Raw genomic sequence first — 46,386 nt, 5'->3', positions numbered from 1 at the left:
GGAGGATTTCCCATTCGGCGTCGGTCAGGCTGCTAGGATAACTTGGCATGGCAAGCTTCTCCAATACATGACCGGATTAGTACAGATTAAAAGTTGGGAATCAGATGTTTTTAAGACAGCCTCTCAGTCGTATCCGCGACCGCCCAATATTGACAAACGACGCTTCACCCTATGATCGATTTGTTGGATTTATAGATCGTTATTTTGAGGAGAATGGATATCATTTTACATTAACAAGCCTCTTAAAGGACTCCCCTGAAATCACACTCTTGCTTGATGGATTGGATGAAGCAGCAAAGCCGTTTCCATGGCTAATTGAAGGTATTAGACACTATTCAAAGAAGCATGTGGGAGTTCAAATTATAGCATCTTCTAGACTGACAGCAGAAAACCTGGATCTGCTTCCGTTTTTCGGAGTTACAATTCGTCCTTTCACTGATTCACAACAGCAATCGTTTATTCGAGGAATATTGGGAGGCAGTGATTCTCACGTCGCTGATGTGGTTTTAACGCATTTGGCTAAGTTCCCCGAAATAAAGGAAGTAACGCGTAATCCGCTACTTGCTACAGTGCTATGCGAAATTGCAAGAAACAACTACAAAACGCTTCCTCGTCAGGAGGCTCGACTGTACGAAGAGCGACTAGACTTACTCTTATCACTCTACGACCCTGCCAAAGGAATATCACGGGTTGAATCTGATCGAATATTTATTAGACAGGCAGCTCAGCGCATAGCGCTACATCTGCACGAACGATCAGTCCGAGCGGCCAGTAGAGACTCTTTATTAGCCTTACTCACTAAAGATTTCCAATACAAACAAGATCAATATTCTATAAAATTGGCTCTTGCGGAACTCCGTGATCCTTGCAACGTGCTTACAGAAATGAATTTTAGAGGCGATCTAGGATTTGGACATTTGAGATTTCAAGAGCATCTCGTGTCTGAAGAACTGAGAAGCTTGCCAGATCTGATAGTTAAAAATATCGGCATACCTTGGTGGAGAGGCGCGATTTACTTGTGGTCTCAGAATGCCAGAGATATTCTTTGGCTTGTTAAAAGACTCGACGAAGAAGGCTTAATTTCGAAAGCCTCCAAAACATTGGACAAAATAATGAGTATGCGCGGGGAGTCAGAGGTAGCAAAAATCGAAGAAATTATGGAAAATGCTGAAATTAGCAGAGATCTGTTGTCCGATCTCGAACTAGGGCGTGATACGTCAATTGTTCAAGATGTCGATTGGCAACAAGAGGACGGACCAATGCCAAATTATTGAGCGCACGGCGGATCGTAAACCGATACGGGGGGGGGCTCACAAATATTTCATGAACGCCTGATAGACCTCCGAGGGGATGTCGAGGAGGGCGTAGTCCTTGGAGGAGACGAAGAGGAGGCTTTGTTTGCCTTTGCCTAGCAGCTCGTTCTCGGAACCGAAGATCTGATGTTCGAGGGTGCAGAACTTGCGGTTGAAGTCGGCGACCTTCGATAGGGTCAGTTACGGTGATGGAATCAAGTGATTTTTAGGCGGTTTTTGGTTGGGTGAGGTGGCTGGGGTTGAACGGCTGTCCGGAGCGCAGGATGCCAAACATGATATGCAGGAGTTTGGTCATGATCGCGCCGATGACGACGATGGATTTCTTGCCCTTCTCCGTGAGCCGGGTGGCGAAGGATTTACAGATGGGATTGAAGCGCATCGCACTCATCGCAGGGAAAAAGAGCGCTTTGCGCAATCTCGAGGAGCCGGCTTTGCTCATTGGCGTGTAGTTCGATCCACTGGTGCCGCTTTGCTTGTGCCGCGGAGTGACTCCGGCGTAGGCGGCGAGCTGGCGGGCATCCCGCAGGACAGTTAGATCGGGCGGCTCGGCCAGGATGATGGCCCCGCTGAGAGATCCGACTCCTTTGATTCCACAAAGCAGCTGGTGCTTGGCACTCAATTCCGCATCGGACTGGATCGTGGAGAGCAGTTCCGCCTCGATGCTCTGGATGTGGCGTTGGAGGAACTGAAGATGGGCTTTGAGATCGCGTTTGACGAATGGGTCAATGGTGAGCCCGAGCCGGTTCTTTTCGGCATTGATTTGGATTTTGAGACTGTCGAGCCGCCGGGAGAGGGCTCGGATCTTGAACTGGGCGGCGCTGGGCCGCTGCCACGCGGGCGGGCGCTGGCTGGCACAGTAGTGGGCGATGAGTCGGGCGTCGGCCGGATCGGATTTGCTGCGTTGATTGCGGCAGGCGGCGTAGCCTTTGATCCGACGCGGGTTCTCGACACTCAGGCGGGCCAGCTTTCCGTCGAGCCGACAGGCGAGGGCGTCGCCATAGGGGCCGGTGGCTTCCATACAGGCGTGCAGGTGGGTGATGTCGACACGTTGTTGGCCGAGCCATTTGAGCAGCGCGGCGTGACCTTTCGAGGTGTTGTCGAAAGACTTCTCCTGATAGATATCAGGACGATCACGGGCCATGAGGGCGACCTGGAAGGTGGCCTTGGCAATGTCGATGCCGAGAGCATGGGTGAGCTTGATTTCGGGCGGATTCATGGTGGAATTGGTTTGGTTCACGCGTGACCGACGAAGACTTGTGGAAGCAGGGCTGCTGGCGACCTGACTCGTGCGATACGGATTTGCAGATCCTGGTTACGGTTCGGTCTCAAACAGCCTGCAAGAGAGGTGGGGGCCTGACTGACCCACGGGCTCGAAGCCTTGTCCTGAATAATTCGGGTTACCCCACCTCCCCCACAAGCAAAGCGGTCGTTGGCGATCCTATCACTCGTGTTTCAATGCCGGAAGCGATCATACGAGTCCCAGCTAACAAGCATTGCGCCAGATTTCTTCCGCTCGATTCCATTAACATTTGAACTGCCCGGGCTCTTGCCATGATCCATCATGGGCAGCCGACCATAACGACCATCTTCGAATCGGAGCTTGATCTCGCCGTTTCCACCACTCAAACGTTTAGCAAGAGACTCCGCGGCGTCTGTCCTCAACCCTAAAGAAAGAGCCCCATGGCCAAGTATCTCATTTCCTTTCCGAGCGCGGCGATGGTGGTGCCCGACGGCGAGTGGGAGGCGGTGGTCCGTGACTCTCACGCGGTCATTGAGGAGGCGAAAGCCGCCGGCGTTTATGTCTTTGGTGGCGGCATCGATGAAGCGGTGCCGCCCGCCCTCGTCTCGGCCGATGGCGCGGTGGCCGAAGGCGGCTACCCATGGGCGCCGCCTCTCAACGGCGGCTTCACCGTGCTGGAACTGCCCTCGCGCGATGAGGCCGTGGCTTGGGCCGCACGCATCGCGAAGGCTTGCCGCTGCGATCAGGAGTTGCGCGTCTTCGGGTTCGACCCGGCTTCATAGGCGGCGCTGGGATGAAAGAAGAGCCGAGCCAGTCGCCAGAGCCAACGGCCTTTCCGGCACCCCTGCCGGGGTGCGGATTCATTTCCGGGAGGGTTCCCGGGGTGGTCGCTTCGCTCGACCCCGGGCTAACGGCTGTGATCCCTCCGGGATGGAGAGGTGGATTGCGACGGTCGCAGACCGCCGCTACAGGATGATTACAGGTATTTCATGAACGCCTGATAGACCTCCGAGGGAATGTCGAGGAGGGCGTAGTCCTTGGAGGAGACGAAGAGGAGGCTTTGTTTGCCTTTGCCGAGGAGCTCGTTTTCGGAGCCGAAGATCTGGTGTTCGAGGGTGCAGAACTTGCGGTTGAAGTCGGCGACCTTGATCTTGATGGTGATGGTGTCGAACTCGCGGGCCTCACGGACGAACTTATGCTCGAAGGAGCGGGTGAGGATGTAGAACTTGGTGGTCTTGAGATCGAAGTCGGGCATCGCGACATTGAAAAAGAGCTCGCGGGTTTTTCCGACGAAGAGGGCATACATGCCGAAGTAAACGTTGCCGACGGAGTTGGTGTCCTGATAGGTGGCGATCATCGAATAAACGAACCATTTGTCCTCGAAGTGGCCGCCGAGGGCGTGGTGGTCGTGCGGGGCGACGACGTCGGAACTGGTGACGACGTTGGCGGTTTTCGTGATGGCCTTGATGGCGGGGATTTCCGAGGCGGCTTCCATCACCTCCCCTGCTTTCTCGGTGACGACGCGGAGGAGGTCGGCATTGAAGACGAGCCACATGACGTAGGCGAGCGGGGCGATGGAGCCGGCGATGAGCCAGACCGTCTGGCTGCTCATGTAGCCGAAGGCGAAGATGACGAGCGAGACGCTGGACATCATGAACATGCGGATCTGCGGCAGCGGCTGTTGGGAGTTCGGCACATAACAGCGGGCGATGGCGAGGGCGGCGTAGCCGACGAAGAAGGATGCGTAGAATACCATGAAGTATTCGAGCTGCAGCTTGGCGAGGATGCCGATGAGGGTGATGCCGCCGATGATGAGGAAGGTGGGAACGGGTGAGCCGAGGATTTGTTTCGGGATCAGCGAGATGAGCATGTTGTCGCTTTTCTCGACGTTTTTCTCGAGGAACCATTTTAAGGCGACGTAGCCGCTATCGAGGGTGGTGAGGGCGCAGATGCCGAGGAAGATGAAGTAGGCCATGCGCATGATGCCGCCGGCTCCGGGGTTGCGTTGGAAATACTGGGTAACCAGGTCGTGGGCGTAGTTGAATTTATCCAGTCCCTCGGTGACGGCGAAATGGCCGGGATCCGCTTTCATTACCCACATGGCGAGGCTGCCGTGGAACAACAGCATCAGGAAGAAGATGGAGCCGCCGAAAAAGTAGCTGGCGCGGATGGAGGTTTTTTCGCGGTGGATCTGGATGGCTCGCTGCCAATGCTGGAGGTCGAGCCACGGACCGACGAGCAGGCCGATGACAAGCGGGATGGCGTAGCCGTAGAACCGTGCGCCGCGCCACATGTCCTGGAATGGCGAGGTCCACTGGAAGGGCTCGGGCACGAGGGGTTTTAGATTGAAGAGGATGACGCCTACGCAGATTGCTAGAATCCCGCCCAACAGGGCGTGGCTCAGCTTGATTTTCGTGATGTTGAATTCCTCGCCGAACAAGCAGCCCGCGGCGAGGATGACGAAGACAATCAGACAGAGATACATCGCCAGCAGCGGCCCGGTGGCAAGCTGGAGCGGGACGAAGAGGTATTTCACCAGCGCGAAGACCGTCAGCGAGAGGGCGACGATCTGATAGAGATAGAGGATCAGCCGAAAGGGTTTCGAAAACTTGTCGAAAAAGATCGCGAGCGATTCCTGTCCGCCGCTGTGGCTTTTCGCGACGTTGTCCGTGAGCAGGCCGAACAGCATCAGGCCGAGGGCATTGGGGATGGCGAACATCAGCAGGCCTTGGAGGCCGAACATGAAGGTCATTTGCACGCTGAAGAACAGTCCAAGCCCCCACATCCACGACAAAGCCACCGAATTCCCCCAAAGGATTGCGTTCAACCAGCGAAAGTTCATAAAGTCCGTCAAGGAACCCGCATTTGCGCCATGGGGCAAGCTAGATTCTTGGCGCAGACTGACCGGAGTTGCATTTCCAGCGGGCCTCGGGAAGTGTTTCTCCCTTTCCCGATGGAGTCCGTTTTGAAATTTCTACTGATCCTCGCGTCGTGCCTGAGCCTGGCGGCGAAAGAGGAGGACGGCTGGATGGAAATCGGCGGCGCGTCGGAGGTTTGGACGGATGCGCTGCCGGTTTGGAATCAGAAGCGGGCGGCGCTGGTGCTGGATTCGCCGGCGAAGACGCGGCTGCGGGCGGCTTTTTTGCCTGCGCCTTTTTCTGGCAAAAAGGCAGGGCTTGAAGATCGGGCGAACGAGTTGCTGGGGATTTTCGAAAAACAGAAGGACGCAGTTTTTACGATCGACTGGCTGGGTGAGGCTCCTTCCGCAGTCGGTTTCGAGCGGGCGGTGCATGTCGGAGATGGCCGGGTCCGGAGTGTTTCCCGAGCAGGCACCACGTCGATCACGCGGACGGTGATTTGCAGCCGGGCGGATGACGCGGTTTTCATCCACCTGATCGCCAACCAGCCGGGGGCGCTTTCGTTCAAGGTGACGCTGGGAGCAGAGGCCGGGGGCAAGGTGAAAATCGAGGACCGGCGGCAATTGATCCTGACCCCGCAGGAAGGGCTGGCGAGCCATGCCTGGGTGCTGCCGTTCGAGTCGGACGTGACGCCGGACGGAGATTCCATCGTCGTCAAGGGCGAGGGCGAGGCGCTGATCGTCTGGAACTACGCTGGGCAAAATGCGCCTGCGGGAGCGATTTCCCGGACTCTCCAGCAGCTCGGCGAGCGTTACGACCCGGGCGACGTTCCGCCGAATCCGGCGAAAATCTGGCAGGGGGTGCTCGCAAGTCATTTGAAATCCATTGAAAATTCGCCTTGAGGCGGGCAAGCGGGTGGAGAGACTCCCCGCCTCGCCCGACACAATTACGATTGAAGCCGTGCGAATCACCCTCTTAACTCGCCGCGCCCCAACCAAGGCAAGCCCTACCATTTCATGATTGAGAACCTCCGCAAATACACCGGCCTGATGATCGCGACCTTCGTGATCCTGTTCATCAGCTTTTTCTTCCTCGATACGCGTTCCGTCCGGAACATGAGCGGCGGCAAGAGCATGTTCAAAATCGCGGGCCGGACTTACAGTGACAAGGAATACCGGAGCTTGGGCGCGGGCTCGTTCGAGCTGGCGTCAATGCTGGCTCAATCCGGCGACTACAGCCTCTATCAATTCATCATGGGCCTGTCCTCGGGAGCCACCGGCAAGGATGACGCTCCCGAGAAATTTTTTGTCGGCCGCATGATCTTGCATCAAGCCAAGGAAGACTACGGCGTCTATCCGAACGATGAGGAAATCTCCGACTTCCTCCGCACGCTGCGGGTCTTCAGTGGCCCTGATCAGAAATTCAGCGCCGAGAACTATCGCAATTTCATCGACCGTGGCATGGGCCGCCTCGGCATGGGTGAGAAGGATCTTCGCGAGCTTGCCGCCGACGTCCTCGCGATGAAGAAGCTTAATGCCATCGTCGGTTCCGGCCTGTCCGTGGATCGCGATGCGGTTGCCAAGAACCTCGCTCTCGAAAGCCAACAGGTCAGCGGTGAGGTCGCCAAACTCGACCTCGCTCCATTCGAAGCGAAAATCGAACCGACCGAAGAGGAGATCAAAAAGTATTGGGATACCGTTTCCGATTCATTCACCACCGAGCCACGCCGGAAGTTCACCTACATCATCGCGACTCCGGAAGTCGTCGTCGATCCGGAGGCTGACAAAGCCGAAGCTCCTGAAACCATCGTCGATGCCACCGCCAGCGACGAAGTGAAGAAGGCCAACGCCAAGAAGAAGGAAGAGGAAAAAGCCAAGCACGCCACCGAGATGGCCGAGGCACGCCGTAAGAAACAGTTTGAGCTCGATACCCTCGTTTCCGATTTCGTCGATAAACTGGAAGAACAAAAGGGCGGTGGTTTCGAGGAACTCGCCAAGGCTAACAAGTGGGAGATCAAAACTTCCGAACTCTTCCCGCTGAGCGCGGTGCCAAAGGATCTCGATCTAACCGTCCGTTTCTCCAGTCAGGGCGGCAAAGCAGCGGATCAACTTTTCCGCATAACGGAAACTTCCGATCCTCTTTCGAAGATTTCGGAAGCCATCCCGGTCGGTGAAAACCAGTGGGTCGTCGCCCGCCTCGACGGCGAGGAGAAATCCCGGCCGAAATCTTATGAGGAGGCTCGCAACGATGCCCGTGCCCAATACATTTCCGAGAAGGCCGCCGAAGCCCTCAAAACCGCCGCTAACGAGGACGTGACCAAGATCAAAGCATCGCTTGCCGCCGGAAAATCCTTCGCTGACGCCGCCAAGGAAGCCGGCATCAACGAGACCAAGGCGTTTACCGCCATCACCAAGACCTCCCGTCCCGATGGTGCCACCCAGCCGCAGAACCTGTTCGAAGCCTCCCGCAACCTCGATCCCGGCAGCATCGCCGATGTCATCACCGAGTCCGACCGCGCCTTCATCCTCTACGTCGCCAAGCGCGAAGTCGTGAAGGAAGAAAACGCCGCCGCTAAAATCGACAGCGAGGTAACTGCCCGCACCAGCGAAAACGAGACCATCGCTTTCACCGCCTGGATCGCCGAGCGTATCGAAGCCGCCAAGGTCGAGACGCTCTATAAGCACTGAGTCGTGGCGATCACCGGTCGCCGCATTTGTCATCCATGTCCGACGACCTGCAGGATCTTTTCGACGACGCCAACGGCTATCTTGCCGTTGGCGAGTTCGATGAAGCCATCGCGCTCTATCGGCGCTGCGTCGCTCTCGACTCCGGTTTTTTTGACGGCTGGCACGCCCTCGGCATGGCCCTTCTGAAAACCGGCCACGTCAAGGAAGCCATCGGCTGCGGCCTCCAATCCGTCACCCTCCAGCCCAACGACCTGCTCGCCTGGACCAGCCTCTCGCAGATGTACGTCCGCGACGGCAACATCCCTGAAGCGGAAGCCGCCAAGGGAAATGCCCGGATCCTCTCGCTCGGCGGGAAAGTGGTGAGATAAGGAGGGTGGGACTGTGGCCCACCAAGACGGTGCGAGGAAAAATTCCCGAGCGAAGCCCATCCCTTTCTCTTTTCATCGACCAAGCGGGCCGAAGTCCCGCCCTCCTTATTGTTTCCCCGCCCTTGCCGAATCGCCCGACTCTGTGATTCCCTTTCCCCGCCACCTGTTGCATCTCTTTTTTCTCACTTTTTCCCATGTTCTACCTCACCACCGCCATCGACTACACCAACGGTTCACCCCACATCGGCCATGCTTATGAAAAGGTGCTTGCCGACGTGATCGCCCGTTACCGCCGGTTACGGGGCGACGAGGTTTATTTCCTCACGGGCGTCGATCAGTTCGGCCAGAAGGTCCAGCAATCAGCCGAGAAGGAGGGTATCACTCCCGAAGAATTCGTGGCTGGGACCACCCGGAAATTTTCAGCACTCTGGGAGAAGCTCTCCGTGAACTACGACGGCTGGGCCGAGACCACCGACAAGCGTCACCAGGCCTGTGTCGGTGCCATCCTCACCGAGCTCAAGGAGCAAGGGCAGCTCTACAAGAAATCCCACTCCGGCCACTACTCTGTCCGGCAGGAGCAATTTCTTCAGGAGCGCGATCGTGACGAGGCCGGCAACTTTGGTCCCGAGTGGGGCGAGGTCGTCGAGATCGAGGAGGAAAACTGGTATTTCAAACTCAGCGACCACACCGATTGGCTCAAAGGCTTCCTCGATGCCCAACCCGACATCATCATCCCCGCGTTCCGTAAATCCGAGTTGCTCAACGCGCTGGAGAAAAACTCGGGCATCGATCTCTGTATTTCCCGCCCGAAGGAACGACTGCGTTGGGGCATCGAATTTCCGTTCGATGAAAACTACGTCACCTACGTTTGGTTCGACGCATTGATCAACTACATCTCCTTCGCCGGTTACAAGGCTGCGCCGGACGCCGGCCTGCCTGAGTTCGAAAAAATCTGGTCGGATCGGCCGCTTCACGTCATCGGCAAGGACATCCTGATTCCCGCCCACGGCATCTACTGGTTCTGCATGCTCCACGCCATGGGCTTCAGCGACGCCCAGATGCCGCGGCTGTTAGTCCACGGTTTCTGGAACGGCATCGGCGGGGTGAAAATGTCCAAGTCCCTCGGCAACATCGTCGATCCCGCGGAACTCGCCGACAAATTCGGCGTCGAGGCGCTGCGCTATTTCCTCATGCGCGACATCGTAACCGGCAAGGATTCCGAGTTCGACATGGAGCGGCTGATCATGCTCTACAACACCGAACTCGCCAACGAATTCGGCAACCTCTGCAATCGCGCGCTCAACATGAGCCAGCGTTTCACCGAGAGCGTTCTCCACAACGTCGGCCCGTTGGAGCCGGAAGACATCGCCGTGCGGACATCTCTAACGGAATCCACCGCCGCCTATCAGGCAGCCATGGACGAGTTCGATATTTCCAAAGGCCTCGAAGCGCTCAACCGCCATGTCGTTCATTGCAATCAATACGCCGAACGCATGAAACCGTGGGAACTCAACAGGAATCCGGAAAACAAGGACCGCGTCGCCACCATCCTCTATCACTTCGCAGAGAGTGTCGCGCACGTCGCGGTCCTGATTTCCCCCATCCTGCCGGAGATCACCGCGAAGCTCGCCGAGCAGCTCAATCTCCCGGGACTGACCACGCTCAAGCTAACCGATCTCCACTGGGGACTTCTTCCCGACGGCCACGTCATCGGGAAGCCACAACCGGCTTTCCCACGCATTGTCGTCGAAAAGCCCGAGTGAAACCAGTGCCTTGCCCTGATTTCTCGGAAATCCTGAATTCCAACCCGGAAAACACGCCTTGTGGCCGTTTTTGGGACCAGTTGGCCGGAATCGGGCCCCAAAATTCCTTCCAATCTCCTGATCTTCAGGTAATTTGAAGTCGTTCTGAGCGAGGTCCGCCTCCTTCAAAACTCCAGCCTCAAAAAGCTGGGCCCAGTGTTCCGATCTTGATCTCCGGGGGGAAGTCAATCGGACAAGGCCCCGCCAGATGGCCCAGAAAAAAGCGCGCGTTGCGAGATCCGGGGGGATATCCAACGCGCGCTTTTCTTTTGTCTAATAAGAAGTGCGGACATTCTGTCCACAAAGGGCCGTGGATGTCTTGTCCGCGAAACCGATGCGCGCGGAGAAAGCCCGGCGCGAAGCTCGTCTCTTCCGCTTCCCATCGTGTAGGTGGACCGGAAATCCCACTGCTTCAAGAACTCCAGAAAACTTTAGCCTTGCCAATCCGCTCCATCCGTATCATTCATACTGTTACAGTTGACACTAGTTCGACCCAATCGTGCTTCCCTTCCGCTTCCAACTCCTCGACGGCCTCCCGGTTTCCGATCAACTCGTGAAAGCCGTCCAACGAGCCGTATTGACCGGGGAAATTGCGGCTGGCGAGAAATTCCCGTCGGTCCGCGTCCTGGCGCAAGAACTTCGGATTTCCCCTACCACCGCCCACAAAGCCGTGATGGAGCTGCGTGATGCCGGATTTCTCGCCACTCGTCCCGGTGCCGGGATGGTCGTGGTGAAACCGGCCGGGGCCTCGCGCGAACAACTCGTCAACCAACTCGGCTCCGCCTGTCGCGATCTGATCCGCCAGGCTTCGCTGCTTGGCCTTTCACCGGAGGAGACCCTCGAAGCGGTCCGTCGGTCTCTTGCTGAAAACTAAACACTGAAACCTAGCAACTTCCCATGAGTGCACTCCTCGAATTCCATCAGGTCACCCGCCGCTTTCCTCGCTCAGTGGCACTGCGACACGCGTCGTTCAGCATCCCCGCCGGATCCGTCACCGCGATGCTCGGACCAAACGGCGCCGGGAAATCCACCGCTCTCAAGATCGCTCTCAATCTGCTGCGCCCGTCCACCGGCCGGGTTGAAATCCTCGGTGTGGATTCCCGCAAACTCGGCCCGGCACAGCTCGCCCGCCTCGGCTACGTCGCCGAAGGAATGGAATTGCCGGACTGGATGACCGTCGATCAATTCCACGCCTGGTGCCGCCCCCTCTATCCAAAATGGGACGCCGATCTGGAACACAAGCTGCGCCGACAATTCGCCCTACCCGGTGATCGGAAGCTCAAGCATCTCTCCCGCGGCCAGCGCATGAAGGCGGCGCTCATCTCCGCCCTCGCCTACCGCCCCGAGCTGCTCGTGCTCGACGAACCGTTCTCCGGCCTTGATCCGCTGGTGCGTGACGAATTCATCACCGGTCTGCTAGAACTCGCCGGCGGGGAAGGTTTCACTGTGTTGCTATCGTCCCACGATATTGAAGAAGTGGACCGCCTCGCCGATCATGTCGTGCTTCTCAACCACGGCGAGGTCGTTCTGGACGAAGATTCGGGTATTTTGTTAGAGCGGCACCGTCGTGTGGAAATCCTGCTCCCCACGGACTTCGGCGATCTCCCGGAATGTCCCGCCACCTGGATCGCCACGCAATCCTCCGGCCGCGTTCTTCGTTTCACCGACACTGCCCACGATCCGGAAGTCCTCGAGGCAACCCTCGCCAAACTGTTCCCCAATTGTCCGCCCGCCGACGTCCACCGCCTCACTCTGCGTGAACTCTTCGTTACGCTTGTCCGCACCGGCCATGCCGATGCCGGGGTCTAACCGCCAACCATGCCATGAACTTCCGCATCATCCTCCATCTTCTGAAAACCGACTGGCGGCGTTTGCGCTGGCTGATCGCCGGGGTCTGGCTGCTCGTTCTTCTGGCGGCATGGCCGGCGGTGACTTTCTCACCCGGGCATTTCGACAACCCGCCGGTCTCGCCGATCCAGCTTTACCGCGACGGCTCGATTGAATCGACGTTAGTGGCGCAGGGCGAAATTTCACCGATGGCGGACTGGGCAAACACGACCGTCGGCTGGTTGCTCACTGGAGCCAGCTTGTTCCTCGCCGCAGCGCTGGGCTTCCACACGCGAGGCTGGACGGCCGGCCGGCCCGTTAGAGCACGCGAAGCCATCGCAGCCAGAGTCGCGGGAATTGCTATTTTTCTGGTGATTCCACTGCTGGCGGTTGTCCCCGCGGTGTCGCTTGTTCATGGATTCGGGCCCGCCGCCTCGGCCCGTGCCTTGCTGGTCAGTGCGGGAACACATCTCCCGAGACTGATCTCCGCATGCCTTTTCGGAGCGTTGTGCGGGAATTGGCTGCGTTGGATCGCCGGTGTATTTGCGTTTGTGGTCACGTCCTCGATGATCCCGCAGTTGTTGGGAATCGGCTCCACCCCATTCATGATCCCTTCTCTGCTGATCTCTTCGGGCCGCTCGATTTACAGGAACTACACGCAAGCGCCACTTACCGTTGTGATTCTCTGCTGCGTGCTTGTCTCCACCTCGCGGCACATGAACGCCTGGCGGAGGATCTGGCTGGCCATCATCGGGGTGCTATTGATCCCCTCCCTGCTGCCCACGGCGACGATTCCGATGGCAGCGGTTCCGAAACTCCCGGATTGGAGCGCCTCGGTAGAACCGGTACTGGCGAGTCCGGAGCTGGCCGGCACCATCACGACGGAGCCGGACTATCGATTTTCCAGCATATCCAGAGACAACGATCATCAACCGGTCCTCCAACTCCAGTTCGAGTGGAAATCGAAAGGCCTGCGGTCTGGGGATTTTGCCGAGTGGTTTCCCACGGGGAATGGAGAACTCAGATCGGGAAACGAATTGATCTCATCCCGCCATTCGGATCAAAGGGTGATACGCTCCGAATATGGCGGCATCGATAGCGGTCTCGACAGACAAGCGTTGTCCGCTGCTGTGGCATCGGGAAATGAGCCCGTGAAATTCAGCGCGTTTTACGATCAGATCGCGAACTCCCCGCTATCCCATGACCTTTTCGGTGCGGTCGAACCCGGGCTCTACAAGACGGCATCGCTCGATACGGAACTCTCGGGAGTCGCTTATCGATATGCGAAGCTGTTAGACATTCCCTTTGGTCAGCCCGCGGGAGCAACTGTGGACGGTGTGAAAGTCCACGTCCGCCGTCTGGATCTCGTAGGCTCGTGGCCGGTCGCGGATGTCTGTTATGTCAATTCAAAACCCTGGGGCACACCTCGGCTTTACGGGCTCCCGAGTTACTCGTGGATTCCCGTGATATATCTTCCCAAAACCGGCGAATATCACCTGCTCGATAACGCCTACTCTTCCGAAGCGGAGCTCGCGACCGGTTGCATGGCATTCCGTAACATGTATTGGGCGACAGAACGGATCCAAGGCAGAAAATCGAACTTGGAAGGATTCGAATCCGCACGGTTCCTTCTGCTCAAACGTGTTGACCTGGCAACAATGAGGAAATCTTTCCGCAGCGAGACTCTGCCGCTGACCATCAACGATCAGCAAGGCTCGCCGGACAAGCGCGGTTTCCAGGAACCGCCGCCATTTCAATTCCGTCCGGACCCGGCCACGGCGACCGACCGAGATTTCGACCGATGGCTGACCCGCTCTTACGGCACATTCGACTCCCAGGGCTGGGACTCGCGAAACATCGCGGACTTCCTGCCGGGACATCTCGATCAGATCCTCGCACGCGGCGGCGGAGTTCACCCTCCATCCACTCCGGAAGGAAGAGCCATTGCACTGGCTTGCCCGGAAAACCGTCGCGATGAGGTGATCGCTGCTCTTCTCCGGCGGAACAGCTACCCCGATGGCAACTGGATTCCCGACGTGATCCTGCGTCGCGGCTGGGTGGCACAAGCTGCTCCGCAAATCCGGGAAATGGTCGCCAAGGATGCGATCGGAGAAAACTCCTACAGTCAGGTGATGGCCATGTCGCTGGAAGATCCGACGACTTATCAGGCGATCCTCAAGCAACCTCTGTGGCTCGAAGTTTACGAGCAGGCGCGACGGCTGCCGGGAATCGAGCCTGCGCTAACAGAATCTTTGGCGAAACAATATCACGAGGTCGTTAAGAAGAACGATGGTGAGACCCGGGTGAAGATGTCCAGCTTGCTGCTACCCGCAGCCCACGGAATGAACGATGCGTTTTCCGATCTCATGAAAGCGTGGCACTCCGCTCCGCCGAATGATGTCGGAGTCTTCGCCGAAAATCTTCCGAAAGTAATCCAAATCCCCGGCAATCCCAACAACTGGCGTAATACGATCGCCTGGCTCGCCGGCAAGGAAGCCGCCGATTTCCGCTACGACACCCTCGCCCGCCGTTGGGTGCTGGTTTCCGAAAGCCCTCGCTGAACCCCGCCATGAACTCTTACCTCCACGCCTTTCGCACCACATTCCGGCGCTTCCGTTGGGAAATCCTCGCCTTCTGGTTGCTCGGTGCGGCGCTGCTCGCGGCTTTCGCCAGTGGAGGCATCCGGATGCAGGCGCCGTTGGAGCTACGATTCCAGATACAGCCGGCCTACGATCGTTTGGAAATCATCGCTCTTGGCTGGATCGTCCTGCGGCTGATGGCATCGGAATCCGTGCTGATGACGCAGGGTGGTTGGCGATCCCGGCCGATTTCCCGGCTCGCTGCCTGGACAGCGCCCTTCGGGGTTCTGGCCGCCACCTTGCTGCCCCTTTTCCTTCTGCGAATCATCATCATCCAACAAGCGGTGTCGCCAGACGCCCGGCAATGGCTCCACATTTTCACCTGCAGCTTTCTCCCCGCCGCCGGCTTGCTATTGCTCGCCGCGCTCATCCTACGGGCGGGTGCGGCTCTGATATCTCGCCGCGATGCGGGACGATGGAAAAAAGTCGTTTTCGGCCTGCTCTGTCTGGCCGGCATCGCGGTTTGGTTCATTCCGGCGACACGCTGGCCGATCCTCCGGTTACTGAACAGCGAGCGACTCTACCGGAGCGGCGGTGGTGGGATGAACTTCGGCAACTACGTCGCCGGTATCCAGGAACTGCTCCCACCAAGCGGAAAATATGTCGGAGACTGGATAATCTGGTCGCCGCCAACGCCACGCATGCGCGAGGTTTTCCGGTTCAAGCCCAAACAAGGCCTCGTCTTGCGACAACCCGGCATCCGGGTGGAAATGAAGCACATCCGCCCAAGCGGAAACCGGCTGGACCTCGCGTTCGACATCGAAGCGGCGGACCCGTTGCTCATCGACGACCTGTGGACGGGAGTCATGGTCCTGCGCTACGCCGGCAATCTGTATGTCTTCCGCCGCCAAAGCTCGGATTGGCAGGAAACCCCACCGGTCTCGGTCCTGCCACTGACGACAATTCATGTGATCGGCTACTTCGATTCCCCCGTTGGCTACTTGTGGAACGAACGGAGCTGGGAAGAGCTGCTTCAAGACGCCGAGCTAATGGTTTTCATGCCCGACAAATCGCGACCGCCCATCCGCTTCCTCCGCGAAGCCGAGGTGCCGAAGCTTGAGATGAAGCATCCGCCGGGCCTCGCGGGCGAGGTGGAGACCGTGCTAGACGAACTCGACACAAGTTGGGAACACCAAAAAGAAATGGCGAAAAAAGGCTCAACCTTTCCCCGCGAGGCCATGCCCTACATCCTCGCCCGGCATCCATGGTCGGACGACGCTTGGGAAAATCTCATTCGTCCTTTTCTCCTCAAACACTCGGACGAATCCGACAAGTCCGCCATCCTCGAACGCCTGCCTAAGGAACCCCGCCTTGGTGAAATCATGGTGGCGAGAGGCTGGCAAAAGGAAGCGATCCCACTGCTGCGAAAATTCGCCGCCGACCGCCTTCCGCTCGATGCCGATTCTCTCGCCGCTCTAGCCAGCGAACACGACCCCGCCTTGTCCTCGGACCTTGCTGCGCTTTCCGCCCGACTTCCGGACGGCGTGGAAAAACTCGAACCCCTTCTCCGTGACCAACCCGGTTTCGACTGGCCCGCCTTCGTCCACGACGGCTGGCTGCGGCGGAAATACTCGTTCCGCCGCGAAGGGCCGATCCAGCCCTTCAACTTCTGGGCCGCTGGCGAAGGTGATTTCTCAGCCTTCCGCTACACCGCAGAACAAGCCGCCCGCGGCGAAATGCCGGAAGTCTCGCAGATCGCCGGTCTCGTCGAGGGCGAGCATGACGATCTGATAGGCTTCTTACGGGAAAATATCGATCACATGAAATTCGATCCCGCGGCGCGGAAATGGCATAAAGAGTGAGTCGCCTATTTCACCTTCATCGCAGCTTCCATCACCGGATCCTGCCAGGCTTCGATGGCTTTGCGTTCTTCCGGTGCCAGCGAGTCGATCTGGCAGCGCTTCATAAAATTCGCGCGACTTGCATCGTCGATCACCACCGGCACATCAGGCGTGATCCCCTTCCGATGCGGCGTGTTTCCGGACGGCGTGTGATAGGTCGCGATGGTCAGGCGCAGTGCCGTCCCGCCACCCATGGGAATGATGTTTTGCACCGAGCCTTTACCATAACTCAATTCGCCAACCACCTTCGCCCGTTTGAGATCCTGCAAGGCTCCGGCAGTTAGTTCCGAAGCCGAGGCGGACATCCGGTCGAGCAGGACGACCATCGGATAGTCGCGTTTCCGGCGTTGGCGATCGGGAGTTTTCATCGGTTCGCTCACCTCGCCATCACGGCCATGGGTGGTGACGACGGCGGTGTCCGGCGGGAGAAACAGACCGAGAATTTTCACTGTCTCGTTCAAATCCCCGCCGCCGTTTCCCCGCAGGTCGAGGATCAATGATTTCATGCCGCTGTCTTCAAGTTCGTCGAGCGCGGCTTCCATTTCACGGGCGCAGTTCGCTCCGAAGCTCGCCAGCCGGACGTAGCCAAGACCGGTCGCTTTATCCTGAATTTTCGTCTCCACCACCGACCGATGTTCGACCACCCGATGCACCAGCGCCACCTCGAACGGCTGCGGTGCCGCCGGCGATTTGAGTTTCAGCCGCGACTTCTCCCCTGCCGCGCGTTGGAGCGGCTCGGTCAGATCGGAAAACTTCACGCCCGCCGTGCTCCTGCCGTCGATTTCCAACAACCCCGAACCCGGCAAAACTCCGGCAACCGCCGCAGCTCCGAGCGGTGCGACCGCGGCGATGTAAGGACCATCGTCGCGCAACCCCAGCGTGATGCCCAGCGACGATACTTCCGGATTGAGATCCTTGTTCTCCCGCATCTGCGTGGCCATTTCCGGATGAATGAATGACGAGTGCGGATCAAGGCTGGCGAGCATGCCTTCCAGCGCGTGATTCACCAACCGTTCGTAGGCCAACCGGTCCACGTCCGGGTGACGCTTGCGAACCGTTTCAAGGACTTCAACGAACCGTTCGATCGCCGGGTAGGCTGCTTCCTCCGGGTCCGGCAGCGTCGGCTCGGCCGCAACCGCCATCATACCGATTCCCCAGAGCACGCAAACGAATTTCATGAAGGCACCACTATCATCCGGATGGCAGCGCGACAGGCAAAAAATCCACCACCCGCCACCTCGCTAACAAACGTTCTTCCCCATCGCGGAAGAATCTGTATCAATGGAAATCGAAAATAGCGGTCCCGATCCGCGCCCCGCACGTGATCAAAGAAGCCATGAAACGCTCCCCCATTTTGTCAGCCGTCCTCGGTCCGCTCGCCGTGGCGATGTTGTTCACCGGCTGCGCGGTCCAGCGGGGCATCGAAGTGTTGAAAGAGCCGGTGGCCCGCAGCTCAGGATTGGCGGTTCTATTTGACCGGGGACGATTCTCCCCCTCCACAAACGACGTCTTGCGCCGCGAAGGACTATCCGGAGAGGATCCGGACGCCACGATCCGGGCCTTGAACGATAAACTCCGTGGCGGCGGGCAACTTGATGTCCGGCTCGCCGCCGCCGAGGTTTCCATCGGTGCCGGACTGCGGGACGATGAGAAAGAGATCAGCCGGGCGTTCGGCTATCTACTCACCGCCGTCGAACTCAGCGAGCCCGGTCTGGCCCTGCCGGATTCCGATTTGAAAACCAAGCTGGAGGACATCTTCGACCTGGGCTCCGGGGAAATCGCCGCGCTACTCCATCGTCAGGGACTCGCTGACGGGCAGCGGTTGGAAATCGCCGGTCCGCTGAGAACCTATCTGTTAAAATGGAAATCCGGCAGTACCGGCATCAAGCGAGCGGACTACTACGACACACTCACGCCGACCAGTCGCATGAAAGTCAGGGGATATGAAACCGTCAACGTGAGGCCCGGTGTTGGCGGCTGCATGGTCGGCTATCGGGACGGCACCGAAGAGCGCCGGATCAAGGAACCCTTCATGCCGCTCACTGGCTACGCCGTGCCGCTCACCGCCACCCTGGACTGGAGCGGCGGAGGCGCGGAAGTGGTGTTGCACGATGTGCTTGAAGAGGAAAAAGTCACCCTCGCGGGCAAAATCTATCCGCTCGCTGCGGATTTCACCGCCGCCGTCGCCACCGCTTCCGCAGCAACTCCGGGCGGCGATGTCGGCTGGCTCGGCCTGATCCGCCCCGGACAGGCCAGCGCGAAGCAAGGACTCTATCTGTTGGAACCCTGGCGTCCCGACCGCATTCCGCTGATCCTTGTGCACGGCCTCATGTCCAGTCCGCGCACCTGGGAAACGGTCATCAACGCCTGCTACGGAGACCCCGTCATCCGGAAAAACTATCAGATCCTCGTCTTTTTCTATCCAACCGGTTTCCCGATCGCCGAGAATGCCGCCACCCTGCGCGAACGGCTCAAGGCATTCCAGGAACTTTACGACCCCCAGCGCAGCAACACGAAAATGCGCGAAACGGTCATGGTCGGCCACAGCATGGGCTGCAACCTCACCAACTTCCAGATCCGGGACGGAGGCGATAGCCTGTGGTCCCAGTTTTTCAACAAACCCATCAGCGACATGGACTTGCCCCCAGCGGAGAAGGCCGAGTTGCAGAGAAGAATCTATTTCAAAGCGAACCCGGACATCAGCAGGGTCATCTTCATCTGCGGCCCGCACCGAGGCAGCCCGATTGCCAACGGTTGGATCGGAATGCTGGCCATCGATCTGATCCGGCTGCCACTCACGACCATCAATTACGCGAGCAACAACATCCTGAGTTTCACCACCGGTCTGGGGCACAGCGTCATCAGCGAGTCGCATTCCAGCATCGCCAATCTCGACGTGAATTCACCGGTGCTGGTGTCGATTTTGAAGCAACCGATGCCTGAAAAGCCGGTCATCCACTCGATCATTGGTGACCGCGGCAAAGCGTCCGGTGTCGGTAGTTCGGACGGTGTCGTGCCTTACTGGAGTTCCCACCTCGATGGCGTGAAATCCGAATATTGGATCCCCGCCTCCCACACCACCGCCACGCGGAATCCCCAGAATGCCCGCGAAATCCGGCGGATACTTTACGAGCATCTCGGGAACAAGCTGCCAGCCGCGAGCCACTAATTACCGGGATTGCAATTCCTAACATTGGTGTTGGCCGGGCACGCGCTTTTTGAAAACCTCCGGGTATGAGAATGATTTTTAGCGTCATCGGCACTTTGGTCCTGTCCGCGGTGATTTCCTGCAAGCGTCAGCCTGAAACTCCCGTTTCCAGCGCGGCGATGGAAGACGTGACCACCTTCCGCGGCGAGGTCCGGCAGCATTATAACAACCGCAGGTTTGCGGAGCTGGAGGAAATCGCGAGCAAGGTCCGCTCCGGCAAGGAAAGGGTGCGTTACGGTGACTGGAAGATCTACCATTTCTATCAGGCGATGGATTGCCGGGAGGATGAGCAGGAAAGCATGTGGAAACTGCACGAACAGATCCACCGCGAGTGGCTGGAGAAGTTTCCGCAATCGATCACGGCCCGCGTGGCGCAGGCCGAATTTCTAACTACCTATGCATGGCACGCCCGCAGCGACGCCACCGCGAAATACGTTTCGGAGGAGGGATGGCGTTTGTTCCACGAACGGCTTGCCGCGGCGCGGACGGTGCTGGATCAATCCAAATCCCTTTCGCCCGCTTGTCCGATGTGGTGGTATACTTGCCAGACGGTGGCCCTCGGCCAGGAATGGAGCCGGGGGGAATACGATGCGTTGTTCGCCAGTGCCAAGGCTTTCGAGCCGGAATTTTTTCCCTATGATTGCTCACGGGCGAAGTATTTGCTGCCTCGATGGCATGGCAAGCCGGGCGAGTGGGAGGAGGTCGCTGAGAAGCAAATCAAACTCCAAGGAGCGACCGGGTCCGAAATTTACGCCCGGGTCGTCCAGGAGCAGGAAGGTTATTACGACAATATCTTCCAACGATCCGCAGCCTCATGGAGGAAAACCCGCAAGGGATTCGACGACCTGCGGACCCATTATCCTGACTCGCTGGAACTGCTCAACACCTACTGCCGCATGGCCTGCATCGCCGGCGACCGGGAACAAGCGCGCAAGCTCTTCGGAGAAATTGGTGAAAACAAAGTCCAAAGTTGCTGGCGCGTGAAGGGCGACGAATACGAGCGGGCGAAGGCGTGGGCCATGGCGTCGAAATAAATGCGGCTGGAAATCAAAATTCCATGATCCAAATTCCTGCGAATGGCGGTTTAATCGATGGAAGGCAGAACCCGACCCACAACCCTATGAAACGACGTGAATTGATCAAATCCCTGGCCCTGACGGTCGCGGGTGGCGGAGCATATTTCCTCGCAAATGCCCCGGCATCGGCGGAAAGCCTCAAGCCCCACGAGAAGGGCTTGGCGGTGGGGCAATCTCTCCGATATGACGATGGACTGAAGCTGACATTTGTCGGCGTGCGCAACGACAACCGCTGCCCGATGGGTGCCCTGTGCATCGCCGCGGGTGACGCGGAAGTCCTACTTCTCGCGTACGTAGGAAGACAGCCGGCGAAACTCATCCGCGTCCATACTTACAACGAACCGCGAGTCGTGGTTCTCTCCGCTGTGCCTCCGGGCATGGTCGGGATTCCGAAATCATATTCGGTGCGGGTGGGTTCGTTAAGTCCGCTGCCGAGAATTGGCAAGAAGCTGAAGCAATCCGACTATCGCCTGGTCCTCGACATCTCGGTGGCTGTCTAACAAAAATCAGGACGGGGACAACTCTCCGGGTCCTGCTGACGGCATCGAGAAGGTGAACTTTGTTTCTTCTTCCGTCGAATCGACTTCCAGCGAACCGCCGTGGGATTTCGCGATCTGCGAGGCGATGTAGAGACCGAGACCGAGGCCTTGTTTGTTCTGATCGGACTCGCCGCGAGAAAACGGTTCGAACAACCGCTGGCGGATCCCTGGCGGGATGGGATCCGACGCGTTGGCAACAGTTAGGTCGAATCGCCCGCCACCGCTCGATGCGGTGATCGAGACCGGAATTTCGGATTTCCCGTGGTTCATTGCGTTGGCCAGCAGATTGGCAAAAAGCTGGGAGAGGCGGCGCGGGTCACATTGAACGGACTCCGCAAGCGCAATGCGGGCTTCAATTTTCCGATCCGGCCAAATGGTCCGCATCTCGCAGATCACATCCTCCAACAGCGGCTGGAGCGTCGATGACGATTTACTTTCCAAGCTGATCCCACCACCGAGGCGGCCGCGGGCGAAGTCCATGACGTCGTCGATGAGTCCGAACATGCGGACAGCGCTCTGCCCCATCATTTGAACGAGTGCGGCGGTTTGTTCTTCGAGTTCGCTTTCCTTGAGCAGGTCCACGCCCAGAGTGATCGCGGACAACGGACTTCGCAGGTCGTGGCCGAGCACGGCGATGAATTGCTCGCGCAGCATGGCGTTTTCGCGCTCGGCGTTGAGCTCGGACTCCTTCACCGCGAGGTTGTCCGCGGCATCGATGTGAAAGGCGATAAGCTGCGCGAACATCGTGAACATGCCGACGACCGCCGGGGTGTTCAACAACGCCGGCTTGGGATCGATGGCGCAGAGTGTTCCGAAGACTTTTCCATCAGGCAGGATGATCGGGACGGAGATGTAACTTTGGAACCCATATTGGAGAGGGATCGGGTGATCCCTATAAATTTCGTCTTCGGCAACGTGATCGATGATCACCGGCTGACGACGCTGGCAGATTCCGTGGCAGAAGGTCGATGACAGTTCCAGTTCGTTGCCCGGCATCAATCCGAATTCGATCCGATCGAGCACACTGCACGCAATCCATTGGCTGTCCGTCACCCGTGAAACCGCCGCGAAACCCATTCCAGTGGTCCGGCACACGACATCGAGGATCGTCGGCACGGCGGGAATGCGACTGATGAGGGCGACGTCTTGAGAAACGGGGTCCATGGAATGGCTCGATCATTCCGGCCTGATCGGAAATGGCGAGTTGATTCAGCCGTTGTGAAATCCGCTGTTGCCCGTTCCATCTTGAATCCGGACGGCGGACAGCCAATGGTTTCCCCATGTCCGAACGCGAAGCCGCCCTCGAACTTGCCCGCCGACTGACGGCGGCGGGGTACGTGGCGTTGTTTGCCGGAGGCTGTGTGCGGGATAAATTACTGGGCCGGGAGCCTAAGGATTATGACATCGCGACCTCGGCGAGGCCGGACGAGGTGCTGAAACTTTTCCCAGGATCCAACGAGGTGGGCGCGCATTTCGGAGTCGTGATCGCGAAAAATCACGGAGTCCATGTGGAGATTGCAACGTTCCGAACCGACGGCAGCTACAAGGACGGACGGCGGCCGGAAATGGTGACGTTTTCGACTCCGGAGGAAGATGCGCAGCGTCGGGATTTCACGGTGAACGGATTGTTTGAAATACCTGACAGCGGCGAGGTGATCGATCATGTCGGCGGATTGTCAGACCTCAAGGCCGGGCTGCTGCGGGCGATCGGTGATCCGGTGGCGCGGTTCAGCGAGGACGGCTTGCGCCTGTTGAGGGCGGTTAGGTTTTCTACCACGCTGGGATTCGAGCTCGAAGCCGGAACCCAGGCGGCAGTGCGATCCTGCGCCCCATTGTTAGCCCGGATTTCCACGGAGAGGATCCGCGATGAGTTTTCGAAAATCCTAACATCACCTCGCCGCCGCTCTGGAGTGGAGTTGCTGGTGGAGACGGGTCTGATGGAATATGTGATGCCGGAGTTTATTAAAACCATCGGCTGCGAGCAACCGCCGGAATGGCATCCGGAAGGTGACGTCTACATCCACACCTGCATCATGCTTGAGATGTTAGGGAATGATGCGCCGCTGGAAATCTCCCTCGCGGTGCTGATGCACGACATCGCCAAGCCTCCCTGCCAGACACGCGACGATGACACCGGGCGCATTCGTTTCAACGGTCACGACGCGATGGGTGCGACGATGGCGGACGAGATCCTGCATCGCCTGCGCTACCCGAACGACGTCATCGCGGCCGTGGTGCCGATGGTGGCGCGGCACATGCAATTCATGAACGTGCAGCAGATGCGGACCGCAAAATTGAAGCGATTCATGGCCGAGCCGACCTTCGAGCAGGAAATGGAGCTGCACCGCGTGGATTGCGGATCGTCGAATGGATTTACGGACAATTACGAATTTCTCCAGGCCAAGGCGGAGGAGTTTGCAAAGGCTCCCCTGATCCCGCCGCCACTGGTGACCGGACGGGATTTGATCAAACTCGGACTCCAACCCGGCCCGAGGTTCAAGGAAATCCTCGACGCCATCCAAACCGAGCAACTCGAAGGACGAATCCTTGATCGTGAGCCCGCCATGGACTACCTCAGGGAACTCGCTGCCGAAACTTCCGCATGATTCGCGCAGTATCCGGCAAGATCAGCGGCGCAAGTTCCTCCATTCCATCCACTTTTTCACTCATGAATTCCACCATCCCCGTCGAGCACACCGATCCCGTCAACGCGCAGATTCTCGCTATTTCCGAAGACCTGATCGCGGGATTCCAGCGTTATCCGTTTCATCTGATCGCCGAGAAATCCGGAGTGCCGCTGGAAACGGTGATCGAGCGGATCCGCGCGATGGTCGAGGCCGGTATCGTCCGCCGGGTACGGCAAACGTTACTCTCCACGAAACTGGCGCACGGCGCATTGGTCGCATGGAAAGTGCCCGAGGAAAAACTGAACGACGCGTTTGATTTCATGGCGAAGGAGGATCCGTTTTCCGGGCACGTGGTAATCCGCTCGACGGACACCGAGGTTTCCGGATCGGGCTACCGGCTGTGGACGACACTCAAGGTACCGGTTGGCGAGTCACTGGATTTCCACGCCACCGCGCTGCTTCGGCTAACAGGAGCGACCGAGTATTTGCTGATGCCGGCAAACGGAGTTTTCGCGCTCGGCGTCGGTCACACCCGCCGCAAAATCCTCGAACCGGGCGACAAGGCCGATGAACCCGCCGACATGATGACGACCACAGCCGTCGATCTAACTGACGAAGAGTGGGAAGTGCTTCTGGCTTTGAAGGAAGAGCTCACGCTCGATGAAATCTGTGAGAATCCGTGGGATAAGCGTGCGCAAATCGCGGGTGTTAGCCTGGTCCGTTTTTGTGAGGTTGCCGAAACATTGAACGCGAAAAAAGTGATCGGACGCTTCTCCACTTTCCTCGAACACGTCAAGCCGTCCGCCACCGGCGAGCGCGTGACTCGATTTAACGGACTGTTCCACTGGGCGGTGCCGAAAGGTCGGGAAGAGGAGGCAGGCGGCGAAGTCGGCCGCCACTTTTGCATGACTCATGCGTATTGGCGCGAAGGTGGTCCGCAGTTCGGCAACGTCAATGTGATGGGCGTGGTCCACGGTACCGAAAAGCCGCGCGTTCTTGAGCACAAGGCGGCGATCGACAAGCACCTCGCCGCCGTGGGAATTCCCGTTTCCTACACCAATGTTTTCTGGGGCGGACGTTCGGAAATCAAGCCATCGGAAATTTCGCCGAAGGTGTATGCCGAGTGGCACGCCAAGCACGCCGGTTGAGAATTTCCAGATGAAATCTGAGTGCGCCGATGTCATACTAGGTATTCACAACGTCAGGCGGTATTTTCGTAAATTGAGTAGAATTTTCGTGTATCCTCGACGGGATCGTGATGAACTGTCGTTAACCCATGCAGGCAACACTTTTACCTCCCCGCAATCCAGAACTCTGCGCTCCGATCACTTCCAACCGGGACCTCGGCGCCTGTTTGATCGCCAATCTTCCGATGAGAGATCTGCTGTCGGCAGACCTTCGCCGCGCCGGCCTTCAATTGGTCGATCCCAAAGATGCCTGCGAGCGAACCCTCCGCATTCCCTTGGACAACTGGATCGAGCTCGGCGCGCTCCTGCTCCTCGGGCGCAATCCCAACAGCGCCTGCCTGCTCAATGCCGACGGCAACACCCTCGCATGGAAAGGCACGGATAGCCCGGAAGACTGCGTGGATAAAATCGTCACGGATGCGGATTGTTTCCCGGTCATTTACCCGTGGGATCTACTGCGGATGAACGAAGAGGTGCTCGCCTTGATGGACGAAACCTCGCTGCACGGAGAAGTCAGCCCGCTCGCCAGTCTGACGGGCTGCGTGAGACTCGGGAATGGATCAAGAATTCTTCCCGGCACGGTGATCGAAGGGCCGGTGATCATTGGACCCAATAGCCAGATCGGGCCGAACGCCTACATCCGGGGAGCGACGAGCATCGGTGCGAATTGCTACGTCGGAAACGGCGCGGAAGTGAAAAACTCGATCATTTACAACAACTCCTACATTTCCCGTCAGTGCTATGTCGGCGACTCGATCATCGGAACGCACGTGACACTGGGAGCAGGGACTTGCACGGAAAATCACCGTCATGACGGCCGCCACCATGTTTCCATGATCCGAGGAAAACCCGTGAACACCGGCCGCATCAAGTTGGGTGCTGTTCTCGGAGACGGTGTCCGCACGGGAGTCAATACGTCCATCGAAGCGGGAGTGAAAATCGGCATCGCCCGCACGACTCAAGCCGGCAGCTATATCGGCAAGGATCTTTTGTGACCAAATCGTCACACGCGATGCATTCTTGCGGTGATGGCGTCCCTACTACCTTGTCCTCGAAATGCATCGAATTCTGATTGTCGAGGACGAACGCGACATTGCCGACTTGATCGGCTTCAACCTCCAACGCGCGGGTTATGAAATCATCAAGGCCCACGATGGCGTGGAAGGAACGGAACTCGCCCTGCGCGAACGGCCGGATCTGATCCTGCTGGACCTGATGCTCCCGGGCCGCGACGGCTACTCGGTTTTCCGCGAACTGCGCCGGGACACCCGCACCGTCAACACGCCGGTGATCATGCTCACCGCGAGGGCGCAGACCGAAGACCGCATCCAGGGACTTGAGGCCGGAGCCGACGACTACCTCACCAAGCCATTCAGCCCGAAGGAACTCATGCTGCGGGTCCAGGCGATTCTCAAACGCTCCGAGGCGCCTCCCGGCTCGGTGGATTTCACCTACGGGCCATTCCGTTTCGACAAGAATTCGCTGAAATTCTATCTGGATAATGAACCTGCTGAACTGACGGCCACCGAGTTCAAGCTGTTGTTGTTTCTATGTGAACGTTCGGGCAAGCCACAGGACCGCAATGACCTCCTGCGTACCGTGTGGGGTTACAGCGATGCCACTCACAGCCGCACGCTGGATACCCACATGAAACGGCTGCGCCAAAAGCTCGGCACACATGGTTCATGGGTTGAAACCGTGCGTGGAGTCGGATACTGCGTTGCGAAAGCGAACGCATGACCACCGAAATTTCCATTGTCGCCACCCTCTCGGCACTCGCAGCACTCGCCATCCTCGCCTATCGCCACCGTGGTTCACGCAAGCAATCGGAAGCCGAAGTCAATGCCTGGAAACTCCGCCTTGAACAGGATCTCAAACAAGCACGTGAAGAACGCAACCGCCTGCTCGACGCCCTCGGAGATGCTTTCCTCCTCGTCGATTCCGATGCGAACGTCCGCTTCGCCAACGACGCCGCACGGTCGCTTTTCGGAAATCGAGAACTCGTCAACAGACCGGTTAGGGAAGCGTTTCTCGACCCCCGACTCGCGGACGCCCTGCTGCGCTGTCTCGCCACCGGCGAGCCCGTCCAATCCCGCGTCGTCCTTCCCCAACAGACGTCGCCCCGCGGCGATCTCGAAACCCGCGGAGTCAACGCGTGGATCATCGATGCGGCCCAACTCACCAATCCTAACGGAGGCATGACAACCACCCGGGTGATCATCCGCGACGTGACAGCGGAACATCAGATCGAACAAGTCCGCAAGGATTTCGTGGCGAACGCCTCCCACGAACTGCGGACACCGCTCGCCATCATCAACGGTTATCTTGAGAATCTGCTAGATGATGACATGATCGCCGAGCCGGAGATGGCCCGCCGGTTTCTAACGATCATGCGGAAACATGCCGACCGGATCTCGCGGATCGTCGAGGACATGCTCGTCATTTCCCGTCTTGAATCGGGCGAGGCAAACGCGCTCAAGATCGAGCCCTTCCGTTTCCGGTCATGCATCAAGGACATCCTTGAACGGCTGGAATCAGTCATCCGCAACCAACAGGCGGAGATGGTCGTCACCATGCCGGATCCGGATCTGATGATGCAGGGCGACCGTTTCTATTGGACGCAGGTTCTCTTCAACCTTGTGGAAAATGCCCTCAAGCAGAACCCCTACACCGGACTTCGCGTGGAGGTCGGCTGCCATCAGGTGGGCGACAACCTTCAGATTTGGGTGGCCGACAACGGGGTCGGGATTCCGAGCGCCGATCTGCCCCATATTTTCCGCCGGTTTTTCCGGGTCGAGAAGCACCACTCGCAGCAGGAAATCAAGGGCACCGGCCTCGGGCTCTCCATCGTGAAGCGCGCCATCGAGGCCCACGGCGGGACCATCGGTGTCACCTCGGTGCCGGGCAGCGAGACGAAGTTTCTGATCACGGTGCCCAAGGATCTGCGCTGAAGTCGTGGCGGCGACTACGCTTTTGGCGGATCACCGGTGGTTCGATCCGTGCGAAATCGTTGAAATCCAGCACATTTTTCGGAAAATTGCCGTGCGATGCGGGGGAAAGTTCTCCTAAATCCCTGTGGACCGAGGCTTGGGGCCTGTCCGCTACCCGATTTACAAAATGTCTTCCGCTTCCATCCAAATCCTTCACAAGGAACGCCTTCCTTCGACCGGCAGCCTGGTCATCCCCGGACGGCTCGATTTCGAGTTCCTCCTTCATTTCGAAAAACTCTTCGCCGGGAGGAAAATCACGTGGCTGGTGGAGGAATCCGCCCTCTACGACAACGCGGTCCGCGCCTACTTGGAAAAATCCGGGTCCGGGGCGATGTTTTCCGTGGACGATGCCGCCCCCGCTGCTGCCGGGGCTCAGTTGAAAGCCTACCTCGCCGACGGCGGAGTTTTGATTTTCGTTCCGGGCCGGGTGACCGTCCGCAACGCCACCGCCAACCACATTTCGACGGCCCACTTGAAGACGCTTTGTGCCTTCGAACTGCCGATCCTGCCGATCGCCGTGGATTGCCCGCGCGAATCCTGCCTGACCACCGAGCGGCGGTCGTCGCTTTTTCAGGCCGTCATGGTGGTCGGAAAACCCATCGCGGCTACGGACACCAGCATCGCGTCTTTTCAGCAAGCCCTGCTCGAAGCCAATGAGGAAGCCTATAGCACGCGACCATTGTTCAAGGGCTCGCTCGCGATGACCCTGCTGGAGGGTCTGAAAAAGCACGGTTCGCGGCACAAGATTCTCGACGGCGCGGACGACACGGAAATGAGCTATGGCAACGTTCTCGCCGCCGCGATCGTTCTCTCGAAATTCATCAAGGAGGAAACCGACAAGCCGCGTGTCGCCATCGTGCTCCCACCCGGCAAGGGCGGGCTCATCGCGAACCTCGCCGTTCTCTTCGCAGGAAAAGTTCCGGTGAACCTCAATTTCACCGCCGGTCCCGAAGCGATCAAGTCCTGCATCCGCCAGGCCGACGTGGACCGCTTCATCACCGCCGATCCGTTTGTTAGGAAAATCTCGTCATTCCCGTGGCCGCCTAACCGCGATCTCATTTTCATCGAGCGCGTTCTTCCCACCCTCAAGAAAAAGATCATCACCTGGGGGATCATTTCGAAAATCCTGCCGTCTCCGGTTCTCGGAATTTTGTTAGGACTGAACAAGCGCCGCGGCGAGGACGAGGCGACGCTGCTTTTCACCTCCGGTTCCTCCGGCGAGCCCAAGGGCGTCGTGCTCAGCCACCGCAATGTCCTCGCCAACGTCTGTCAGTTCGGCACCCGCCTCAATTTGCCCGGCGGGTCCGCTATTCTCGGCTGCCTGCCGTTGTTCCATTCATTCGGCTGCACCGTCACCCTCTGGTTTCCCGTCATTGAGGGAGTCAACCTGGTGACCTACACGAGTCCGTTGGAAACCAAGCGCCTCGCTGAACTCATCGCCTTCCATCAGATCAATATTTTCCTATCAACTCCGACATTTCTGCGCGGCTACATGAAGCGCATCGATCCCGCGCAGTTCGCCTCGCTCAAGCTGGTCGTCACCGGTGCCGAAAAACTGCCGCAGTCGCTGGCCACTGCTTTCGAGGAGAAATTCGGCGTCCGCCCGCAGGAAGGCTACGGACTAACGGAAACATCCCCTGCCACCAACGTCAATCTTCCCGACCTCGAACCGGAACGCGACTCCATCACCCTGCCCTCCTCGCGCAACGGTTCCGTCGGCCAGATGCTGCCGGGCATGGCCGTCCGCATCACCGATCCGGCGACCGACAAGGATGTGCCGATCAACCAACAAGGCATCATCTGGTTCAAGGGAGCCAACGTTTTCTCGGGCTATCTGAAAGATCCGAAGCGATCCGCCGAGGTTCTGTCAAACGGCTGGTTCCGCACCGGCGATGTCGGTCGTGTCGATGAGGACGGCTTCCTCTACATCGAGGGCCGGATTTCCCGCTTCTCGAAAATCGCCGGTGAAATGGTCCCCCACGAAACCGTCGAAGCGGCGATCAACAAGGTGCTCGGCCTCGACGGCGAATCCGAACGCCGCATCGCCGTGGTCGGAGTTCCCGACGAACAAAAAGGCGAAGCCATTCTCCTGCTCTCCACCATCGCCGGGCCCGCGCTCGAACAGGAATGCATCGACCTGCGCTACAAACTGCTAGACGACGGCCTTTCCTCACTCTGGTGCCCGAAGGTCATCGTCCCCGTCGCGGAAATCCCCGTGCTCGCATCCGGCAAGCTCGACATCAAAGCGTGCGAGGCACTGGCGAAACGAGGCGGATAAATTTTGTGCATTGGAACGAAAAGCGGATTCCGATCAGACATCCAACAAAGATCATATGGAAACAAAACGGATCATCGGCAACATATTTGGCCTTGGATTTATAACATTGGCGCTGGGATGCGCGCCTCAAGTTATCCCCGCTGGACCTGATACTTACACCGTTTCCAGCAGCGGAGCAGGATTTTCCGCAGCAGGTGTCAGGGCAAAAGTATATCAAACAGCTAACGACTTTTGCGCTTCTCGTGGTCTAGTCATGGTTCCAATCTCAATTGATGCTCGCGTAGGAGTATTAGGCCAGCGTCCACCCAGCGCCGATTTGGTATTTCGCGCTCTAAAGCCGGGAGATCCGGAGATCAAACGACCCAATCTCGAAGGACCCAGTCATATTGAGAGAATCGAGGTGCGCTGACTCACTGTGACGTTGGAAAATTAAGAGCAGAGATGTCATCGGAATTGATTGAATGCCCACGCTTCCTACTCCCCAGCCAGTCGTGATCTGCGCGGATGCCCTCCGTGACCTATATCCAAAAAGTCAGATGAAGGCGGGCATCAAGGCGGCCTGCATTTGCTCCCCGTTTTTCCTGCTCGGCACACTTCTCAAAATGGAATGGCTCGGAGTGATAGGCATCGGACTCGTTTTCGTCCTGTTTGTCGTTCCCCATATTTTACGGATCAAACGCTTCCTCGCTTCCCTTCCCTGTTCGGTATGCGGATTGCCAGCGGGCAGGCACACGACCGTGAATCTCATCATGCATCTCGAGTGCGAGCATTGCGGCCACTTGTCCCGGACGGACTGCCTGATGTTCGGCCACACTCCGACCAAGGTCTGACTGTTTTCCCGCTCGACTCCCCTGCCTCCCTCGCTGAGCATCCCCGCCCCTTCTCCTGATCCCAATTTCCATGCCAAACCGCATCGACGCCGTTTTTTCCAAGCTCCGCGAAACCCAATCGACGGCTTTCGTCGCCTACGTTGCCGCGGGAGATCCTGATTTCGAAACCTCGCTGGAGGTGATCAAGGGACTGGCGGACGCAGGGGCCGACATCATTGAGCTGGGCCTGCCGTTTTCCGATCCGTTGGCGGACGGCATCGTCAACCAAATGGCCGCCGACCGCGCTCTCAAGTCCGGCATGACCACACCGCGTTCGCTGGACCTGATCCGCAGATTCCGCGAAACGCATGAGACTCCGATCGTGCTGTTCACTTATCTGAATCCTGTTTTCACCTACGGCTTCGAAAAATTCCATCACGACGCTGCCGAGGCCGGTGCGGATGGAATTCTCCTGCTCGATCTGCCGCCCGACGAAGCGGCGCTCAACAAGGATCTCGCCATCGGTGCCGGGCTGAAACACATCCGCCTGATCGCACCGACGACGCCACCGGACCGGGTGAAAATTCTCGCCGAGTCCGCGGAAGGATTCATCTACGCGCTTTCCCGTACCGGCGTCACAGGTGCCCACGGTGCGCCATCGGCCAACATCGCCGAACTGGTCGCCTCGATCAAATCCCATACCGACGTGCCCGTCTGCGTCGGATTCGGCGTCACCACTCCCGAACAAGCGGCCATGGTTGCAAAATCCGCGGACGGGGTGATCGTCGGCTCGGCCATTGTGAAACAAATCGAACTCCACCCGACCCACGCCGCACAAGCCGTTCGAGATTTCACAGCCCCGCTCATCGCCGCCACCAAGAGTTGATAGTGTATGGTTGATGGTTGATAGCGAAGAACAAGAACCCGTGCTAGGTCTCTACTCTTTCCATCAACTATCAACTCTCAACCATCAACTTTTCCCGTCTCTCAACTTTCAACCATCAACTTCTCTCACCATGCTCCTCCAATTCTTCAAAATGAACGGTGCCGGCAACGATTTCATCCTCGTTGACAATCGCGACCTCTCGCTGACCAAGGAACTCGACACCGACACCATCGCCGCCCTCTGCGACCGCCACCGCGGCATTGGAGCCGACGGCCTTCTCGCCGTCGAGCCAGCCCAAAAAGGCGCGGATTTCCGTTTCCGCTATTACAATGCCGACGGCGGCGAAGCCGAAATGTGTGGCAACGGCGCGCGCTGCTTCGGCCGCTTCACCGCGCATCTCGGGGAAATTGTTTTGAAGAAGGTCACCTTCGAAACCATCGCCGGCACCCTCGCCGCAGAAATGATTAGCGACGATGTTCGCATCGCGATGTCCGAGCCGAAGGACCTCAAGCTCAACTCCGATGCCAAGGTTCCCGGCCTCGACGCGACGCTTCATTTCGTCAACACCGGGGTCCCGCACGTCGTGACCTTCCTCGCCAGCCCGGAAGCCCTCGATGAATTCGACGTCTTCAACCACGGCAGCGCGATCCGCCATCACAAGGCCTTCGCCCCGGCCGGCACCAACGCGAATTTCGCAGCCGTCCTCGCGCCGGACCATATTTCCATCCGCACCTACGAACGCGGCGTGGAAGACGAAACCCTCGCCTGCGGCACCGGAATGGTTGCTTCCGCTCTTGTCCACCATCTCCTGACCGGCGCTCCCAGCCCGATCAAAGTTGATGTCGAAGGCGGCGATACTTTGGAAATCGGCTTCGAAAAATCCGGTGATCAAGGTTTCAAGAACGTCACCCTGACCGGTCCTGCGGATTTCGTTTTCGAGGGAGAGATCGACATTTGAGTCGATATATCACTATTTGACATCATTTAATGATTGGGTGTATTGTTTGCCCATGAAACGAATCCTAGTGGATCTGGACGAAAAGGACGTCGCGCACCTGAATGAGGTTGCGGCGGCTGAGGATGTTTCTCGTTCATCGATTTTGCGTGATGCTGTCGCGGAATACATCATCCGCAAGGATCGCGTTCCGACTGCAAAGCCCCAGCCGTTGGAGGGATTCGGGGCGCTCAAAGGACGTCTGGGTGACGGCTTGAAGTATCAGGAAAATCTTCGCAGCGACTGGGAATGATCGGGTTCTTTGATACGAACATTCTCATCGACTACCTTAACGGAATTCCCGAGGCAAAAGATACGCTCCACGCGTTTTCACGCCGTTGCATCAGCCGCATCACTTGGATGGAAGTCATGATTGGTGTGAAGGATTCTCCGGATGAAGACATAGTCCGCAGTTTTCTCGCCCGGTTCGAAATCCACGAATTAAGCGACGGGATCGCCGAAGCCGCCGTCACTCTCCGCCGCCATCATCGCCCGAAACTGCGGCTTCCCGACGCCATCATCCTTGCTTCCGCCCGCCAGATGGGATGTCGGCTGACCAGCCGAAATACCCGGGATTTCCCGGAAGATTCGGCGGACGTCCACGTGCCCTATCAGCTTGGTTCCTGAAAATTTATCCTCGCCCGAGGATACGGCTTTGACCTGCGGCCAAGTTGGTTCATCTTCCGCCCCGCCATGAGTTTTTCCGGAACATACACCGCTCTTATCACCCCATTTCGCAACGGAGAAATCGACGTTCCGGCCTTCAAGTCACTGATCGACAGGCAGATCGCCGCCGGAATCACGGGCATTGTCCCCGTCGGCACGACCGGGGAATCGCCCACGCTCGATACCGATGAACACATCGAAGTGATCCGTCTCGCCGTGGAATTCGCCGCCGGCCGCTGTGAAGTGATCGGCGGAACCGGTGCGAATGCCACCGCCGAAGCCATCGAACTCACGGAAGCCGCCGAAAAGCTCGGAGCCACCGGTTCGCTCCAAGTTTGCCCTTATTATAACAAGCCTTCGCAGGAAGGACTTTACCTCCATTTCAAGGCCATTGCGGAATCCACTCATCTGCCGATCATGCTCTACAGCGTGCCCGGGCGTTCCTCCATCGAGATCGCGCCGGAAACGGCCGCGCGCCTCGCGGCCGATTGCCCGACCGTCGTTGCGATCAAGGAAGCCGGTGGTTCGGTGGACCGGATCAACCAACTCGTCCAAGCGTTGCCTGCGGACTTCGGCATCCTCTGCGGTGACGATCCGCTCACCCTGCCGTTCGTTTCCTGTGGTGCCACCGGCCTCGTTTCCGTCGCCTCGAACCTGATTCCTGAAATCATGGTTTCGCTGGTCAAAGCCTGCCTATCAGGAAATTTCACCGAAGCTCTCGCCCTGCAAAAACAATACTACCCGCTGATGCGCGGCCTGATGACACTCGATGTCAACCCGGTGCCGATCAAGACTGCCGTCGCCCTCCAAGGCCATTGCCTTCCCGACCTGCGCCTGCCGCTCGCACCAATGAGCGATGACGCCACGGCGAAACTCACCGACTTGCTCAAGTCCTACAACCTTCTCTAACCGACACTAACCATGCCATCACCCAAACTCTTCGCCCCCGGACCCATCGACGTTTCGAAGGAAACCTTCGCCGCCATGTCGCAGACCATGATCGGTCACCGCGGCAAGGATTTCGAGGAACTCTACGCCTCGACCCAGCCCGGCCTTCAGGAAATCTTCGGCACCGCGCGTCCTGTTTTCCTCTCCACCTCGTCCGCCTGGGGCGTGATGGAAGGTGCGCTGCGCAACCTTGCCAAAAAGAAAGTCCTCTGCCTCTGCTGCGGCGCGTTCTCCGACAAATGGTTGGACGTTGCGAAAAAATGCGGCTTCGAAGCCGAAGCCGTTCAAGTCGCCTGGGGCGAAGCAATCGATCCGGAAGCCGTCCGTACCAAGCTCGCGGAAGGCGGATTTGATACCGTGACTTTCATCCATTCGGAAACCTCCACCGGCGTGCTCAACGATCTCGCTGGCATTTCGAAAGTGGTGAAATCCTTCCCGGACACGATGCTCATCGTCGATACCGTTTCCTCGCTCTCCACCGTGCCGATGGACATGGATGCGAACCAGATCGACGTCATGCTCGCCGGTGTCCAGAAGGCGCTCGCGCTGCCTCCGGGTCTTGCCGTTTTCGCCGTTTCCGAAGCCGGCATGGAACGCGCCAAGGGCAATCCGAACCGCGGTTACTACTTCGACTTCATCGAGTTCGCAAAGAACGCGGCGGTCAACAACACGCCTTCGACTCCGTCCATTTCCATCATCTACGGCCTTCAATACATCCTCGGTGAAATCGCCAAGGAAGGTTTCGCCGCCCGTCAGGCACGCCACGCGAAAACCAACGCGATGATCGCCGCGTGGGGTGCGAAACACGGCTTCGAACTCTTCGCGCCCGAAGGGCATCGCTCGTTCGCACTGACTTGCTTCAAGACGCCGGAAGGCTTCGATCTATCCGGCTTCATCAAGAACCTGAAGACCAAGCACAACTTCCTGATCAACGGCGGCTACGGCAAGATCAAGGGCACGACCTTCCGCATCTCCAACATGGGCAACGAAACGGAAGCCACGATGCAGGAACTCATCGATGCGATGGACGACGTCCTCGTCTGAAGATCCATTCCATCCATCAGACGGACTTTCCCATGCGGAGAGCCCGTCTTTTTTTGCATCAATCTGGCGAACGGATTCCCGCGTTCGAAGATCTAGCAAAACCTATCGATAACAGAAACATGCCTGAATTGTATTGCCAAAAGGCCCGTAATCGGAGTGTGATCGTTGCGATGAACGAAGAAATGTCACCTGAATCGCGTTACCAACACACAACGGGAACCTCCGAAAACCTGGTCACCGGCGGCCTTGCGGGTCTGGCGGCGGCACTCGTCGGCGCGGGCACCTGGGCTGCGGTCACCTATTTCACGAACTATCAGATCGGCTTCATGGCCATCGGTGTCGGCTATCTGGTGGGAGTCACCATGCGCAAATATGGCAATGGTCAAAGCAATGCGTTCGGTGTTCTGGCCGCCGTCCTCGCGGTTCTGGGATGCGTGCTGGGAAATCTTCTTTCGGCGTGCGCGTTCGGGGCGGATAGCCTGCACGTTCCCCTAATGGCGGTTCTGGGGAAGATGACTCCGTCGGTGGCGCTGTCTGTCCTTCAGGACGGATTCAGCCCAATCGACGCCTTGTTCTACTTCCTCGCAGTGAGCGCGGCCTATCGAAATTCACGCGCCGTCGAATAGGCGTTTCGGTGAGCAATCGAATCAATCCGGCTTCTTCCCGGTCAGGGCTTTGACGGCGGCTTTCGCCATTTCACCGGCTCCTTCGGTATTGGGATGAACGTGATCGGGCAGGAGTTGCGGCTTGTCCTGGAGCGCGGCGTGCATGTCGATGATGCCCGTCTTCAATTCGGCGGCCAGCTTGTTCACGATCGACATCTGCTCCTGAAGCACGGTTTCATTGATGCCGAAATTTCCCGGCTCGGGCACCGGCACCGGACGGCAAATGTAGACCCGCGGGGACGGTTTGAGATCCTGGAATGTTTTAACGAGATCACGGTAGTCGGATTCGAACTCGGCCTTGTGCGACCAGTTCTGAGGTTTCGTGTCATTGGTGCCTAACATGATGATCACGACGTCGGGATGGAAGTCCTGCGCCTTCTTGAACGCATCTTCGTTCCAATACGGAAAATCTCCTTTGCGCAGGAGCGTCCTTCCGCTCACGCCGAAGTTCCCGACCTGCCATTTGTCGCCCAAAAGTTCCTGCAACTGGCTCGGATAGGACTTTCCTGCCGCAGCCCCCGAACCCTGGGTGATGCTGTCGCCGACACATGAAATTTTCACCGGTTGACCGGATTTCGGATGGATGGGCGACATCGGATCGGCGGCGGAAAGTGAGGACGCGGCGGACAACAACAAGCTAAGGATCAAACGGGTTTTCACGAAGCCAGTCTTGCCTGCGGTAATCGCCGCCGTCGAGTCCCAAGACGAGATCACGCACCTAACACCGCACGACGGATCCGCCCGGGCGATTTTTTCAAAAACTGCCGTGCCAGGGATTCAAACTCCTCCGATAGGTCGGTCAGATGCAGCTCCAACGTGCCTTCGCGGTCTTCCATTTGCAGCAAATCGAGACGGGTGAGTTCTTTTTTCAAATGCTCTGCACAGGTGGTCGCCGAGTCCACCAGACGGACATCAGCAGGCAACAACTCGCGCAGGATCGGGATCAAAAGCGGATAGTGGGTGCAGGCGAGCATCAGCGTATCGATGCCCTTTTCGACCAGCGGATCGAGGTAAGTTTTAAGCACCTGGCGGGTCGCCGGGTGGTCGATCCAGTTTTCCTCAATGAGCGGGACGAGCAGCGGCGTGGCCTGGCCGTGGATGATCAGACCGGTTTTCCTCAGGGCGAGCGCGTGTTGGTAAGCGTGCGATCCGATGGTGCCGCGGGTGGCGATGATGCCGATGCGTTCGGCATTCGGGCAGGAAAGCGCGGCATCCACCCCAGGTTCGATCACGCCGAGAATCGGGATCCGGTATTGCTCGCGGAGCTGCGGCAGAGCATGGGCGGTCGCGGTGTTGCAGGCGACGACGACGGCTTTGACACCTTTTGAAATGAGAAACCGCACGTCCTCATCTGCGAAATGGCGGATGGTCTCCGGGCTTTTTGACCCGTAAGGCAAGCGGGCGGTGTCCCCCAAATAAAGAATATCTTCCGCAGGTAAAAGGTCCTGCACGGCCCGCACGACGGTCAAACCGCCGACACCCGAGTCAAAAATTCCAAGAGGCGCTGAATTCACTGGAGCGATTGTGAACGGCGTCAAGCGGGGTGAAAACTGAAATTCTTCCCGGTTTCCGCTTTCCCGTTGTCCTCCTCAGGACTAGTTTCCCGCCAGATGAGTAGTTGCGGCCCGAAGATGAAGATGGACCCGGCGTTGCACCGGGATAAAAAGCCGTCCTGGATCAAGGTCCGATTGCCGAATAACCCGGCATTCTGGTCCACGAAATCGCTAATCACCGACTTGAAACTGGTGACTGTTTGCGAGGAAGCCCAATGCCCGAACCGCTGGGAATGCTGGGGCCAGGGAACCGCGACGTTCATGATCGCCGGCGACAAATGCACCCGCGCGTGTGGATTTTGCGCGGTTAAAACCGCCAAGCCCGACGCGTTGGAATCCGACGAACCCGCCCGCGTCGCCGAAGCCACCCGCCGGATGAATCTCCGCCACGTTGTCATCACCGCCGTCGCGCGCGACGATCTGCGTGACGGTGGAGCGGAGCATTTCAAGCAAACCATCGAAGCCGTCCGCCAGGCGAATCCCGAAATCATCATCGAGGTGCTCGTGCCGGATTTCAATGATCGCGATTGGGCCCTTTCAATGGTGATGGATGCCCGTCCGCACATTTTCAATCACAACCTGGAAACCGTCGAGCGCCTCACTCCCCTCGTCCGTTCGAGAGCGCAATATCAACGCAGCCTCACCGTTTTGAAAAAAGCCAAGGCCATGGTCAACGGCAAGGTCGCCACCAAAAGCGGCATCATGTTAGGCCTCGGCGAGCGCCATGAGGAAATCCTCCGCGCGATGGACGACCTGCTCGCCGCCGACGTCACCGTCCTAACACTCGGCCAGTATCTGCGCCCCACACCAAAGCATCTTCCCGTTGTGGAATACATCACGCCGGATGCCTTCGACGATTACAAGGCCATCGCTTTGGCAAAGGGTTTCCGTCACGTCGCAAGCGGACCACTCGTTAGAAGCTCCTATCACGCGGCGGATTTCCGGCCGGAGCTTGACGTGTTGGAAGCCATCGAAGCGGATGTCCGCGCGGCCCAAGGCATCGAACTCGGCCCGGAGCATCTCCCCCTGCCCGCTCCGAATCCATCTCTCGTCAAATCCATCGCCTGACCGCATGCGCCACTGGCTGATCAAATCCGAGCCCGATGTCTTCGGCATCGACCACCTTGCAAAAGTCAAACGCGAGCCATGGAGCGGCGTCCGGAACTATCAGGCGCGGAATTACATGTGGAAGGAAATGAAGCCCGGCGATCTCGCCCTGTTCTATCACTCCAATGCCAAGCCGCCAGGAGTAACCGGCATCGCCCGAGTCGTCGGCGAGCCTTATCCGGATCCCACTCAGTTCGACGCGAAGAGCGAATATTACGATCCGAAGTCAAAGCCCGAGAACCCGCGCTGGTGGCTGACCGATTTTGAATTCGTCGCCAAGTTCAAGGAGATGCTCACACTCGAATCACTCAAAGCCGATACCCTGCTCTCGGAAATGATGGTCTGCCAACGCGGCACCCGCCTCTCGATTACCCCGGTGGATCCGCTGCATTTCAAACGCGTCTGCAAGCTCGCCGGCTGGAAATCTTGATCCGGCGGCGCGTTGTGGTTTAATTTTCAAACGGGAGACAAATCCCAGAACCCGCTTCGCTCTATGGATGAAGAAAATCCCATGACTGCGGTATCTGAAGCATCGCCCGCCGCCTCCGCCTGGCGTGAGTGGCTCGAAGAAAATGGCCCGAAATTGTTGCTGTTCGCGCGGCAGCAATCCCGGTCGCATGAAGACGCCAAGGACATTTTCCAGGATGCCTTGGTCAAACTGGTCGAGAAAGTCCGCACCGGCGAATTCGTCGGTGGCCAGGAATCTTGGCTTCCCTATCTTTACACCGCGATCCGACGGTTGGCGATCGACCTCAGCCGCCGCGATGACCGTAGGAAACGCCGTGAGGACAACGTCGGTGCGGACGCCGAACAATTCGACGCGTTCCAGCCGTGGTTCGAAAACGAATCGGCCGACGACGAAACCCGCAACCAGCTCGAAGACAAACTCAAGGAACTCCCCGCGAAATTCTCCGAAGTCATTCTCATGAAAGTCTGGGGCGAACGCACCTTCGCGGAAATCGGCGAAACCCTCGGCATTTCTCAAAACACGGCGGCCTCGCGGTATCGCTATGGTCTTGAAGCCCTCAAACGCAGCCTCGGCAACGCCCGCCGTCGTGGCGACCTTTCCATCTGATCCACAGCTAACAAAAAACAGCCGGCCCTGACATGACACCCGATCAAACATCCCTCGAAGCGCAACTTCGCGAACTCCAGGCAACATCGCTCGACGAAGCGCTGCTCGCACGGCTCGAAGCGGCGGCGGAAGGAAATCTGACCGAACTCAGCCACGACGAACTGCGGTTTGAAAATTTGCTCCGCACAAAATCCCCTGTCGCGCTTGCTCCTGATTTTCTCGCGAAATTGGAAGCCATCGTCCGCGACGTTCCGTTTGCCGTGGATGAGAAAATCGTGCTTTTCCCCAAAGCCAGCGTGGCTCCCCGCAAGAAAAGCAATCGCCCGATGTGGGCGGCGGCGGCGGCCGTCGCGTTGATCGGAGCCGCCACGGCGCTCCTGATGCCGGTGGACAGACCAACATCGAATTTCGCCAGCCAGCCTGTGCCATCTTCAGCAAACATCTCAAATGTAGCCGCCGAAAATCTCATTCCGGCCGGTTTCAACCGCGGAGTCAGCAATGTCCACGACGAAGGGGTCGTGTGGAAATCCAACAGCCAGCCGCACAGCCTGATGCGCGTTGAATACATCGACAAGATCACTTTGAAAGACCCTAAGAGCGGCGCGACTTACCAAGTCGAGCAACCCCGCGCCCGCTACATGCTGGTCCCTGAAAAAACAGACTGATTTCAAACGATTAGACAAAGCTTATCGGTTACTACGCTTCTAGTAGGTAGACAATGAAAACGAAATATTCCAAGTTCATCAAGGCCGGTCTGGCAACCCTCCTGATCACTCCGGCGTTCGCGATCGAAGGCCCTGCGGATGATTCTCCGCCGCCACCTGAGGTGAAACAGGCGTCTCCGGCACTGATGCCGGAGAGACGCATACAGGAGAGGATCGTCCCGCCGCCTCGGGTGAAACAGGAGCCCTCGGCCCTGCCCGAGTTCATTCTTCCTCCTGATGACAAGCCCGCGGCCCCTGCCAAGGAAATCGTCAAAACGGAAACCGCATTCCTCGGCGTTGTTTCCGGAGAAGTCCCGCAGTTTCTGGCAGATCATCTCGATCTTGAAAAAGGCGAGGGAATCATCGTCCGTTCCATGGCTCCTGATAGCCCCGCCGTCAAAGCCGGTATCTCCATCAGTGATGTGATCACCGCCGTTGCGGGCCACCCGGTTGGTTCCCAGGCCGAAATTTCCAATCAGATCACCGCACACAAGCCGGGCGAATCAGTCTCGCTCGACGTCATTCACAAAGGCAAACCGGTGAAAATCGACGTCACGCTGGGCGTCAAGCCCGACAACATTGCCCTCGCGGAACCTCCGACTATCGAGCAAATGGACCTCGAAAATCTTCCGAAGGAAATGGCCGACCACATCCGTGATGCCATCGGAGGATTGGATCTCAAGCTTGGAGGCGATCCGAACGCCGTCCCACCGCAAATGGAGGAAGCAATCCGCGAACTCCACAAGCGAATGATGAACAACAAGCCGTTGTTGGATGACCCGGCTCAGCCAAGTTCTCCCGCCGCCAAGATCCAAAGTCAAAGCAGCGCGACGTTCAGGATGAACGACAATGACGGAAGTCTCGAAGTGAAATCAAAGGATGGAGCCAAGGAGGTCACAGTGCGCGACCAACAGGAAAACGTGGTTTGGAGCGGGCCTTGGAATAATGACAAAGACCGTGCCGCAGCCCCTGACAGCGTTAGAAAACGCATGGAAAACCTCCATCTTGATACAAACTCCACCGGCCCCGGACTGCGATTCCAATTCAGCAATAAGCAGTCCGGCCCTGCGGAAGCGGACCACTGATTTTTAACATTTTTTCATGGAAGCTGGGTTCACACCCGCGTTCGGCAAGTGTCCGGGCGCGGGTGTGTTTTTTCAAATGGTCCGATAGGTAGCATTGAAAATCTCATTTCGACCGAAGTCCGATTCGATAGAATTGCCTGCCAGACGGCGGATTCCAGGAATCATTGAACTCAAGCGGACCTGGTTCATTCCATTTCTTCTCCGTCACGACCTCCCAGCGGATGAGATCTTCGGAGCGTTCCAAAACATAGTCTCCCGCCATCGCGGGATCCAGCCGGACGGTCCATGCACCGGGATGTCCTGATAGAGTCGGAATACCGATTTCCGTCGGGGGAGGAATCACTGGCAAAGCTGCGGGAGTTTCAAGCATCATGGTGATTGCCTGTGGTATCGCCGAGGGTGCGCTGCCATTGATCCGCACGTTGTCGAGCAGCAGATCGATGCCCGCCGTGGTGGTGGATTGGTCGCGGAACGTGAGAACTGTCGTGGCACTGTTAGCCATGAAACTGAAACTCTGCGGAAGCCAGCGGTTGATGCCGTTACCCGCGCCGATAACGGCGATCGTCCGGGTGAGGAGATTTCCCGTGCCCGCGACGGTCACCTGCAGCGTTTGCGAATTCGTGTTATAGGAGAGAACGCCCGCGTCGAAGGCGAGGATGTAAGTGACACCCGGGGTGGTAGTGAACGACTGTGAGAGAACAGCATTGGGGGCTTGGTTGCCGCCGTTGAATCCAGCCAGTTTGGTGCCGTCGGTCGCCGCATAGGGGGTGCCGAACTGTATCGACAGATTTCCGGTGGTGGTCCATCCGGAGAAGCCCGCCTCGAAACTTCCGTTCACCAGTGTGCCGGACACAATCTCCAGAACGGTAATGTTCACCGTCACCACGTTGGAGTTCAGACCGCCATCATTGGCATGATAGGTGAAGGAATCGGGTCCCGTGTAACCGATGGCAGGCGTGTAGGTGAACCCGCCGTCGGCATTCAAGCTAACGGTGCCGTGGCTCGGGCCTGCATCGAGTGCCGCGGTCAGTGGTGAGGATTGCGCGTCCGTGTCATTTGCAAGAACACCGGCAGCAGGAATCGCGAGAGCGGTGCCCTTGGAAGTGGCATAGGAATCGGCCACGGCCACGGGCGCGGTATTGGGCGGACTCGCTTGTTGGCTGATCCGCACATTGTCGAGCAGGAGGTCGAGTCCGGCGGTGGATGTCGATTGGTCGCGAAAGGTGAGCACGGCGGTCGTGCTGTTAGCGACAAAGGTGAAGCTCTGAGGAAGCCAGCGGTTGAGGCCGTTACTTGCACCATTGATGGTGATGGTGCGGGTGAGAAGATTACCCGCACCGGTGACGGTCACCTGCAGTGTTTGCGGATTTGTATTGAAGGAAAGAACTCCGGCATCGAAGGCCAGCGCATAGGTTTGTCCCGCTGTTGTCGCAAATGTCTGGGACAATACGGCGTTGGGTGTTTGGTTGCCACCGTTGAAGCCGACCAGCTTGGTTCCATCGGTCGCGGCATAGGGAGCTGCGGATTCGATTAATTGGTTTCCCGTGGTCGTCCATCCCGCGAAGCCGGCCTCGAAGCTACCGTTGGCCAATCCACCGGCGACGATCGCATTGACGGTGATATTCACGGTTGCGATGTTTGAATTCAGGGCGCCGTCATTGGCGTGATAGGTGAACGAGTCCGTTCCCGTGTAATCGGCGACCGGCGTGTAGGTGAAGCCACCATCAGCAATTAGAGTCAGGCTGCCATGGCTTGGAATGGAATCGAGCGCCGCGATCAACGCGGTGGACTGCGCATCCGTATCATTTGAAAGAACTCCCGCAGCAGGAATCACGAGTGCGATATTCACGGAGGTGGCATAGGTGTCGGCAACAGCCACCGGTGCGGTGTTTGGAACGGCTGGTTGCGCGGTGATCCTCACGTTGTCCAGCAGCATGTCGAGATTCGCGGTCGAGGTGGATTGATCGCGAAAGCTGAGGACTGTGGTGGCGCTGTTAGCCACAAAGGTGAAATTCTGTGGCAGCCACAAATTGTTACCACCTCCCGTGCCGTTCATGGTGATCGTCCGGTTGAGAAGACTGCTGGCACCGGTAACTGTCACCAGCATCGTTTGAGAAGCCGTGTTGTAGGAAAGGACACCTGCATCGAACGCCAGAGTATAGGTCGTTCCCGCGATCGTGCCGAAAGACTGGGAGAGCACCGCATTCGGCGTTCGATTCACTCCGTTGAAGCCGACCAGCTTGCTGCCTTCAGTCGCCGCATAGGGTAATGCGGATTGAATATCGACATTGCCCGTGACCGTCCATCCGGTGAAACCGCTCTCGAAGCTGCCATTGACCAGTCCGGCCGGAGCCGCTTTTTTAACCGTCAGGTTCACGTTCACCACGTTCGAAGCCAGGAAGCCATTGCCGGCATGATAGGTGAACGAGTCGGTTCCCGAATAGCTTCCGGCCGGAGTGTAGGTGAAGCTTCCGTCCGCATTCAGGACGAGTATTCCGTGAAGCGGACCGACATCGAGAACAGAGGTCAACGGACGGGATCGAGGATCAACATCGTTGGCGAGGACTCCGGAGGCGGGAACGACAAGTGCGGTGTTTTCATTCGTCTCATAGGAATCGGCGAGGGCGGCGGGCGGCGGAACGATCTCCCTAACCGCGATGGTCACGGTCGCGCTGGTGGAATTGACGACGCCGTTGTTGGCACGGTAGGTGAACGAGTCCGTCCCATAAAAGCCGATGTTGGGAGTATAACTGAAACTTCCATTGGTATTCAAACCGAGGGTGCCGTGGGCTGGTCCGGCATTGAGGACAGCGGTCAGTTGGCGTGATCTTGGATCCGTATCGTTGGCGAGCACTCCTGTGACCGAAACGACAAGCACCTCTCCCTCATTCGTTCCGTAGGAATCGGCAAGGACAACCGGTGCCGGGACGACCTCGGTGATCGTGAGATTCACAGTCACCCGGTTCGAATCGCGCGTGCCGTTGTTGGCATGATAGTCAAACGAATCGGAACCAAAGTAACCCCCGTTGGGAATATAGGTCAAACTTCCATTGGCATTCAAACCGAGGCTGCCATGATTCGGAGAAACGTCGAGGACAGCACTCAACGGTCGAGCCCTGGAATCGCTGTCGTTGACAAGCACTCCGGCGGACGGAAAGACAAGCGCAGTGCTTTCGTTGGTCGAATAGGAATCCGCCACGGCCAACGGAGCCGGGATGACCTCGACAACCGCAATCGCAACCGTCACTCCACTCGAATCGGCACCCCCGTTGCTGGCGTGATAAGTGAACGAGTCGGTGCCGTAGAAATTCGTGTTAGGCGTGTAGATGAAACTTCCGTCCAACTCCAAGGAGAGTGTTCCATGGCCCGGACTGGTATCGAGCACGGCGGTGAGCGGTCTGGAGTCCGGATCGGCGTCGTTGGCCAGCACTCCCCCGGTGGCCAGAATGACAAGCCCGACCCCCTCGTTAGTTGAATAGGAATCAGGCAACGCAACCGGTGCCGGAATGAACTCCTTCACCGTGAGATCCACGGTCACGGTGTTGGAATTCAGCACCCCGTTCCCAACATGATAGGTGAACGAATCCGGTCCGAAATAGCCTGCTTCAGGAGTGTAAACGAAGCTGCCGTCGGCATTCAGGAGGAGCACGCCGTGGGCGGGGCCGGAGTCTAAAACCGCCGTGAGCGGACGAGACCTCGGGTCGGCATCGTTGGCCAGCACCCCGGCTGCGGGAACAATTAACAACGTATCCTCATCGGCCAGATAGCCATCGTCCCGTGCCAACGGCGCGGGGATGACCTCGTTCACCGTAAGCGTGACGATGACGACGGCCGAATCAGCGCGACCATTGTTCGCATGATAGGAAAACCTGTCGGTTCCGTAAAAATTCGTGTTAGGCGTGTAAGTGAAACTTCCGTCCGGCTCCAAAGAGAGGGTTCCGTGAGCGGACGGGACGTCCTGCACCGCGGTGAGCGGTTTGGAATCGGGATCGGTGTCGTTGCCGAGCACTCCGCTGGCAGGGACCACCAATTCCACTCCCTCGTTGGTGGAATAGGAATCCTCGATCGCCACCGGCTCGGGAATAACCTCCTTCACCGTGAGATTCACAGTCACTGTATTGGAATCAAGCACACCGTTGTTGGCATGGTAGGTGAACGAGTCCGGACCAAAATAATCCGCCCCGGGCGTATAAACAAAACTTCCGTCGGTATTCAGAACGAGAATTCCGTGAACCGGACCGGCATCGAGAGATGCGGTTATCGGGCGGGACCTCGGATCGGAGTCGTTGGCAAGCACTCCCGTTGCATGAACCACCAATGAGGTGTTCTGGTTCGTCACATAGGAATTCGGGACAGCTACCGGCGGAGGA

At 58.0% G+C, this 46,386-nt stretch carries 40 protein-coding genes (1 of these 40 cut by a window edge); 33 read left to right on the top strand and 7 right to left on the bottom strand.

From position 1 onward, the window contains the following. Window positions 1-149 precede the first annotated feature (149 nt). Window positions 150-1,274: a hypothetical protein gene (locus tag ABIQ96_RS16410; protein ID WP_348215702.1), complete on the top strand. Its 1,125-nt coding sequence runs from the start codon at window positions 150-152 to the stop codon at window positions 1,272-1,274. A gap of 244 nt (window positions 1,275-1,518) precedes the next feature. Here the strand turns inward: ABIQ96_RS16410 and ABIQ96_RS16405 are convergent, their stop codons facing one another. Beyond that, on the bottom strand, window positions 1,519-2,529 hold the full coding sequence (locus ABIQ96_RS16405) for an IS110 family transposase (protein ID WP_348215701.1): 1,011 nt from the start codon (window positions 2,527-2,529) through the stop codon (window positions 1,519-1,521). A gap of 464 nt (window positions 2,530-2,993) precedes the next feature. Between ABIQ96_RS16405 and ABIQ96_RS16400 the strand changes: the two genes are divergently transcribed. Continuing rightward, complete coding sequence (locus tag ABIQ96_RS16400; RefSeq protein WP_348215700.1) at window positions 2,994-3,335, top strand: transcription initiation protein; 342 nt, start codon at window positions 2,994-2,996, stop codon at window positions 3,333-3,335. 194 nt (window positions 3,336-3,529) lie between these two features. On the opposite strand, the gene ABIQ96_RS16395 is transcribed toward ABIQ96_RS16400, so the two are convergent. Continuing rightward, the gene (locus tag ABIQ96_RS16395) at window positions 3,530-5,380 is read right to left on the bottom strand and encodes an acyl-CoA thioesterase (protein WP_348215699.1); all 1,851 of its coding nucleotides are present in this window, start codon (window positions 5,378-5,380) and stop codon (window positions 3,530-3,532) included. 126 nt (window positions 5,381-5,506) lie between these two features. Here ABIQ96_RS16395 and ABIQ96_RS16390 point away from each other — a divergent pair, with 126 nt between their 5' ends. The 8 genes from ABIQ96_RS16390 to ABIQ96_RS16355 all read left to right on the top strand — a co-directional run bounded on the left by ABIQ96_RS16390 (window position 5,507) and on the right by ABIQ96_RS16355 (window position 16,536). Further along, window positions 5,507-6,313, top strand: a complete 807-nt coding sequence (locus tag ABIQ96_RS16390) for a hypothetical protein (protein WP_348215698.1) — start codon at window positions 5,507-5,509, stop codon at window positions 6,311-6,313. A gap of 114 nt (window positions 6,314-6,427) precedes the next feature. Further along, window positions 6,428-8,098, top strand: coding sequence for a SurA N-terminal domain-containing protein (locus ABIQ96_RS16385; RefSeq protein WP_348215697.1), 1,671 nt, complete (start codon window positions 6,428-6,430; stop codon window positions 8,096-8,098). Window positions 8,099-8,133: 35 nt separating this feature from the next. Further along, window positions 8,134-8,466, top strand: a complete 333-nt coding sequence (locus ABIQ96_RS16380) for a hypothetical protein (RefSeq protein WP_348215696.1) — start codon at window positions 8,134-8,136, stop codon at window positions 8,464-8,466. A gap of 194 nt (window positions 8,467-8,660) precedes the next feature. Continuing rightward, window positions 8,661-10,229 (top strand): methionine--tRNA ligase, encoded by a 1,569-nt coding sequence (metG, locus tag ABIQ96_RS16375; RefSeq protein ID WP_348215695.1) that lies wholly within the window; start codon window positions 8,661-8,663, stop codon window positions 10,227-10,229. A 538-nt stretch (window positions 10,230-10,767) separates the two neighbouring features. Further along, entirely contained in the window at window positions 10,768-11,142 is a 375-nt protein-coding gene (locus tag ABIQ96_RS16370) for a GntR family transcriptional regulator (protein ID WP_348215694.1), read from the top strand. 23 nt (window positions 11,143-11,165) lie between these two features. Then, complete coding sequence (locus ABIQ96_RS16365) at window positions 11,166-12,077, top strand: ABC transporter ATP-binding protein (protein ID WP_348215693.1); 912 nt, start codon at window positions 11,166-11,168, stop codon at window positions 12,075-12,077. 14 nt (window positions 12,078-12,091) lie between these two features. Then, on the top strand, window positions 12,092-14,656 hold the full coding sequence (locus ABIQ96_RS16360) for a hypothetical protein (protein WP_348215692.1): 2,565 nt from the start codon (window positions 12,092-12,094) through the stop codon (window positions 14,654-14,656). Window positions 14,657-14,664: 8 nt separating this feature from the next. After that, window positions 14,665-16,536, top strand: coding sequence for a hypothetical protein (locus ABIQ96_RS16355; protein ID WP_348215691.1), 1,872 nt, complete (start codon window positions 14,665-14,667; stop codon window positions 16,534-16,536). A gap of 5 nt (window positions 16,537-16,541) precedes the next feature. Here ABIQ96_RS16355 and ABIQ96_RS16350 read toward each other — a convergent pair whose 3' ends face one another. Beyond that, the gene (locus tag ABIQ96_RS16350) at window positions 16,542-17,753 is read right to left on the bottom strand and encodes a S41 family peptidase (protein WP_348215690.1); all 1,212 of its coding nucleotides are present in this window, start codon (window positions 17,751-17,753) and stop codon (window positions 16,542-16,544) included. 158 nt (window positions 17,754-17,911) lie between these two features. Between ABIQ96_RS16350 and ABIQ96_RS16345 the strand changes: the two genes are divergently transcribed. The 3 genes from ABIQ96_RS16345 to ABIQ96_RS16335 all read left to right on the top strand — a co-directional run bounded on the left by ABIQ96_RS16345 (window position 17,912) and on the right by ABIQ96_RS16335 (window position 21,359). Then, entirely contained in the window at window positions 17,912-19,744 is a 1,833-nt protein-coding gene (locus ABIQ96_RS16345) for a hypothetical protein (protein WP_348215689.1), read from the top strand. A gap of 65 nt (window positions 19,745-19,809) precedes the next feature. Continuing rightward, window positions 19,810-20,817 carry a hypothetical protein gene (locus ABIQ96_RS16340; protein WP_348215688.1) on the top strand — a complete coding sequence of 336 codons (1,008 nt, stop codon included), beginning with the start codon at window positions 19,810-19,812 and terminating at the stop codon, window positions 20,815-20,817. 86 nt (window positions 20,818-20,903) lie between these two features. Further along, window positions 20,904-21,359, top strand: a complete 456-nt coding sequence (locus ABIQ96_RS16335; protein WP_348215687.1) for a hypothetical protein — start codon at window positions 20,904-20,906, stop codon at window positions 21,357-21,359. 6 nt (window positions 21,360-21,365) lie between these two features. Here ABIQ96_RS16335 and ABIQ96_RS16330 read toward each other — a convergent pair whose 3' ends face one another. Beyond that, a complete protein-coding gene (locus ABIQ96_RS16330; RefSeq protein WP_348215686.1) occupies window positions 21,366-22,562 on the bottom strand; it encodes a GAF domain-containing sensor histidine kinase in 1,197 nt (398 codons plus the stop codon). Between the two features lie 116 nt (window positions 22,563-22,678). Here ABIQ96_RS16330 and ABIQ96_RS16325 point away from each other — a divergent pair, with 116 nt between their 5' ends. From ABIQ96_RS16325 to ABIQ96_RS16255, 15 genes are all read left to right on the top strand, one after another. Then, window positions 22,679-24,004, top strand: a complete 1,326-nt coding sequence (locus ABIQ96_RS16325; RefSeq protein WP_348215685.1) for a CCA tRNA nucleotidyltransferase — start codon at window positions 22,679-22,681, stop codon at window positions 24,002-24,004. A 62-nt stretch (window positions 24,005-24,066) separates the two neighbouring features. After that, complete coding sequence (locus ABIQ96_RS16320) at window positions 24,067-25,173, top strand: Lrp/AsnC family transcriptional regulator (protein WP_348215684.1); 1,107 nt, start codon at window positions 24,067-24,069, stop codon at window positions 25,171-25,173. 128 nt (window positions 25,174-25,301) lie between these two features. After that, window positions 25,302-26,207, top strand: coding sequence for a DapH/DapD/GlmU-related protein (locus ABIQ96_RS16315; RefSeq protein WP_348215683.1), 906 nt, complete (start codon window positions 25,302-25,304; stop codon window positions 26,205-26,207). 61 nt (window positions 26,208-26,268) lie between these two features. Beyond that, entirely contained in the window at window positions 26,269-26,952 is a 684-nt protein-coding gene (locus tag ABIQ96_RS16310) for a response regulator transcription factor (RefSeq protein ID WP_348215682.1), read from the top strand. Continuing rightward, window positions 26,949-28,163, top strand: coding sequence for an ATP-binding protein (locus ABIQ96_RS16305; protein ID WP_348215681.1), 1,215 nt, complete (start codon window positions 26,949-26,951; stop codon window positions 28,161-28,163). Before ABIQ96_RS16310 ends, ABIQ96_RS16305 begins: the two co-directional genes overlap by 4 nt. 166 nt (window positions 28,164-28,329) lie before the next feature. Further along, window positions 28,330-30,480 carry an AMP-binding protein gene (locus ABIQ96_RS16300; protein ID WP_348215680.1) on the top strand — a complete coding sequence of 717 codons (2,151 nt, stop codon included), beginning with the start codon at window positions 28,330-28,332 and terminating at the stop codon, window positions 30,478-30,480. Between the two features lie 10 nt (window positions 30,481-30,490). Further along, window positions 30,491-30,889, top strand: a complete 399-nt coding sequence (locus ABIQ96_RS16295; RefSeq protein ID WP_348215679.1) for a hypothetical protein — start codon at window positions 30,491-30,493, stop codon at window positions 30,887-30,889. 52 nt (window positions 30,890-30,941) lie between these two features. Next, window positions 30,942-31,310 (top strand): hypothetical protein, encoded by a 369-nt coding sequence (locus tag ABIQ96_RS16290; protein ID WP_348215678.1) that lies wholly within the window; start codon window positions 30,942-30,944, stop codon window positions 31,308-31,310. A gap of 70 nt (window positions 31,311-31,380) precedes the next feature. Further along, window positions 31,381-32,175: a tryptophan synthase subunit alpha gene (gene trpA, locus ABIQ96_RS16285; protein ID WP_348215677.1), complete on the top strand. Its 795-nt coding sequence runs from the start codon at window positions 31,381-31,383 to the stop codon at window positions 32,173-32,175. Between the two features lie 130 nt (window positions 32,176-32,305). Further along, window positions 32,306-33,133 carry a diaminopimelate epimerase gene (gene dapF / locus ABIQ96_RS16280; RefSeq protein WP_348215676.1) on the top strand — a complete coding sequence of 276 codons (828 nt, stop codon included), beginning with the start codon at window positions 32,306-32,308 and terminating at the stop codon, window positions 33,131-33,133. A gap of 52 nt (window positions 33,134-33,185) precedes the next feature. Beyond that, window positions 33,186-33,422, top strand: coding sequence for a ribbon-helix-helix domain-containing protein (locus tag ABIQ96_RS16275; RefSeq protein ID WP_348215675.1), 237 nt, complete (start codon window positions 33,186-33,188; stop codon window positions 33,420-33,422). Next, window positions 33,419-33,796 carry a type II toxin-antitoxin system VapC family toxin gene (locus ABIQ96_RS16270; RefSeq protein WP_348215674.1) on the top strand — a complete coding sequence of 126 codons (378 nt, stop codon included), beginning with the start codon at window positions 33,419-33,421 and terminating at the stop codon, window positions 33,794-33,796. The genes ABIQ96_RS16275 and ABIQ96_RS16270 overlap by 4 nt, the downstream gene beginning before the upstream one ends. A gap of 66 nt (window positions 33,797-33,862) precedes the next feature. Further along, on the top strand, window positions 33,863-34,744 hold the full coding sequence (gene dapA, locus ABIQ96_RS16265; RefSeq protein WP_348215673.1) for a 4-hydroxy-tetrahydrodipicolinate synthase: 882 nt from the start codon (window positions 33,863-33,865) through the stop codon (window positions 34,742-34,744). A gap of 12 nt (window positions 34,745-34,756) precedes the next feature. Then, window positions 34,757-35,827 (top strand): alanine--glyoxylate aminotransferase family protein, encoded by a 1,071-nt coding sequence (locus ABIQ96_RS16260; protein WP_348215672.1) that lies wholly within the window; start codon window positions 34,757-34,759, stop codon window positions 35,825-35,827. A gap of 182 nt (window positions 35,828-36,009) precedes the next feature. Beyond that, on the top strand, window positions 36,010-36,453 hold the full coding sequence (locus ABIQ96_RS16255; RefSeq protein WP_348215671.1) for a hypothetical protein: 444 nt from the start codon (window positions 36,010-36,012) through the stop codon (window positions 36,451-36,453). Window positions 36,454-36,474: 21 nt separating this feature from the next. Here ABIQ96_RS16255 and ABIQ96_RS16250 read toward each other — a convergent pair whose 3' ends face one another. Next, a complete protein-coding gene (locus tag ABIQ96_RS16250) occupies window positions 36,475-37,152 on the bottom strand; it encodes a GDSL-type esterase/lipase family protein (RefSeq protein ID WP_348215670.1) in 678 nt (225 codons plus the stop codon). 50 nt (window positions 37,153-37,202) lie between these two features. Beyond that, window positions 37,203-38,006, bottom strand: coding sequence for a glutamate racemase (gene murI / locus ABIQ96_RS16245; protein WP_348215669.1), 804 nt, complete (start codon window positions 38,004-38,006; stop codon window positions 37,203-37,205). Between the two features lie 96 nt (window positions 38,007-38,102). On the opposite strand from murI, the gene lipA reads away from it, so the two are divergent. The 5 genes from lipA to ABIQ96_RS16220 all read left to right on the top strand — a co-directional run bounded on the left by lipA (window position 38,103) and on the right by ABIQ96_RS16220 (window position 42,016). Beyond that, window positions 38,103-39,113: a lipoyl synthase gene (gene lipA / locus ABIQ96_RS16240; RefSeq protein ID WP_348215668.1), complete on the top strand. Its 1,011-nt coding sequence runs from the start codon at window positions 38,103-38,105 to the stop codon at window positions 39,111-39,113. Between the two features lie 4 nt (window positions 39,114-39,117). Next, window positions 39,118-39,582 carry an EVE domain-containing protein gene (locus ABIQ96_RS16235; protein WP_348215667.1) on the top strand — a complete coding sequence of 155 codons (465 nt, stop codon included), beginning with the start codon at window positions 39,118-39,120 and terminating at the stop codon, window positions 39,580-39,582. Between the two features lie 81 nt (window positions 39,583-39,663). Next, window positions 39,664-40,227 (top strand): sigma-70 family RNA polymerase sigma factor, encoded by a 564-nt coding sequence (locus tag ABIQ96_RS16230; protein WP_348215666.1) that lies wholly within the window; start codon window positions 39,664-39,666, stop codon window positions 40,225-40,227. 32 nt (window positions 40,228-40,259) lie between these two features. Beyond that, on the top strand, window positions 40,260-40,892 hold the full coding sequence (locus tag ABIQ96_RS16225) for a hypothetical protein (RefSeq protein ID WP_348215665.1): 633 nt from the start codon (window positions 40,260-40,262) through the stop codon (window positions 40,890-40,892). A gap of 53 nt (window positions 40,893-40,945) precedes the next feature. Beyond that, on the top strand, window positions 40,946-42,016 hold the full coding sequence (locus ABIQ96_RS16220) for a PDZ domain-containing protein (RefSeq protein ID WP_348215664.1): 1,071 nt from the start codon (window positions 40,946-40,948) through the stop codon (window positions 42,014-42,016). 103 nt (window positions 42,017-42,119) lie between these two features. On the opposite strand, the gene ABIQ96_RS16215 is transcribed toward ABIQ96_RS16220, so the two are convergent. Beyond that, window positions 42,120-46,386, bottom strand: partial view of an Ig-like domain-containing protein gene (locus ABIQ96_RS16215; protein ID WP_348215663.1) — the 3' end only. Its footprint extends 5,045 nt past the window's final position; 4,267 of the gene's 9,312 nt are visible here — the last part of the coding sequence; its start codon lies beyond the right edge, outside the window; it ends in the stop codon at window positions 42,120-42,122.

It is taken from the genome of Luteolibacter sp., assembly GCF_039920825.1.
In the GTDB taxonomy this organism is placed as follows: domain Bacteria; phylum Verrucomicrobiota; class Verrucomicrobiia; order Verrucomicrobiales; family Akkermansiaceae; genus Luteolibacter.
Note: the sequence above shows the minus strand (reverse complement) of the source record. Positions and strands in the feature narration are given on the sequence as shown.

Excerpts from the sequence above, each read along its gene's own strand:
- ABIQ96_RS16405 (WP_348215701.1), bottom strand. The coding sequence starts at position 2,529 with ATGAATCCGCCCGAAATCAAGCTCACCCATGCTCTCGGCATCGACATT.
- ABIQ96_RS16400 (WP_348215700.1), top strand. The coding sequence starts at position 2,994 with ATGGCCAAGTATCTCATTTCCTTTCCGAGCGCGGCGATGGTGGTGCCC.
- ABIQ96_RS16390 (WP_348215698.1), top strand. The coding sequence starts at position 5,507 with ATGGAGTCCGTTTTGAAATTTCTACTGATCCTCGCGTCGTGCCTGAGC.
- ABIQ96_RS16385 (WP_348215697.1), top strand. The coding sequence starts at position 6,428 with ATGATTGAGAACCTCCGCAAATACACCGGCCTGATGATCGCGACCTTC.
- ABIQ96_RS16380 (WP_348215696.1), top strand. The coding sequence starts at position 8,134 with ATGTCCGACGACCTGCAGGATCTTTTCGACGACGCCAACGGCTATCTT.
- metG (WP_348215695.1), top strand. The coding sequence starts at position 8,661 with ATGTTCTACCTCACCACCGCCATCGACTACACCAACGGTTCACCCCAC.
- ABIQ96_RS16365 (WP_348215693.1), top strand. The coding sequence starts at position 11,166 with ATGAGTGCACTCCTCGAATTCCATCAGGTCACCCGCCGCTTTCCTCGC.
- ABIQ96_RS16360 (WP_348215692.1), top strand. The coding sequence starts at position 12,092 with ATGAACTTCCGCATCATCCTCCATCTTCTGAAAACCGACTGGCGGCGT.
- ABIQ96_RS16355 (WP_348215691.1), top strand. The coding sequence starts at position 14,665 with ATGAACTCTTACCTCCACGCCTTTCGCACCACATTCCGGCGCTTCCGT.
- ABIQ96_RS16350 (WP_348215690.1), bottom strand. The coding sequence starts at position 17,753 with ATGAAATTCGTTTGCGTGCTCTGGGGAATCGGTATGATGGCGGTTGCG.
- ABIQ96_RS16345 (WP_348215689.1), top strand. The coding sequence starts at position 17,912 with ATGAAACGCTCCCCCATTTTGTCAGCCGTCCTCGGTCCGCTCGCCGTG.
- ABIQ96_RS16340 (WP_348215688.1), top strand. The coding sequence starts at position 19,810 with ATGAGAATGATTTTTAGCGTCATCGGCACTTTGGTCCTGTCCGCGGTG.
- ABIQ96_RS16335 (WP_348215687.1), top strand. The coding sequence starts at position 20,904 with ATGAAACGACGTGAATTGATCAAATCCCTGGCCCTGACGGTCGCGGGT.
- ABIQ96_RS16330 (WP_348215686.1), bottom strand. The coding sequence starts at position 22,562 with ATGGACCCCGTTTCTCAAGACGTCGCCCTCATCAGTCGCATTCCCGCC.
- ABIQ96_RS16325 (WP_348215685.1), top strand. The coding sequence starts at position 22,679 with ATGTCCGAACGCGAAGCCGCCCTCGAACTTGCCCGCCGACTGACGGCG.
- ABIQ96_RS16320 (WP_348215684.1), top strand. The coding sequence starts at position 24,067 with ATGAATTCCACCATCCCCGTCGAGCACACCGATCCCGTCAACGCGCAG.
- ABIQ96_RS16315 (WP_348215683.1), top strand. The coding sequence starts at position 25,302 with ATGCAGGCAACACTTTTACCTCCCCGCAATCCAGAACTCTGCGCTCCG.
- ABIQ96_RS16310 (WP_348215682.1), top strand. The coding sequence starts at position 26,269 with ATGCATCGAATTCTGATTGTCGAGGACGAACGCGACATTGCCGACTTG.
- ABIQ96_RS16305 (WP_348215681.1), top strand. The coding sequence starts at position 26,949 with ATGACCACCGAAATTTCCATTGTCGCCACCCTCTCGGCACTCGCAGCA.
- ABIQ96_RS16300 (WP_348215680.1), top strand. The coding sequence starts at position 28,330 with ATGTCTTCCGCTTCCATCCAAATCCTTCACAAGGAACGCCTTCCTTCG.
- ABIQ96_RS16290 (WP_348215678.1), top strand. The coding sequence starts at position 30,942 with ATGCCCACGCTTCCTACTCCCCAGCCAGTCGTGATCTGCGCGGATGCC.
- trpA (WP_348215677.1), top strand. The coding sequence starts at position 31,381 with ATGCCAAACCGCATCGACGCCGTTTTTTCCAAGCTCCGCGAAACCCAA.
- dapF (WP_348215676.1), top strand. The coding sequence starts at position 32,306 with ATGCTCCTCCAATTCTTCAAAATGAACGGTGCCGGCAACGATTTCATC.
- ABIQ96_RS16275 (WP_348215675.1), top strand. The coding sequence starts at position 33,186 with ATGAAACGAATCCTAGTGGATCTGGACGAAAAGGACGTCGCGCACCTG.
- ABIQ96_RS16270 (WP_348215674.1), top strand. The coding sequence starts at position 33,419 with ATGATCGGGTTCTTTGATACGAACATTCTCATCGACTACCTTAACGGA.
- dapA (WP_348215673.1), top strand. The coding sequence starts at position 33,863 with ATGAGTTTTTCCGGAACATACACCGCTCTTATCACCCCATTTCGCAAC.
- ABIQ96_RS16260 (WP_348215672.1), top strand. The coding sequence starts at position 34,757 with ATGCCATCACCCAAACTCTTCGCCCCCGGACCCATCGACGTTTCGAAG.
- ABIQ96_RS16255 (WP_348215671.1), top strand. The coding sequence starts at position 36,010 with ATGTCACCTGAATCGCGTTACCAACACACAACGGGAACCTCCGAAAAC.
- lipA (WP_348215668.1), top strand. The coding sequence starts at position 38,103 with ATGAGTAGTTGCGGCCCGAAGATGAAGATGGACCCGGCGTTGCACCGG.
- ABIQ96_RS16235 (WP_348215667.1), top strand. The coding sequence starts at position 39,118 with ATGCGCCACTGGCTGATCAAATCCGAGCCCGATGTCTTCGGCATCGAC.
- ABIQ96_RS16230 (WP_348215666.1), top strand. The coding sequence starts at position 39,664 with ATGACTGCGGTATCTGAAGCATCGCCCGCCGCCTCCGCCTGGCGTGAG.
- ABIQ96_RS16225 (WP_348215665.1), top strand. The coding sequence starts at position 40,260 with ATGACACCCGATCAAACATCCCTCGAAGCGCAACTTCGCGAACTCCAG.
- ABIQ96_RS16220 (WP_348215664.1), top strand. The coding sequence starts at position 40,946 with ATGAAAACGAAATATTCCAAGTTCATCAAGGCCGGTCTGGCAACCCTC.